Below are 56,876 nucleotides of genomic sequence, written 5' to 3' on the forward strand. Positions count from 1 at the left end.
GTAAGCCTTGGGCAACGCCCCTTCCTGCGGCGTCCGATACCGATCGCGCAGACGATCCTGCCGCGTCGTCAGCGACTGTGCCTTGCCGTCGATCCAGACCGCCGTCGGGCGGCTGCCGAGTTCGAGCGGGTCGTTGTCCCAGATCACGACGTCGCCGGCGCGGCCCGGACGCAGCGAACCGATGCTGCCTTCCATACCGACAGCCCGCGCGGGAACGCTGCTGATCGATGCGAAGGCCTGATCCCACGTCATCCCGCTCGCCCCCGGTACGCGCGCAAGGCCGACGAGATTGCCCGCATATTGCGTCGCATAGCCCATCTTGTGCGCGTCATCGTCGTCGAACACGCCGACCGACACATCGACGCCCGCAGCCTTGAGCCGGCCCGCGTTCGACTGCGTCGCGCCGAGCTGTTCGAAAGTGCCAGGCAAATCGGTGAGCGGCGAGACGAGCACCGGCACCTTTGCCGCCGCGATTTCGCGCGCGACGAGCCAGCCCTCGGTGACCCCGACGAGCACCAGCTTCAATGCCGGAAACTCCTGCCTGAGCTTGATGACGTTTACGATATCGGCAGCGCGATCGACGCGCACGAACAGCGGCGTCGTACCGTCGATCACGCGCACCAGCGCATCAGCATCGGCGCGCTGGATCATCGCGTCATTTCCCCATTCGGCGAGCGACGCGGGATTGCGGGCATAGCTGCGCGCCGCCAGCAATTGCTCGCGGAACAGCAGGAAGGTTGCCGCCCGACTGCCGCCGGCCTTCGCCGAACCATCCTCACCGAACGCGACATATTGCAGCGCACGCGGCTTCGTCACCATGTCCATATCGTCGGCCAGGTCGACGACCGCGCCTTGGCCCGCGAACAGATTGCTGCTGCCGCCCGGCGCGACGATCGCGCGGGTCACGCCCGACGCGCGGTTCACCGCGACGGGAGATCCCATCGGATTCAGCGCTGGCGCGATGTCGAGCCCCGCCGAAAAGCGCGTGCGCGGCGCCGACCGGTCGTTGGTGCCGGTGACGGCATCGACCTCGGTCAGCCCGACGCGGCTGAACGCCGCGACGATACCCGGAGTCACATAACGCCCCTGCGCGTCGACGCGCTCGACGCCAGCGGGCACGGCAACACCCGCGCCCGCGGCGACGACCTTGCCGCCGCGCACGACGACGGTGCCGCCCTCGATGGGCGCGCTGCCGTCGCCGATGACGAGCTTGGCATTGACGATCGCGACATCCTGCGCCGCGGCCGGAACGGCGATCAGTGCCGCGGCGGAAAGAAGAAGCGCGCGGATCATTTCACGTCTCCTTCGCCCGGCTGGCCCAGCTCGAAATCGCTCACCGGACGCCGTTTCGGATCTTTCGCGTCGAACATCAAAGCGCCGTCGATCCAAACTTTTTCTGGCCGCGTATAGGCGCTGAACGGATTGCCGTTCCACAGCACGACGTCGGCCATCTTGCCCGGCTTCAGGCTGCCGGTCCTGTCGGCGATACCGAGCGCCTTCGCCGGGTTATACGACAGCCAGGTCCACGCCTGTTCGTCGCTGACGTCGATCCCGATGCGGCGGCCGGAAGCGCGCGCTTTCGCGGCTTCCTGATTCAGACGCTGGATCTGGTTCGCATCGTCCGAATGGACGATCGTGCAGGCACCCGCCTTATAGACGAGGGGGATATTCTCGTTCACGCTGTCATAGGCTTCCATCTTGAAGCCCCACCAGTCGGCCCACATCGCCGAACAAATGCCTTCCTTCGCGAGAATATCTGCGATCTTGTAGCTTTCGACCGCATGGTGAAAGGTCGACACCTTGTAGCCGAATTCCTTCGACATATCGATCACCAGCGCCATCTCGTCGGCGCGATAGCAGTGATTGTGGACGAGGATTTCGCCCGACAGCACGCCCGCGAGCGTTTCCATCGCGAGGTCGCGGTCGACGGCTTTCCCTTCATCCATCTTCTTCTTATAGGCTGCGGCCTTCTGCCAGGTCGCGCGGTTCACCGCGAAATTGCCCATGCGGGTCGAGGGCATCCGCCCCTTGCCGCCATAGACGCGCTTCGGATTCTCACCACACGCCATTTTCAGGCCATAGGGCGCGCCAGGGAACTTCATCCCCTGCACCGTGCGCGACGGCACATTTTTGAGCGTGATCGAGCGGCCGCCCATCAGGTTCGCGCTGCCCGGAAGTATCTGAAGCGCCGTCACGCCGCCATTGGCGAGCGCGCGGCTGAAACCCGGGTCCTGCGGCCAGACGCTATGTTCGGACCAGACTTCGGGCGTCGTCGGCGACGTCGCCTCATTTCCATCCGAATGCGCGTCGACGCCGGGTGAAGGATAGTCGCCAAGGTGGCTGTGTATGTCGATGACGCCGGGGGTGAGGAACTTGCCCGTGCCGTCGATGACGTCGGCGTCGGTCGGCAGTTCCATGTCGGGCCCACCGATCCGGTCGACCTTACCGCTCGTCATCACGATCGAACCATTGTCGATCCGCCCGCCCTCGCCGTCAAAGATGGTGACACCCTTCACCACCGTCAGGCGGGTCGGATATCCCTTGTACGTCGACGGATAGGGATCCTTGTTGAACTTCACCGGCTTATCGGCGGGCTTGTCGCTCGCCGAAGCCACGTCTCCACCACCGCTCGCCGCGCAACCGACGAGCGCCAGCGACACTGCAGCCAGCAGGCTGCCCTTCACACCCCGGATCATTATTACGCCCCTTTGGTTTCGGGATGGATACCCGCAGCCTGCGCCTCACCGATTTCATTCTCGCCGGCCAGCCCATCGGCATCGCGCAGCGTGTCGAGATGCATCAGCTTCTTGATCAACGGCGACACGACGATGACAAGCACACCAAAGCCGATCGCCCACAGGCCGATCGTCTGGTAGACATCGAGAACCAGCGCCTTGCCCGCGCCTTCGCCGCTCGCCTTTTCAGACCCCGTCGCCGACGCAATCAGGCCGGCGGCGAAATTGCCGGTCGCCGATGCGAAGAACCAGGTTCCCATGATCAGGCTCGCCATATGCGCCGGCGCCAGCCGGTTCATCGCGCTGAGGCCGACGGGCGAAAGGCAGAGTTCGCCCATCGTGTGGAGAAGGTAGATCAGGAAGATGAAGAGGACCGGCGTCGCATTGTCCATGCCCACCGCTTCGGCACCCCATTTCAGGACGAAGAAGCCTAGCCCGAGTTGAAGCATGGCAAAGCCGAACTTAACCGGCGCCGATGGCTCCATGTTGCGGCGGCCAAGCCATGTCCACAGGCCCGCGAAGAGCGGGGCCAGGAGCACGATATAGATCGCGTTGACCGACTGGAACACCGACGCCGGCACGCCGCCACGGTCGACATAACGGTCGGTGAAAAGATTGAGCGACGAACCGGCCTGTTCGAACAGGGCCCAGAAGAGGATCGAGCCCATGATGAGGAACATCGCGGCAAAGATGCGGTCGCGGTCTTCGGCGGGCAGCTTGATCACCGCGGTACCGATGACATAGGCGATCAGGATCGCGCCGGCCACGCCAAGGAGCGTGCCGACCAGCGCCTGATTCTGCACCAGCCACCAGCAAACGCCGACGGCGACGAGGCCGACCAGATAAAGCACCCATTCGAACTTCAGCCCGAACTTCTTCTCATTCAGCAGCGCCGGATTTTCAGGCTCGCCACGGCCGAGCAGCAGCGGCTTGAACACGACGAAAACGATCAGGCCGGCAAGCATGCCGAAGCCCGCGGCGCCGAAGCCATAGGCCCAGCCATAGACTTCGCCGAGATAGCCGCAGAGCAGCGAACCGAGCGCCGCGCCAAGGTTAATCCCCATGTAGAAGATGGTGTAGGCACCGTCGCGGCGCACGTCGGTGCGCGGATAAAGCTGGCCGACGATCACCGAGATATTGGCCTTCAGGAAGCCCGAACCGACGATGATAAAGGCAAGCGCGAGCCAAAAGATATTGAGGCTCGCCGCATCCTGACCGCCAGAACCTTCGAAACCCATCAGGAAATGGCCGAATGTCAGCAATATGGCGCCGTATAGCACCGCCTTTCGCTGCCCAAGCCAGCGGTCGGCCAGATAGCCGCCGAGCACCGGGGTGATGTAGACAAGCGCGGTATAGGCACCATAGATGACACCCGATTCCCCGTCCGAAAACAGCCAGTGCTTGGTCAGGTAGAAAATCAGGAGAGCGCGCATCCCATAATAGGAAAAACGCTCCCACATTTCAGCGAAAAACAGGACAAACAGGCCCTTCGGGTGGCCGAGGAACGTCCCGGCGGCATCCCCGTGCTGGGCATAGGCTTTGGTCATGGCGACCCTTCCCTGGTTATGGTTATAGGCCCCGAAAACGAGGCAGATGGCCGTAACACTAGCGTCAAAATTGCGTATGGGAAGAATCTAATTGCGCGTGAAACCATCACGATCGGGCCGAAATTTATTGCGAATGGTTCGCAACACTTGCGCAAACCTGCATGAAAGGCCACATGCCGCACCATGTTCAACGACACCTCCTCGCTCCTCGCCCATCTCGCCACCCGCCGTTCGGGCAAGGCGCGCGACATGATCGCGCCCGGCCCCGGCGCCGCGCAGCTTCACGATATCATCGCGCTCGCGCTGCGCACCCCCGACCATGGAAAACTGGCACCCTGGCGCATCGTCACAGTCGCCGACAATCAGCGCGAGGCCTTTGCCGAGCTGCTCAAAAAGGCGTGGGTGGCCGAAAATCCCGGCGCCGCGGGCATGGACCTCTCGGCGCTCGACCAGTTCGCGCATCAGGCGCCGACCTTGCTCGTCCTGCTCTCCACGCCGATTCCGGGCAGCAAGATTCCCGTTTGGGAGCAGCAGATGTCGGCGGGCGCAGTCGGGATGAACCTGCTCCACGCCGCACACGCACACGGTTTCGTCGGCAGTTGGCTGACCGGCTGGGCCGCCTATAGTGCCGAAGTCGCTGCGGCGTTCGGCGCGAGTGAAGACGACACGATCGTCGGCTACTTCTTTCTGGGAACCCCGGCGCGCGAACTCGATGAACGCCCTCGCCCCGAATATGACGATGTTGTTCGGCCATGGGAAATTTAGTTTCGTCTATCGGACTGAATTTGTAATTAGTCGCATTTGACTGTGCTGCTGTCTTATGGCATTAAGGCGGCATGCTCGATCAGTCAAAACCCGTGTACCAGCGCCTGCGCGATGTCATCGCGAACGCCATCCTCGACGGCACTTTCCGCGACGGCGACATGCTACCGTCGGTCCGGTCGCTCGCGGCCGAGGAAGGCGCCAATCCGCTGACAGTGGCCAAGGCGTATCAGACGTTTCAGGACGAAGGGCTGGTCACGGTCAAACGTGGGGTCGGCATGTTCGTCGCCGAAGGCGCGACCGAGCGCCTGCGCGACCTGATGCGCGCCGATTTCCTCGCCAATGTCTGGCCGCCCGTCGCGCAACAGATGCGCCGCATCGGCCTCGACGCAAGAGCCTTGCTCGATCTGACCGAGGCGTAACACCGCTTTTCCGTTTAGGGGCGGTGAGCTGTCGTTGCCCTCTTTGGACATCGCCCGGCTGGATATTCCAAAGTTCAGGAAAGTTCAGCCCTGTGAGCACCCCGATTTGCAAGTCGCGGAGTGCCTGATGTGCGCGGCACGTCCGATCATGGCCGCACCCGCAATTCGGGCAGCGACCACCTTTTTATTCACCGAATGAAAGAGCCGGATGAAGGCTGGCACGGTCGGATAATGTAGGAAAGACCTTTTTTAAGGCGATGTCGGTTTTGGCACGGTGAGTTGTCGTTCGTCCCGCATCTTCGTCACCCCGGACTTGATCCGGGATCCATGACGATGGTGCGGCTATGGATCCCGGATCAAGTCCGGGATGACGAAGAAAGATAGGGGGCTTTTGGTCGATACCCACCTTTATCATCCCGGGCTTGACCCGGGATCCCGCTTTTTGACGCGCTCACTGATGTCGAGATCAAGCGGGACCCCGGATCAAGTTCGGGGTGACGACGGGCAACGATCGGTCGTCAGCCGACATCCGCCGCCTACTGCCCGATTTGCGCCGCCTTGTCGCGCAGGTCTGCCGCCGCCTGCTTGCTGCCGCGGCGCTCCAGCAGGTCGGCGTAAAATTCCATGATCCCCGCGTTGAGCGGTTGCAGTCGATAAGCGCGATCGATCAGCGGCAGCGCGCGGTCGTCGTCGCCCTTCGCCGCCCACGCCCGCGCGAGTTCGCGCAGGACCACGACGTCGCGATCGCCGATACGGCTGCGGACATGGTCGAAATGCGCGATTGCCTCGTCCCAATGTTCGATGTCCATCGCGAGATGGCCGGATAGTCGGTCGGCGGCGATGCTCGACGGCTGGCTGTTTCGCAGGGCGAGGATCGCGGCGCCCGACCCGGCCGCATCGCCGGCGCGAAACAGCGCATTGGCGAGCCGCAGCGTCGTCCGCTCGCCCGCGTCGAGATCGCGCGCGGCGCGATAGGCCTGCACGGCAAGCTCGTACCGCCCGCCGGCGAGGGCCGCGTCGCCGAGCAAGATATGCGCATCGGCGACGCCGCGGTTCGCGTCGCGAAGCTGCGTCGCGCGCGCAATCGCACGCGCGCTGTTCCCGCTCGCGAGGTCGGCCGCGATCGCGGGGATCGCCTTGGCGGGGTTGAGCGGCTCGGCGTTGGCCGCCATCGTCAGCAGGCCATAATCATCGTCGGCGGCAAAGGGCACCGCTTCGCCCGGCGCCAGCGCCGCCGCGCGTCCCTGATAGTCCGCCGATTCGATCCGCCGGCCGAGTTCGGCCGCAGAGCGCGCCGCGAGCAGCAAAGACCAGCTATCGGCGTCGGGGCGCCGGACCAGCGGCAGCAGGGCCTCGAGCGCGGCATCGGCGTCGCCGTCGGCCCATTCGGCCGCCGCAAGAATGCGCCGCGCCGTGAAATTCTCGGGCTGCTCAGCCAGCAGGCGGTCGGCCCATGTCGCCGCGACCGCCTCTCCGCCGAGTTCGAGCTCGACGACCGCACTCAACAGCATGAACGACGGTTGTTCGTCGAGTTCACCGCGCGTGCGCTGAAGCAGGCTGCGCGCGAGCGGATAATTGTCGGCGCGCGCCGCCAGCACGGCTTGCAGATAGAACAGGCGCGGGTCGCGCGGGACAATCGTCGCCGCGTGGCGCAGCGCAGTCAGCATATCGCGATACCGACCGAGGTCGCCGAGCGTCGCCGCCTGCTCGATCAACGCATCTTCATTGTCGGGGTCGGCGGTCAGTGCCCTTTCATACCAGTCGAGCGACGCCTTCAGCCCCTCCTCGGTCCGCACGAGATTGGCCTTGAATGCCAGCGCCGCGCTGTTCGCCTTGTCGAGCTCGATCGCATAGTCGACCGCGTCGCGCGCGCCGAGCACATCGGCGTTGGCGTCGCGAAAGCGCGCGACGTCGACCCATAGCGCCGAATTGCGCGGCAATTCATGCACCGCGCGGTCATAAGCTTCGCGCGCCGCAGTCAGATCGCCATTGCTCAAATGCACGTCGCCCGCGACCCACGCCGCTTCGCCGATCATCTCGGGAATGACCGGCCCGTCGTCGAGCGTCTGGAGCGCGCGGCTCCCCTCGCCCTGCATTGCATAGGAACGGGCCAGCAACGGACGCAGCGCGGCCTCCTTGGCGCCAGCCTCCAACGCGCCCTTGACCGCCGCTTCGGCCCCCACGCCGTCGCCCAGCCGGATCGCGACGCGCGCCAGTTCGACGCGCTCGGCGATGACCGCCGGATCGCTCGCGATCGCGCTCTGAAGCGCGGCCCGGCGTTCCTCGAGCGCCTTGCGCGGCGCGGCAGACGAACCGCCCCCGCACGCTCCGAGCAGCAGCGCCGCCAGCAGCAGCGCGCCCGTCCAGACGCGGCGCAAATCCATTCAGGCCTGCATCCGATACTGTTTGAGCAGGTCATAGAGCGTCGGGCGACTGATCCCGAGCAGCTTGGCCGCCGCCGAGATATTGCCCTCGCTCTGCGTCATCGCGCGGCGGATCGCGACGCGGTCGGCCGCCTCGCGCGCGCTGCGCAGGTTAAGCCACGCCTCCTCACCCTCATCACCGCCGCCGGCGAGATCGAGATCCTCGCGCATCACCAGCTTGCCGTCGGCCATGATCACCGCGCGCTTGATGCGGTTTTCCAGTTCGCGGACGTTGCCGGGCCAGCGGCCCTCGTCGATCGCCTGCAGCGCGTCGGGGGCAAAGCCGCGCACCCCAGGGTTCATCTCGGGCGCATATTGATGGAGGAAATGCCGCGCGAGCAGCACCGCATCGCCCGGCCGTTCGGCGAGCGACGGGATTTTCACCACCATCTCGGCGAGGCGGTAGTAAAGATCGTCGCGAAAGCTCTGTTCGGCGATCATCGCGTCAAGATCGCGATGCGTTGCGCACACGATCCTGGTGTCGACCGCGATCGCCTTCCGCCCGCCGATCCGCTCGATCGTCCGTTCCTGCAGGAAGCGGAGCAACTTGACCTGCAGCGGCAGCGGAATATCGCCGACCTCGTCGAGGAAGAGCGTGCCGCCATGCGCCAGTTCGATCTTGCCCTCGGTCGTTTTGACCGCCCCGGTGAACGCGCCCTTCTCATGCCCGAACAATTCACTTTCGAGCAGATTCTCCGGGATCGCCGCGCAATTGATCGCGACGAACGCTCCGTCGCGCCGCGCGCTCGCCTCATGCAGGCCGCGCGCAAGCAGTTCTTTGCCGGTGCCGCTCGCACCGAGCAGCATGACGCTGACATCAAGGTTCGCGACACGTTCGATCGTGCGCGTAACCTTCTGCATCTCGGGCGCGCCGGTAATCATCCCGCCGAGGACGCGATTGTCGCTCGTCCCCTGACTGGCCAACCGCGCATTCTCGACCTCCAACTCGCGCACATGAAAGGCGCGGCGGACGATCAGCCCCAGTTCGTCGATGTCGATCGGCTTCTTGTAGAAATCCCATGCGCCGCTCGCGATCGCGGTCAACGCGCTCGCGCGCTCGCCATGTCCCGATACGACGATCACCTTGGTGTCGGGTTTGATCTCCAGAATGGTTTGCAGCGTGCGAAAGCCCTCGCGCGTCCCGTCGGGATCGGGCGGCAGGCCGAGGTCGAGCGTCACCACATCGGGCTCCTCAGCACGCAGCAACTCGATCGCCGCGTCATGATCGCCCGCGACGAGCACCTGACAATCCTCATACGCCCATTTGAGCTGAGCCTGCAGCCCCGGATCGTCTTCGATCACCAGCAATTTGCGCAGATTGGCCCCGCTGTCGTTCATTTCGATCCCATTTTCATCACGCGGGCATCGCCCCCCATATCCTCGCGCGCATCGGCGAGCGGCAGCCACAATGTGAAGCTGCTCCCCTTGCCCGGCTCGCTTTCGACCTCAATCGCGCCGCCCATCGCCTGCGCGATCTGCAGCGCTTCGAACGCGCCAAGCCCAAATCCCGAATCCTTCGTCGACACAAAGGGCTTGAAAAGTTCGTCGCGGATGAACTCGCGCGTCATGCCACAGCCCTGATCGATGACATCAACACGCACCCGCCCTTGCTCGGCCACCGCGATGACCTGCACCGGCGTGTCCGGGTCCGACGCGTCGATCGCATTGCTGACGAGATGCTGGACGATCTGCCGGATCGCCCCCGCATCGGCCCATGCGGACAATCCCGCCTGACAGCCGACGAACAACCCACGGCGCGGACGCATCTCCGCGGCAATTTCGTTCAGCACCGGCTCGACCAAGGTCCGTCCCGCTTCCGCCGCCGGCCCGCGCTCACGTGGAGACAAACGGACGAGCAGGTCCGACAGTCGTCCGGCGGAAATCTTCAGCGTCTCGATCATGTCGGCGCGAAAATCCGGCTTGTCGGCATGACGCTCGGCGTTGCGCGCGAGCAGGCCGATCTGGCTCGCCAGATTCTTGATGTCGTGCATGATGAAGGCAAAGCGGCGGTTGAATTCGTCGAAACGCCGCGCCTCCGACAAGGCTTGCTGACTCTGCGATTCTGCAAGATAACTCGCCGCCTGTTGCCCGGCGATGCGCAGCACGTCGAGATCCTCCCAATCGAGCGCGCGCGAAACAGCAGGTCGATGCAAGACGACGACCGCGATCATCCGCTGGAAATGCAGCACCGGTACCATGACCCATGCGCGCGTGTCCGCGATCAGCCATTCCGGAATGGCGAGGTCAGCCCCTGCCTGCCCCCGCCGCTCGGCATCGAGGTCGACGATATGCTGTGTTTCCTGCAGCATGAAGGCCGAACGCAGAGAGAGTGTTGCATCCTCACTCCCACGATCCGGCCAGTGCCATTGCTCGGCGATACGAAAACCGCTGGCTGCACCCGGCAGCATCAACAGCGCGCCTGGGCTTCCGGTCAGTTCGGCCAGCGCCTTGGCGACGCGGCGATACAGATTGCGATCATCCTCGCCGCCGCCTTGTGCCAGCGTCGCCGTGAAACGCATCCATTCGGCGCGATAGTCATAACGATGCTCGAAGAAATGTTTGGAAATCATCACCGACAGCCACGCGCGCGAACGCGACGAAGCGAGCATCAGGCCACCGGCACCGATCGCGACGACCAACGAGATCGCCTGCGCCAGTTCGGCATAATCGCCGCCGACAACACGCGCGATGGCGCCCGTCAGTGCGATCACGATCAGATAGGCGGCCGCGCCCAGCAAGATCAGCGTGCGGGTGGCGGCGGTACGCGACAGGCGCATCCGCTCGCGCCCGATATCCAGTGCGGCGACGATATAGACGGGCAGGATCAGCAGCGCGATCGCCGGAAGCAGGGCAATCAGCATTGATGCTATTTCGCCGGTCAGTGCGCCGATCAGTTGGACGTTAAGCTCATAGGCCCACAGCATCGCAAAGCCGCCGGCGACCGCCATGACCGGCATCCGTTGGCCCGCGCTTGCATGGCGCACGCCGCCATCGATGACGAGCAGTCCGCCGATTGCGACGATCAGGGTCGCAAAGATCAGGGTCGGCGCCATCCAGGGCTCAGCGGCCGCACCTGCCCGCAAATGCGCCGCGGCGCCAAGCAGAAAGGTCAGCACGCAGATCGTCGTGAGCATCCGCAAAATAAGGCGCAGGGGCCGCGAGATCGGTGCTCGCGGAGACCAGAAGGTCGCACCGATCCAGCCGAGCATTGCGATGTCGCGCAACGCCTGAACGACCAGCGACTGCGACGAGCCCGCTCCGAAAAGTGCCAGAGCACCGCACCACGATGCCGTCGCCGCAGCCGCCAGCGTCAGCAGGCGTGGCGCCGGCATCAGTGCTGCCATCCGCGAGCGCGATCGCGTCAGGAGCCAAAGCGTGACACCGGAATAACATGCCAGCGCAAGGGCCGACAGGATCTGGGACAGGCCCGCGAGCGTGCTCACCGCTAGCGCGCCCCCTCCGGCCACAGCACGACGCGAACCGTCTGGAGCAGGATCAAAAGGTCGAGGAAGGGCGAGTAGTTCTTCGCGTAATAGAGATCATACTCTAGCTTCACGCGCGCATCCTCGACAGAGGCGCCATAAGGATAGTTGATCTGCGCCCAGCCGGTCAGTCCGGGCTTCACCATGTGGCGTTCGGCATAATAGGGCAGCTTCTTTTCGAGTTCCTCGACGAAGCTCGGCCGTTCGGGGCGCGGGCCGACAAAGCTCATGTCACCCTTCAGCACGCACCAGGTTTGCGGCAGTTCATCGATACGCAACTTGCGGATGATGCGGCCCACGCGCGTGACGCGCGGGTCGTTCTCGCTGGCCCACACCGCCTTGCCCGACGCTTCGGCATCGGTACGCATCGAGCGGATCTTGAAGATGTCATAGGGCTCGCCGAACATCCCGACCCGGGGCTGGCGGTAAAAAACCGGCCCACGACTGTCGAGTATCACGGCGATCCCCGCAACGACGATCAGCGGCAGGCCGACAACCAGAACCAGCAGGCTGGCAACGATGTCGAACAATCGCTTGCCGACTTTCGAAATCCGCTGTCCTGCCGAAAAGCCGTCGGAAAATATCAGCCCGCTCGGGTTGGTCGTCGCCAGATCGACGCGTCCCGTCTCGCGCTCGATGAAGCTCGCGATGTCGTTGACGTGGACGCCCGTCGTCTTGACGCGCAGCAAGTCGTTCAGCGGCAGCGCATTGCGACGCTCTTCCAGCGCAAGAACGACTTCGCCGGCGCGAAGCGCAACGACATGATCGGACAGATTGGCGATATCGTCGCGCGGAACTGCTCCAGCCACCGTCTTTTCCGCGGCGCTCATCGCGATGAAGCCGACCATCTCTAGCCCGCTTCCGGGGGTGTCGGCCAGAGCCGCCAGCCGAGCCGCACGCGGCCCGGCGCCGAGCACCAATATGCGGCGGCGAAATGCTTCCGTGCCCGACGATTGCGTGAGCGCGAGGCGGATGACGAACAGGACGGCGATGGCAAAGATCATCGCGTACAGGCTGTTGGCGCGCCACAGCGTCGCCGTCGGCAGCAGGAAACCGAGCACCGAGAGGAAAATCACCCCAAGCGAAATCGCGGCGAGCAGGCGCGCGGTCGCGAAACGCATCGAGCGCAGCCCTTCGTTGCCGTACATCCCGGTCGCCATCATCGCGAGCGAATTGGCAAGACCAAAGGTCAGCAGCGGCAGCCAGCGGCTGACCAGCGGCCCGGCGTCGAAACCCGCCTGATGCGCGTAAAGGTGCCATGCCCCCTCGGCCGATCCGAGCAGCGCGAAGAATTCGATCAACGCCAGCCATACGACAGCGTGCGGAACATAATGTTTAAACAGCCGAAACATGGGGGACCTTTCGCACTCGATACTATCGCCGAGGCGTCAACTGTCGGTTAATTTTACACTCGCTATATCGCGAATGACAAGGTGACCAGCCGCATTCAACAGGATAGACCGGAGGTATGACGCTGATGATCCAGCCTGTTATCCTGTGCGGCGGCGCCGGCACGCGCCTTTGGCCCGAATCGCGCGGTACCCGCGCGAAACAATTTCTTCTGCTTCACGGCCAGCGCAGCCTGTTCCGACAAACCGTGGAGCGCACTCCGGCGGGCGCCAATTTCATGCCGCCCATAATATTGTGCGGCGACGGGCATGTGGCGATGGTCCGCGAACAGATGAGCGACCGCGAGGAATCGCTGCTCGTCGAGCCAATGCCGCGCAACACGGCCGCGGCAATTGCACTCGCCGTCGCACGGGCAGACGCCGACACCTTGCTGCTCGTTATGCCAAGCGATCACGTCATCGCCGATGTTGACGCTTTTCACGCGGCGATCGGCAAGGGCGTGCGGCTCGCGCAACAGGACTGGCTTGTCACCTTCGGCATCACTCCCGACAGCCCCGAAACCGGCTTCGGCTATATCGCCGCCGGGCGCCCGCTTGGCGAAGATGGTTTTGCGGTCGACAGATTTGTCGAAAAACCCCCGCTCGCCGACGCGGAAGCGATGCTCGCAGCCGGCGGATACAGTTGGAATGCCGGGATATTTCTCTTCCGCGCGGCACGGATGCGCGACGCGATGCTGACGCATTGCCGCCCGATCTTCGAAGCGGCCGACCGGGCCATCGCCGCGGGGATGAACGACGGCGACGCGCTCTACGCCGACGCGATCGAGTTCGCAAAGGCGCCTTCCGATTCGATCGATTATGCGGTGATGGAAAAGGATGATCGCGTCGCGGTCGTCCCCGTTGCAATGGGCTGGTCCGACCTCGGCTGCTGGCACACGATCCACGCGCTCGCCGACAAGGACGATGCCGACAATGCCGTCACCGGCGATGCATTTCTCCACGAAAGCCGCGGCAACCTGGTCCGCGCGGGCGACAAGCGCGTCTCGATCCTCGGCATGGACAATATCGCGGTGATCGTCGACGGTGACGACATATTGGTCATCCCACTCGAACGCTCGCAAGAGGTTCGTGCGGCGGCCAAGGCGCGCGAATAGGCGGTCATGGGAGGATTTTCCTGCTTCGCAGAAGCGCCTTTGGGCCTGCTCGATCACGGTCCGGGCGAACTTCGCGATCGTCATTGCCACGACGATGCCTTTGTCGCGGTCGTGCTTGAGGGCGGCTATCAGGAAGCCGGTGACGAAGGGCGCTGGAACGTCCGTCCGGGCGACGCCCTGATCCATCATGCGTTCGAATCGCACCTCGACCGCTTCGAAGCAAAGGGTGCGCGCGTGCTGGTTCTCGCGCTGCCCGCCGAACTCGCTGCGACGCCGGCCGTGCGCGGCCGCGTCGCGGATCCCGATCGCCTCGTCCGCCTCGCCGAGCGCGACGCCTGTGCCGCATCAGCCCATTTCGCCGAGATGTTCGTCGCCGCCGGGTCTGCGGCGCTCGACTGGCCCGACCTGCTCGCCGACGATCTTCGCCGCCTCGCACCCTTCACGCTCGCGGACTGGGCCGAGCAGAAAGGCGTCCGCCCCGAGACACTCAGCCGCGGCTTCCGCGCGGCCTATGGTTGCACACCGAAATCCTATCGCGCCGACGTCCGCGCCCGCGCCGCGCTCGCCGCGGCTCGACTTGGCAACGAGTCGTTCGCCGACATCGCGCACCGCCTGCATTTCACCGATCAGGCGCATATGACCCATGCGGTCGCGCGGCTGACCGGGGCTAGCCCCGGTTGGTGGCGGCGACGTCAAATGGATACAAGACAACGCTGACCCGGCGCCGTTATACTCCACCAATACACACTATGGAGACCTCCCCATGCTCGACCGCCGTACCCTGATCGCCGCGCTGGCCGCGACGTCCGCCATTGCAGGCGTCCGCTCGCCCGCCCGCGCCATGCTCGCCGATGCGCAGACGGGCGAAGGCGCAAAACTCACTGCGATCTATGAACGCATCTACGACATGCTCGTCGACCAGGACCCCGAATTCGCGACGGCTCTTGGCCTCGACAAGGGTGACAACGCCGCCGCCAAGTCGAAACTCGCCGACCGCTCGCCGGCGGGGATCAAGCGCGGCCACAATCTTTACCGCACCGGCCTCGCCGAACTCAAAAAGATCGATACTTCAAAGCTATCGGGCATGGATCTCGTAAATTACGAAACTTTCCGCGGGCCGTGGGAAGATTATGTCAAAGCTTATGATAGCTTCAGCTATGGCCTTCATAGCTGGCCCGAACCGCATCCGGTGACACAGCTCAGCGGCTCTTACCGCTCGGTCCCCGACTTCCTGATCAACCAGCACAGCATCGCGAATGCCGCCGATGCCGAGGCGTATCTGGCGCGCTGTATCGACTTCGCGGTCCAGCTCGATAACGAGACCGGGCGGATCAAGGCCGATCATGCCGCAGGCATCATCCCGCCCGATTTCGTGATCGACCGCACGCTCGGCCAGTTCGACCGCATCTGGGCCCCCGCCCCCGGCGCCAACGGCCTGACCACTAACCTGGCGGCAAAGACGAAGGATATTCCCGGCGACTGGGCCGCGCGCTGCGCTGCGGTCGTCAAGGACCGCATCTATCCTGCGATGCGCCGACAGGCGGACGAGCTTCGCGCCGTCCGGCCCCGCGCGACGCACGACGCCGGCGTGTGGCGTCTGCCCAAGGGCGACGAATATTACGCCTATGCGCTGCGCTTTGCGACGACGACGAGCATGTCGGCGGAGGAGGTCCATAAACTCGGCCTCGACCGCGTCGCCGAACTCAGCGCGCGCGCCGATGCGATCTTCAAGGCGCAGGGCATGACCAAGGGCACGGTTGCCGAACGCATGCGCGCGCTCGGCAAGGACCCGCGCTTCCTTTATCCGAACACCGATGCGGGCAAGGAAAAGCTTATCGCCGAGCTCAACGCCCAGATGCAGGCGATCCAGGCGCGCCTGCCCGAAGCCTTCGGCCGCCTGCCCAAGGCGAAGGTCGAAATCCGCCGCGTCCCCGCGGATATCGAGGATGGCGCGACCGGCGGCTATTACCAGATCCCCGCGCTCGACGGCTCGCGCCCCGGCGCTTATTACATCAACCTGCGCGATACCGCCGAAAATCCGTCGTGGACGCTGCCGACGCTCACCTATCACGAAGCATCGCCGGGCCATCATCACCAGATCGCGCTGGCGCAGGAGGCGGAGGGCATTCCGCGCCTTCGCCGCCTGCCCGCCTATTCGGTCTATACAGAGGGCTGGGGCCTCTATGCCGAGCAGCTCGCCGACGAAATGGGTGTCTATGAAAACGACCCGTGGGGCCGGCTCGGCTATCTGCAAAGCTACATGTTCCGCGCCGCGCGCCTTGTCGCCGACACCGGGCTTCATCACTATCGCTGGACCCGCGAGAAGGCGATCCAATATTATAACGAGGCGCTCGGTACCCCCGAACCGTCGAATATCACCGAGATCGAACGCTATTGCGTGTGGCCGGGTCAAGCGACCAGCTACATGGTCGGCCAGACAAGCTGGGTCCGCATCCGTGAGAAGGCCAAGGCGACGCTCGGCAGCAAATTCGACCTGCGCGGTTTCCACGACACCGCGCTGTCGGCGGGCGCGATGCCGATTTCGGTACTCGAATCGGTAATCGACCGCTGGGTTGCAACCCAAAAGGCCTGACGCCGGAACCGAAAAGCCCTTCGCCTGCAAGCGCATGCGAAGGGCTTCTCGCGGCCGATTGCGGGAGGGAGTTCAATCGGGCCGGCAGATAAAATAGCTGTTCATCTGATCGTGCGGCAATTGGTGCACCTCGACGCGGAAGAAGTCCGCGTCGGCCAGCATCGCAAGCGCCAGTTCCTCGCCCCAGGCGGCACCGAGCCCGACCCCGCCCTGCCCCAGCGACACCGACATGCAATGCATGCACGACACGGTGTAGATGAAGGGCGCGAGCGGGTTGTCGAGGTTGCCGGCGACATCGGTCGCAGCGTGAATTTCCTGCATCACATAGGTGCCGCCGGGCTTGAGCAGCCGCCGGATGTGCCGCAGCACCACCGCCGGATGCGCCTGGTCGTGAATCGCGTCGAAGGTAAAGATCAGATCGAACCGCGCCTCACCCTCAAGCAAGGTCGCATCGACGCGCTCGAAACGGACATTGTCCAGCCCGCGCTCGGCGGCTTCGATCTCGGCCAGCAGCACTGTATCGGCGCACAAGTCATAGCCGGTAAAGCGGCTGTTCGGGAAGCGTTCGGCGAGGCGGATCATCGCCTTTCCCAGCCCGCAGCCGACGTCGGCGACATCGATCCCCGCCTCGAGCTGGCCAATCGTCCACGGCGCGAGGGGCAAGATCGCATCCTCCAGCGCCGCAACGACATTCTGATAGCTGTCCTCGGCCATGCATTCGTGGAAGCGGTCATATTCGCCGTAAGACAGTCCGCCGCCGTTTCTGAAACAGTCGACGATCCGCGTCTCGACCGCGCCGAGCACCGAAAGATATTGGAAATAGCTGCTCATCGACCCATAGGCAGCGTCGGTTCCAAGGAACGCGCCATGCGCTGCGGGCAGGATATATCTGCCGGTGCCGCGATCTATCGAAACAATCCCGGCGGTCGCCATCGCGCCCAGCCATTCGCGCACATAGCGTTCGTTGAGCCCGGCGCGTGTCGCCAACTCGTCGCTGGACAGCGCCCCCCCGCCCTTCATCGCGCTGAACAACCCCGTGCGGTGGCCGATCGCGATCATCAACCCGGCCATACCGTGGTTGACCATCGCGATCAGTTTCCCTGCGAACGCTTCTTCCTCCGCGCTGAGCGACTCTGATTCAATCACATCGGTCATGAGGTTCACATTGCTGCACATGGCGTTTCTCCGTCGCCTTGGGTCAGATGAAGATCAGATGCGGCATCACCGCAAAGATCAGAAAGGCGAAGCTGAGCGACGCCATTGCGGCGAGGGGTTCGCCATTCAGGGATTTGAAGTTACCGTACATTTTTAGCCTCCTTTGTTGGCGAGGCCGGAAATGCCCGCGCGCCGTGTGCGGCAGCGTTTGAGCGAGCGTTGTAATTTGCCGTGACAGCGTGGAAATTGCGCGGCAGGACGTCTCCATGCGCGGATCGGAGCCCTTTGAGGTCAGGCTGCTCGGCGAGTTCGAGTTGCACCGCGGCGGCACCCCCGTCGCGCTCCCCGCCTCGCGCAAGACGCGCGCGCTGCTCGCTTATCTGCTGCTCACCGGAAAGCCCGTCCGCCGCGAGCGGCTCTGCGAAATCTTTTTCGACATTCCCGACGATCCGCGCGCCGCGCTCCGCTGGTCGCTGTCGAAAATCCGCGCTTTGCTTGGCGACGAGGCCGACCTGCTCGCCGCTGACCGCGAGCGCGTCGCGATCGACGCGTCGGGCTTTTCGTTCGACATCGACCGTCCCGATCCGCTGCGCGCGCTCGAAGTTCCGCTGCCGGGGCTCGAGCTTTCAGGACTGGACGAATACAGCCTGTGGCTCGCATCCGAACGCGCGGCGATCGACCGCCGCCGTCGACGCTGCCTTGACGAAGCCTCGCGCAACGCGGTCTGGCCGTCGGCCGACCGGACGCGCTTCGCCGCCGCCGCCGACGCGCTCGACGACGGCCTGACCTCGGCCGTCGATCGCTCCGATTTTCCGGTGCAGCAAGTGCGCTATTGCTTCGCCCCCGACGGCGTCCGCATCGCCTATGCCGTCACCGGCAACGGGCCCCTGCTCGTCAAAACCGCGAACTGGCTCAACCATCTCGAACTCGACTGGGGCAGCCCTTTGTGGGGCCGCATGGTCGGCGGCCTGTCCGAACATTTCCGGCTCGTGCGTTACGACGAACGCGGCAACGGGCTATCCGACTGGGACGTCGGGCCTATCGAATTCGAATCGCTCGTCACCGATCTGGAGGCGGTGGCCGACGCGCTGGAACTAGACCGCTTCCCGCTCTTCGCACTGTCGCAGGGCTGCGCGGTCGCGATCGAATATACGCGTCGCCACCCTGAACGCGTGTCGCACCTGATCCTGCTCGGCGGCTATGCGACCGGCTGGCGCCACCGCGTCGACGAGGGTGAGGCCGACGAGCGGGAGGCGGTGATCACCCTCGTCCGCCGCGGCTGGGGCAAGGATACGCCCATCTATCGCCAGATCTTCTCACAAAGCTTCACGCCGTCGGCGACGCCCGACGAGCTCACATGGTTCAACGATTTCCAGAAACAGACGGTGTCGCCCGACAATGCCGCCGCCTTCCTCGACCTGTTCGGCAATATCGACGTGCGCGCGCATCTGGAACATATCGAGGTGCCGACCCTCATCCTCCACGCGCGTGCCGACCAGCGGATCGGTATCGAACAGGCGATCGAACTTGCCTCCGCCATCCGCGGCGCTTCGCTCGTCACGCTCGACACCGACAATCACATCCTGCGTTCGAACGAGCCCGCGATGGATGTCGTCATCGAACAGATCGTCAATTTCCTGAGCTGAGTGCGTGAAAGACGCTAATTCTGAAAGATTGCGGGCGTTCCGGGTTTGACCATCTGCGCCAGACGCGCAGCGTCCCAATTGGTCAGCCTGACACAGCCGTGGCTCTCCGCGCGCCCGATCGTATGCGGCTCGCTCGTTCCGTGAATGCCATAATGCGGCTTGTTCAGGTCGAGCCACACGACGCCGACCGGGCTGTTGGGCCCTGGCTGCAACAGCACCGCTTCCTTGTTGTTGCTGACATCCCAGAACAGCTTGGGATTGTAATGGAAGTCGGGGTTGCGGCTGACGCCCTGGATTTTCCATTTGCCGATCGGCAGCGGGTCGCGGCTGCTGCCCATCGTCGCGGGAAATTGCGCCACCAGCTTGTCGGCCTCGTCATAAACTTTCAGCACGCCTTCCGACTTGTCGACGACGACCTTTGCCGCCGCCGTCTGGTCCGGCGCCACACCAAGCCGTTCGAGCGTGCCGTTCCAGCCGCGCTCGTCCTTCCCGATATTTGGCACGTCGACGTCGGGAATATTGGGCACACGAAACGGACGCCCCGCGCCGACCAGCGTCGACGGACTGTTGAGCGTCACCAGCATCTCTGGCGTCGTATGGAAACGTTCGGCGAGCGCCTCGGTCAGGTTTCGATATCCCAGCGCGGGCAATTTGGCCTGCTCGGCCGCGTCTTTCGGAAAGGCCGGCACGAACGGCCCCTTCGCGAAGCCTGCGGGTATGACGACCATGCGGGTCGCCGGGATCGTCCGCCCATCCTGCAACGCCTTTTCGGTTGCCGCGTCGAGCTTGCCGCTAGCATCGAGGCCGCGGGATATCTGAAAACCCCGAAGCGCCGCGACATAGGATTGCCCCTCTTTCCCGTCGATTACGCCCGGGGAGAAGCCGAGATGGTCGAGCAGAACCTGCGCGCGGAGGATCGGCGTTTCGGCGAAAGGGACGGCGTCCGTCTTGGCGTCCTCGAAGCGCAGCGAACCGGTGTTGGCCGCGTCGCGGGTCGCCGTTTCCTGTTCGGGATCAGCCTTTTCGGGCGCGGCATTGCAGCCGGCGATCAGAAGCAGGCACGGCAGAATGAAGATGTGTTTCAAATATTTGTCCTCGCAGGTTCGAGAAGGATCAACGATCCTCCGTGCGAAAGGATGCGGGACAGCGGGTGTCGGTTCAGCCATCACCTTCTTCGGGCCCGGGCGCGATCTTTGCCGCCAATATCCGGTGTCGCAACACATCCCAGTCGGGAAAGCGCCAGAAGGTCGGGCTGTCGCGGCCGATGATCCGGGGATGTTCGGCCGACGGCGCAATCGCCCGGTCGACGGGATCGATCTCCGCCAGCGCATCACAGTCGAAAAACGCCCGAACGATTACATCCTCGTCGGCTTCGCCCGCACTACCCACGACGATACCCAGTTCGCCCGTCGACAGCCGGACGAGCGTGCCGACCGCATAGATGCCGAGGCTGTCGGCAAAGCGGTCGAGCAGAGCGGGATCGAAATGGCCCCGCCACTTCTGCATTTCGGTCAACGCCTCGCACGGCGTCCATGCCTGTTTGTACGGCCGGTTCGAGGTGACCGCATCATAAACGTCGCAGATCGCACCCATGCGCGCCGCGAGCGACAATTGCTCGCCCTTCAATCCGCCTGGATAACCCGTGCCGTCGACCTTCTCATGGTGCCGCAGGCAAAGTTCCAGCGCCAGCTCCGGCGCGCCCTGCGAACTCGCAAGCAGCCTGTGCCCGGCAACCGGATGTCCCCGAACCGCCTGCATTTCGCCTTTCGATAACGCCCCGGGCTTGTTCAATATCTCGTCCGACACCGCGACCTTGCCGACATCGTGGAGCAGCCCGGCCACTCCCAAATCCTGCACCTGCTGCGCATCCAGTTCCAGGTGGCGCGCGAAATTGATCATCAGCGCGCAAACCGCGACCGAATGGAGATAGGTATATTGGTCCTTTTCCTTGAGGCGAACGAGATTGATCAGCGCCTTCGCATCGCGCTCGATCGACGCGCCGATCGAACTTGCGAGGCGCACCATGCGCCTGACCTCGACCGCCCGGCCAAGCCGTGCGCCCTCGAACATGTCGGTCACAGCCCCACGCGTCCGGTCGATCACCTGCTTCGCGCGGCGGCATTCGCCGGCATAGCCCCGGCGAGGACGCGGGGCGGCGCGATCTTCAGGATCGCGGGTCGCAAAAGTCGGTCCGGATCTTGGCTTTAGGGCCTGAACCAGCGGTTTCCCCCACGATCGTGATGGCTTGCGACGCGGGGCGTTTGCGTTCTTGGCCGTTGGCCGATGCCCGGGCGGAGCGATCCCCCGCTCCGCATCGATCATCAGCGCGTCAATGCCCGAATTGCGAATTCGTTGAAGTTGCTCGGTGGTTTCGACCCGGAAATTACTCCGCCAAAAGGGGTGATCGAACCACGACCCTTCAAAGGCGTGGACGAACATGCCGATTTCGACGTCCTGCGGTTCAATTCGTACAAGCATTTCGGGTCCCGTTGCGGCCGCCTGATAGACACGCACCTTTCCCAATACGGCACAGCATGTGTCACTTTAAGGGGCCCGGTAGGGAATGGTTAACCTTAGTCTCCCGCAAAATCGAACGCGCTCACTCCGCGTTCGCCCTCGCGGAAGCGCAAGGGACGGCCGAGCGGCGGCATCGATCGCTGGACGCAGCCGGTACGCGTGCAGCGCCGGCAGCCGAGGCCGATCGGTGTTGCGGGGCTGCGCATCAGGTCGATCCCGCGCGCGGCGATCAGCGGCGCGGCAACCTTGGCATCGACCCCGACACACACGGCAAAACGCGCGGGGGTCCCGCTTCCCGTTGCGCCAGGCGCGGCGACCGAGCGCGACTGGGTAAACCAGCGCGATCCGTCCTCCAGTTCGACCAGATCGGCGACAACTTCGCCCGGGCGCGCGAAGGCCTCATGCACGCCCCACAATGGACAGCGTGCATCGCCGTCGACCAGCGGCGACTGGCTCGCGCCAGCATAGCGCTTGCTGCCCTGCCCCGCGCGGTCGATGCGCAACATAAAAAAGGGCAGCCCGCGCGCACCCACGCGCTGGAGCGTCGTGAGCCGGTGCGCGACCTGCTCATAACCCGCGCCGAAACGCCGCTGGAGCAGCAGCAGATCATATCCCGTCGCGTCACACGCGCGCAGGAAGCGACTGTAAGGCATCATCAGCGCCGCGGCGAAATATTGGATCAGGTGGCGCTCGAACAGCCGCGCCGCCGCTGCCTCGGCGAACTCAGCGCCTGCCACCAGCGCGTCGATCTCGGTCTTCGCCTCGATCTGTGCGAGCGTAGCCGCCGCCTGAAAGGTGCGCGAAGCGGGGCGCAGCAACTCGTTCAGCATAAGTTGCCGCGCATGCCAGTCGAGCCAGCGCAGCCGGTCGGGCATCACGTCCGACGGCAGGATACGAATGCCGAGTTGGTGCCGCGTGCGCAAACGCTCGGAAATCGTCCCATAAAGGTCGGCCCCCGCGAGCCGCAGTTCGTCGGCCAGTTCCTCGGCGCGCGCGTCGAGGTCGGGGAAATGATTGCGCCATTTTTCAATGGCGCGGCGTACAGCGGCAACTTCGGGCGCATCGCCTTCACTTTCCGCGCGTCCCTCGGGCGCCACATCGAACAGGCGCGCAAAGGCCGCGGCGGTTGCCGGCGCGGTCTGAAGCCACTCCTCGACCTCCTGCGTCCCGATCCCCAGGTCGGCGAAACGCGGATCGGCGAGCCGGCGCCGTAGTCCTGCAAGTCCGCCCGGCAGGTCTTCGGCGCCCAGCTTCGCCGCGTCGAAACCAAAGCGTTCAGCCAGTTTGACGATGACCGTCGCACTCAGCGGCCGCTGCCCATGCTCGATCAGATTGAGATAGCTTGGCGAGATCGCGAGCGCCTCCGCCATCGCTGCCTGCGTCATACCCGCCTCACGCCGCACCTTGCGCACCGCCGGCCCCGCAAACACCCGCCGCTCTGCCATTCTGTAACTTTCTTTACTAATTTACAGTATGATTTACACCTATCGGCCATATTTCACAAATATTATTGACAAAGCTTTTCACTTTCCGCGCCACTTTCGCCAACTTCCACCCATCAGCTTCGAACAAGGACAAGACGATGGGCTATCAGGAAGACATGGCGCAGGCAGGCCGCCTCATCCGCGATTACGACGGCACCTGGGACGGCATCAGCGGCGAGAGCATCGCCCGCATGCGCGCCCAGAACAAGTTCCGCACCGGCCTCGACGTCGCCCGCTACACCGCGCGCATCATGCGCGCCGACATGGCCGCCTATGACGCCGACCCCGCGAACTACACGCAGTCATTGGGCTGCTGGCACGGCTTCATCGCGCAGCAGAAGATGATCTCGATCAAGAAGCATTTCGGCACCGTCAAGGGCCGCTACATCTATCTCTCGGGCTGGATGATCGCCGCGCTGCGCAGCGAATTCGGTCCGCTGCCCGACCAGTCGATGCACGAAAAGACCAGCGTTCCGGCGCTGATCGAGGAAATCTACACCTTCCTCCGCCAGGCTGACGCCCGCGAACTCGGCATGTTGTTCCGTGACCTCGACGCGGCCCGCGCCGAAGGCGACGAGCTCAAGGCGAAGCAGATCCAGTCGACGATCGACAATCATGAAACGCACGTCGTGCCGATCATCGCCGATATCGATGCGGGCTTCGGCAATGCCGAGGCGACCTATCTCCTCGCCAAGAAGATGATCGAAGCGGGCGCTTGCGCGCTCCAGATCGAAAATCAGGTCTCTGACGAAAAGCAGTGCGGCCATCAGGACGGCAAGGTCACCGTGCCGCACGAAGACTTCATCGCGAAGATTCGCGCCTGCCGCTACGCCTTCATGGAACTCGGCGTCGAGGACGGCATCATCGTCACCCGCACCGACAGCCTCGGCGCTGGCCTCACCAAGCAGATCGCCTTCTCGAAAGAAGCCGGCGACCTTGGCGACCAGTATAACAGCTTCCTCGATTGCGAAGAGGTCGAAGGCGCGGGCAATCCCGGCGATGTTCTCATCAACCGCGACGGCAAGCTGGTGCGTCCGAAGCGCCTGCCCTCGAACCTCTATCAGTTCCGTTCGGGAACCGGCGAAGACCGCTGCGTGATGGATTGCATCGCCAGCCTTCAGAACGGCGCCGACCTGCTGTGGATCGAAACCGAAAAGCCGCACATCGAACAGATTGCGGGCATGGTCGACCGCATCCGCGAAGTCGTCCCCAATGCCAAGCTGGCGTATAACAACTCGCCGAGCTTCAACTGGACGCTAAACTTCCGCCAGCAGGTGTTCGACGCCTGGGAAAAGGACGGCAAGGACGTCAGCGCCTATGACCGCGCGAAGCTGATGAGCGTCGATTATGACGGCACCGAACTCGGCGACGAAGCCGACAACCGCATCCGCACTTTCCAGCGCGATTCGGCGAAGCGGGCGGGCATCTTCCACCACCTGATCACGCTGCCGACCTATCACACCGCGGCGCTGTCGACCGACAATCTCGCCAAGGAATATTTCGGCGACGAAGCGATGCTGGGTTACGTCAAGGGCGTCCAGCGCGCCGAGATCCGTCAGGGCATTGCCTGCGTGAAGCACCAGAATATGTCGGGCAGCGACATCGGCGACGATCATAAGGAATATTTCGCCGGCGAAGCGGCCCTGAAGGCCGCGGGCAAGGACAATACGATGAACCAGTTCGCCGCGTAAACAAGTTAGACGCGGGGGCCCGTTGCAACCCCCGCGTCGCCCATCTTGGCACGGGGGTCAGCGACCCGACCCCCGTGCCTCCCGAGCTTTCCTGGGGAGGAAAGCCTGTCCGTCGGAAGCCCTTGCGCTTCCGGCGGACATTTTTATTCCGGGAGCGCCCCTTCATCCTGACGCGTTTTGATCAGCGACCAGATCACGCCGCCCGCGATCAGCGCGACGGTCACGCCAAGGCTGACCAACGGCGGGAACTTCGCGCCGCCAAGCACGAAGTCGGCGACAAAGATCTTCGATCCGATGAAGACAAGCACCAGCGCCAGCGCATATTTCAGATAGTGGAAACGGTGCACCATCGCCGAAAGGGCAAAGTAGAGCGCGCGCAGGCCAAGGATCGCCATGATATTCGACGTGTAGACGATGAAGGTGTCGGTCGTGATCGCGAAGATCGCCGGCACACTATCGACCGCGAAAACAAGGTCGGCGAGATTGATCACAACGAGCGCAAGGAACAGCGGGGTCGCGGCAAGCACGATCTTGCCAGTCTTCGTATCGGGCACACGCACGAAGAATTTCTCGCCGTGCAGCTCATCGGTGATGGGCATCCGACGCGACAGCCATTTGACGACGGGATTACCCGCAACGTCCATCGGCTTTTCACTCGCGAACAGCATCTTCACGCCGGTAAACACCAGGAAGGCTGCGAAGATATAGAGCACCCAGCCATATTCGGTGACGAGCGCCGCGCCGCCCGCGATCATGATACCGCGCAACACGATCACCGCGACAATGCCCCACAGCAATGCGCGATATTGGTAACGCGGCGGGATCGCAAAGGTGGTGAAGATCAACGAGATGACGAAGATATTGTCGATCGACAACGCCTTCTCGATGAAGAAGCCGGTATAATATTGCAGGCCCGCCTCGCCGCCCTTTGCGGCCCAGACCCACGCGCCGAACGCGGTCGCGATACCGATGTAGAGCGCCGACAGCTTCAGGCTCTCGCCGATCCCCATCTCCTTGTTCTCCTTGTTGAGGATGCCAAGGTCGAAGGCGGTGAGCGCAATGACGAGTGCGAGGAACGACAGCCAGAACCAGGCCGGGGTGCCCAGCCAGTCGGCAAACAGAAATTCCATGTTCTTTTCCCTGGATATGCTGGGGGCGCCGCCTCTCGGCAGCGCCCTGGATCGTCATTTTGTGGGACTAGCGGGCGAGCGCCGGGCGCAGCGCAGGCCGCATCGTCAGCGCCGCAAGCCGTTCCTTCACCACAAGCTTCAGCGTTTTCAGGCGCAGCAAGCGGAACGGGTCGGCGCCGCGGCGACGCACCTCGCGACGTTCGGCATCGTCGAGCTGGCGATGCAACACGGTCAGGCGATAAAGATTGGGATTCAAAGTCATACAGGGCCTCCTGATCAATAAAATCAAGCAGGTGACGCCGATGCCGGGACCCCGGGAAACAGGGGGGAGATAGGGCCAGAGCATCGGAGTCACCCGATGCGGTCCGACATCACGTGGCGGGAAATATCCCGCCGACGCCAGAGGGGCCCGGCCCGCATAACGTCTATTTAGGGTGCCGCGACACCGCTTGCAAGTCCCCCCGCCTACCGCCACGCTGCAAGCGACGCAGGAGGAGGGTTCGAATGAGCGTGCTTGTCGAAAAGGATGGTCCGGTCACGATCATCACCATCGACCGCCCGGCGCGTCGCAACGCAGTCGATCCCGATACTGCGGTCGCCCTGCGCAAAGCCTTTACCGCCTTCGCCGCCGACAAGGATGCGCGGGCCGCGATCCTGACCGGGAGCGAGGGGCATTTCTGCGCCGGTTTCGACCTCAATGCCGTCGGGGCGTCTCGCTATGATCCCGATGGTCCGGGCCCGATGGGGCCGACACGGATGCTGCTCGAAAAGCCCGTGATCGCTGCCGTCGAGGGCCATGCCGTCGCCGGCGGGCTAGAGCTGGCGCTCTGGTGCGACCTCCGCGTCGCTGGGGCCAGCGCGGTGTTCGGCGTCTATTGCCGCCGTTGGGGCGTGCCACTGATCGATGGCGGCACCGTGCGCTTGCCGCGCATTGTCGGACAGGGCCGCGCGCTCGACATGATCCTGACCGGACGCCCGGTTGCCGCGGACGAGGCGCAACGCATCGGCCTCGCCGACCGGGTCGTTCCCGATGGCGAAGCGCTTATCGCCGCGATCGAACTGGCGAAACAGGTCGCCGCCTTCCCGCAAATCTGCATGAACAGCGACCGGCTCAGCGCCTATCGACAGTGGGACTTCGATATCGAAAGCGCGCTTGCACACGAAGCGCGCGCCGGCGTCGTCCCGCTACGCGAAGGCGCGGCGGCGGGCGCCAAACGTTTTACCGAAGGCACGGGCCGCGGCGGAAGTTTCGCCGCCTTCAAGGGGGAATGACGATGAAGACTTGGATTGCCGCCGCGCTGCTCGCGCTGCCCCTACCCGCCGTGGCAGGAGCCCCCGATATCCCGGCCGCCATCTATACCGACCCACCCGCCGACAAAGCGCATCCTGCGGCGATGGAGGTCGTCCATATCCCCAGCGGAAAGGTCGCTATCAACGCCGTCGTCTATGTCGCCGCGGGCGCAGGCCCGCACCCGACCGTCGTCCTCTGCCACGGCCTTCCCGGCAATGAAAAGAGCCTCGACCTGGCACAGGCGATGCGCCGCGCGGGCTGGACCGTCATCACCTTCAATTATCGCGGCTCGTGGGGCAGCCCAGGCGACTATCGCTTTGCGCAGAATCTGGAAGATGCCGATGCGGTGCTCGCCTTTGCGCGCGATCCAGCCAATGCTGCCAAGTTGCGCATCGACGCAAAACGGCTCGTCATCATGGGTCACAGCATGGGCGGCTGGGTCACCGCGCTCACGGCCGCGCACGACAAACAGCTACTCGGCGCCGCGATGATTTCGGCAGGCAATATGGGCTGGCTCGGAAAATTGCCGCGCGAGCAGGCGATTAAGGCGTTGCGCACCAACGGCATGGAGGCTCTCGCCGGGACGACGCCCGAACTCATGGCGGACGAACTCATCGCCAATGCCGACCGCTTCGACTTCGTGAAGGCCGCACCCCAGCTTACAGGGAGCAATCTGTTCGTCCTCACCTCCGACGATGGCCTCGCTCCGATGAGCAATGCGCTTTCGGCCGCGATTGCCAAAGCTGGCGGGGCCGGAGTGAAGTCAGTGCATGTCGGGACCGACCATAGCTGGTCTGACGCACGCATCCGCCTGCAAACCGAGATATTGAACTGGCTGATGACGCTGACGCCCGTAAAGTGAACTAACCGCCGCCGGGCGGCATCTTCGTCGGGCGCAGAATGGCGACTTCCGGTCGATTTTAGCCATCGCCTTCGGATTTCCACGGAATGGCGGCCATGGGGTGGGGAGCTGTCGCTGCCCTCTTTGGACATCGCCGGCTGGATCCGGATCGGATCGGCGCAAAGGCCGCGCAATATTCCAAAGTTCAGGAAAGTTCAGCCCTATGAGCGCCCCGATTTGCAAGTCGCGGCGTGCCGAATATGCGCGGTACGTCCGATCCTGGTCGCACGCGCAATCAGGCAGCGATCGCCTGTTTGTTCACCGAATGAAAGAGCCGGATGAAGGCTAACACAGCCGGATAATGTAGGAAAGACCTATTTGAAGGCGATGTCTGTTTTGGGGTTGGGGAGCGGACGTTGCTTCTTTAATCCTTCGTCATCCCGGACTTGATCCGGGATCCCGCTTGAAGCCGAAGTCAGTGAGTGCGTCAAAAAAAGCGGGATCCCGGATCAAGTCCGGGGTGACGAGGATAGAGAAGTCCGCAACCGGTCATTAACGGCCGCCTCACCTCGCGCGCCCTTCCCTCTTGCACTCGCCCCCCAAATGAGTCACATCTTTACGTGAACGTAAAGGTAAAGCACCCGCGAGAGGATTCTTCCCCATGACCCTTCCGACCTTCGACACGATCAAGCTCGAAATCGCCGACAATGTCGCAACGATCACGCTGAACCGCCCCGAGCGGCTCAATTCGATGCCGCCGGCGATGGCCGACGACATTCGCGAAGCGCTCGATCATCTGCCAAGCCTCGGCGCGCGCGCGTTGTTGATCACTGGCGAAGGGCGCGGTTTCTGTTCGGGCGCCGACCTCGCCGGCGACCGGTCGGCGGGCGGGGCCGTCAGCGGCGGCGCACGGAGCCGCAACGCGCTGCGTGGTCATTATAACCCGATGCTGCTCGCGCTCGCGAACCTAGACATTCCCGTTATCGTTGCGGTCAACGGCCCGGCCGCGGGCGTCGGATGCAGCTTTGCACTGTCGGGCGACTTCACGATTGCGGGCAAGAGCGCCTATTTCCTTCAGGCCTTCGTCAACATCGGCCTTGTCCCCGACGGCGGCTCATCCTGGTTGCTGCCGCGCCTGATCGGCGTGCCGCGCGCGCTGCAGATGATGATGCTGGGTGAGAAGATTTCAGCCGATCAGGCGGCCGACTGGGGCATGATCTATAAGAGCGTCGAGGACGCCGATCTTTTGGCAGAGGCCAAGGCGCTGGCCACGCGCCTCGCGAACGGTCCGACGATCGCGCTCGGCACGATGCGCAAGGTGTTGCGCGACGGGCTGACGCAGGATTTTGCGACGACGCTCGATGCCGAAGCCAAGGGCCAGTTCATCGCAGGCGGCACCGCCGATGCAATGGAAGGCATCATGGCGTTCCAGCAGAAGCGCAAGAGCGAGTTCAAGGGGAAGTAGCCCCACCCTTTCCCGTTCGTGTCGAGCGAAGTCGAGACACCCCGCAGGCTTACAAAAGGTCGAGGGGCATCTCGACTTCGCTCGATGCGAACGGTTTGGTTATCCTTACCTACTCCGCCGCTTCCTCGACCATCACCTTTTTGTAGATGCTCGTGCGCGGGTAGGAGCAGAGGCGCATCACCATCGGCTCGAAAAATTCCAGCGGTTCGCTGTCATAATCGGGGTCGAACGCCGGCGCGTCATATTTCTCGCAGAATTCGGCGCACGCAGCATAATGCGGGCTATCCTTGAACTGGTCGCGCATGTCGCGGTCGAGCCCGAGGTAATGGAAGAAATAATGGCCCTGGAACACGCCGTGGTGCTGGACGATCCACAGATTTTCCTCTGACAGGAAGGGCTTGAGGATCGCGGCGGCGACGTCGGGATGATTGAACGCGCCGAGCGTATCGCCGATGTCATGGAGCAGCGCCATCACGACATATTCCTCGTCGCGGCCGTCGCGGTGCGCCCTGGTCGCGGTCTGCAGGCAATGTTCGAGCCGGTCGACCGGAAAGCCGCCATAATCGCCGCCGAGCAGTTTCAGATGGTCGAGGATGCGCTTGCCATTGTTCGGCGCGAACTCCTTCTGCTCGCGCGCGATAATGTCCCAATCTTTCTGCGTCCCGTCGATCATCGACCGGAAAGTGGCGTGATCGTGCGTCATCTCGTTCATGGCAGCCTCTCCTATTTTGAGAGGCAGCCTATCCTATTCGTTGTTATTTGCAACGTTATAGGTCTTGACCTCAGCCTGCGTCAGGCAACGGCGCGTCGACTTGTCCTCCGCATTCGCCAGCGCTTTTTGCTGATACATCACCTCGGTCAGCAACTTGCGCGATACACCCATGCGGATCAGAAAATCATTGTCCTCGCTCGCGAGCAGCGCGGCGTCCTGCTCGATATCGCCGATCAGTTCTTTGGTAGCGTCGGTGCCCATAGCCACGCTCATGTCGATCGCGCTACGGTCGCCGGTGCGCGTGAACATATGGACGATGAAAAGCCCGCCCGGATCGATCACGCGCGGCTGACCGCCCATGAAGATGAAATTGCACGCGCTGAAACAGGCCCAGCCCGCCGGGATACGCGTCGTCAGCCCGAAGTTCGAACGGATGATCCGCCCCGCGGCGTTACCCGCACGCGCGTCTCCACCCGGCGAGCGCAGCCACACTTCGCTGACGTCCGAATTGGCGGCGAGCGCCGCCTTGAGCCGATCGGGCAGCCCCGCATCGATCCGCCCCTCGGCGAGCAGGACCTTGCCGTTCTTATTGGCGACGGGGGTCAGTTTCATCGTCGCGTTCGCCGACCAGTCAGGGGTCAGCGGGCAAGTCGGGTTCGCGGGGTCCATCGCGGGCTTGGCAGCACCGGTCAGACAGGCGATCAGGCCGGCCGCCGCAGCGATACGTAAGGTTTTACGCGGCAAGGACATAACGCGCCTGTCCAGGCCCCTTGCACATCCGTTTCGATACGCGTGTTTCTTCGCCTTCGACGATGATGATGTCGGTGACGTTCATGCACTGAGTACCATCGGCCAGTTCGTTCTTCGCCGCAACGGTCGACGATCCGCTGACATTCTCGCGCGTTTCGCTGGTCCAGTTCGCGGTCGCGCCGACTTCTTCGCCGCGTGTCACCTCTTCGGTCGCGGCCGCCGCCTGGACCTGTTCGGCGGGGTCGAGGCGACAGGCGATCGCGTCGGTGAGCGTGCCGCTGACCTCCGAAATCGGCACATAGCTGTAGACGCCGGCCTTGCTCGCCGCGTCGCCCACCGCATCGTTGATTACATTGCCCAGGATATTGCGCCCGATGCTGTTGCCCTTCTTGCCCTTGGGACAGCCGCCACTCTTGTCTTCGCTGGGCTTCGGCGCCGGAGTCGTCACCTTGCGCAGCAGGCTACCGAACTGCGCCTGTGCGGGAGCGACAGCGAGCAGACACGCCGCAAAAACCGCGGGAGTCGCCAATATTTTACGCATCATCCAGTCCACCCTTGTCGCGCCCGATGCCGGGCTACCATGCGACCTTTTATAGGGGCGGTTCATGCCACCCGCTGTGATTTTCATCAACTCTGCAACTTATGTCATCCAGACAGGTTGAATTAAGCCTGAATATGTCACAGTAACGCCGCCATGCTCTCGCAAAAGACCCGCTACACGATCCGCGCGTTCCAGCACCTTGCCGACCATTGGGGCAAGGGGCAGGTGCAGCTTGCTGATATTGCGGATGCGCAGAATATTCCGCCCAAATTCCTGACCGTGATCCTGTCGGAAATGGCACGCGAGGGCCTGCTCATTTCACAGCGTGGGCGCGACGGCGGCTACCAACTCGCCCTCCCCCCGATCGACATCAGCTATGGCGACCTGGTCCGGCTGACGCGCGGATCGCTTGCGCTTGTTCCCTGCGCCGCACGCAACGCGCACGAACATTGCAAGAATTGCCTGCCCGAGGCCGAATGCCGGCTGCGCAGCCTGATGCTGAAGGTTCGCGACGACACGGCGTCGATCCTCGATCGCATCACGCTGGCCGACCCGATCGCGCTGGAACCCGTATTCGAAAAGGATGAGGCGGCGGAATAGCCGCCGGCGCTTGCGCCGCACATGCCGAACCGGCCGGTTCCCGCAAGGTGGGAACCGGCCGGACGGCAGATCTGGTCAGGGCGCGCGGGTGCCGGGATCGGCCCTTCCAGTCCCGCTTGTTCGTCTTGCGATACGGGGCGTCAGTAGCCGCCCTTCTTTTCATTGCCATGTGCGGCCTTGGCGGGATGCGCGCGAACCGCACGCTTCGACGTTGCGGCGGTCGTCGTCTTTGCGGCCACGGCCGGTTTGGCGGGCTTGGCGGTGGCAGTCGAGGCGAAGACCGGGGCGGTGATCATCATCGTCGATGCAAGGCCAAGGCCGACCAGGGTACGAAAGCGTGCCATATTCTTCACTCCATAGATCCGCGGGAAAGCGGATGCGGCGAACCGGGATGTCCAGGCGGGGACCCGGCGAGAGGTTTCAGGGGGAAGGTCCCCGCTTGGACGTCCTCCTTCTAACTCCCGCGATCCAACCGGCGCATGGCCGCGACATGACAATATCGTAATCCACGCGTCAGCTTCCCGACGCGCGCAGAAGCCTATTGTTGTTCCCTGACACGAAGGGACCGAGCGCGATGACGACAGGGCGCAAGACAAATCGCACAGGAAGACGGCTGCTGATCCTGACGCTCGCCTCGTTGGTCGCAGCGTCGGCATATTATCTGTACGCGGGCTATTATAACGGCCCGCTGTTCCGCGACATGCCGTCCGTAAGCGCGGGCTCGGCACGGCCCGCAATCGTCATGCTGTCGGGCGACATGGGTAACCGCACAGGCATGACGCCGAAGATCGCGGCGCGACTGCACGCACGCGGCTATGCGGTCGTCACGGTCAATTCGCTGACCTATTTCTCCCCGCGCAGGACGGCCCAGGACGCCGCGCGGCTGATCCGTACCGCGATGGCGCGGGCGATGAAGATCGGGAACACGGGGCGTGTCATATTGATCGGCCAATCGTTCGGCGCCGACATGCTGCACGCGGGCCTTGCACAATTTCCTGCTGTCGACCGCCGGCCGATCCGGGCGGTCATATTGATCGTGCCGGGCGAGGATATCATCTTCCGCGCCTCGCCGATCGAGCTCGCCGGCCTCGAGATTCCCGACCAGCGCGCCTTGCCGACCGCATCGCGTTTGGACTGGGTGCCCGTGACATGCGTCCATGGTGCCGAGGAAGCGGGAAGCCTGTGCCCCGAATTACAGATGCCGAACGTACGCCGGGTCACCCTGCCCGGCGGACACACGTTGAAATCCGACGACCGCGCGCTCGAAGCCGCGATCCTGCCCGGTATCGGCGGCGCGCAATCAGCAAGGAGCGAATGAGATGAGGGCCTTGGCCATGGCATTGCTATTGATCGCAAGCAGCGGCGCCGATGCGGCGACGCCAGCGACGCCGATCGGACTCTGGCAAAACCCCAAGGGCACGCTGATCGTGCAAACGCGGCGTTGCGGACAGCTTTTGTGCGGCAACATCGTGTGGGCCGGCCCCAAGGCGCTCGCCGATGCACGCGAAGCGGGGGTGAACGCCCTCGTCGGCACCGAATTGCTCAGCGACTATCACGCGAGCGGCGCGGGTCGCTGGACGGGCCGGGTCTATGTGCCCGACCAGGGGCGTCATTTCTATTCGACGATCGAGCTCCGCACGCCCGACAGCCTGCGCATATCGGGTTGCATCCTCGGCGGGCTGATCTGCAAGCGACAGGATTGGATCCGCAAATGACATTGCCCGAAAACGCCATGGAATGGGCACGTCGCAACAAGCGCTCCCTGTCGATCGGCACGGCGCTGATCGTCGCGGCGCTCGGCTTCACCGGTTTGTTCAGGCTGCTGCATTCGGTTCGACCGCACGAAATCCGGCGCGCCTTCGATGCACTGTCCGCAGGCCAGATTGTCGCCGCGCTGCTGCTGACCGCCGCGAGCTATGCGATGCTGACGCTCTATGACCGCTTTGCCCTGCAGACCATCAACCGACCCCTACCCTGGCGCACCTGGGCGCTCGCATCTTTTACCAGCTATACGCTCAGCCATAATCTTGGGCTCGCGCTGCTCACCGGCGGGTCCGCGCGTTACCGCATCTATCGCGCCGCGGGCCTCAGCGGGGGCGAAGTCGGCAGCGTCATTGCCCTGGCAAGCTTCAGTTTCTGGAACGGCGTCATCCTTCTTGCCGGTCTCGCCGCCGCGACGAGCGCGCAGATCATGCCCTTCTTCGACTGGGGCCTCTCTCTTCACTGGCTCCACCTCGTCGGGCTGGCCGTGCTGACCCTGTGCCTCATGCCACTGCTGCTGCGGCATTTCGGTCTGAAAGCGATCGAGATCGGCGGATGGCGGACGCCGCTGCCCGGCGCGAGGCGCAGCGCCGCGATGACCGCCGTCGCCGCGATCGATCTTGCCGCGGCGAGCGCGGCGCTGTTCGTCCTCCTGCCGACCCCGGATCCCGCCACCTATCCGCTATTCTTCCTCGGCTATGCGCTCGCCATTATCGCGGCGTTGATCAGCCATGTCCCCGGCGGGCTCGGCGTGTTCGAAGCGGTCGTGATCGCGGCGGTCCCCGGCGACAAGGCGGAACTGCTGGCCGCCCTGCTCGCCTATCGCATCATCTATTACCTGCTCCCGCTGCTGCTCGCCGCCCTGTTCCTGGCCTGGCACGAGGGCAAGCGCTGGCACCGTCCTGCTCGCGAGATGGCCCAAGCCGGCCAGTCCCTGCTCCGCGAGCTCGCACCATCGCTCCTCGCCGCGCTGGTATTCGCCAGCGGACTTATCCTGCTGCTGTCGGGAGCAACCCCCGCCGAAGCCGCCCGCATGCACGAACTGCGGCATTTCCTGCCGCTGCCCTTTGTCGAGGCGTCGCATATCGCCGCCAGCCTGTCGGGAACTTTGCTCCTGTTCCTAGCGCCCGGATTGCTGCGCCGCCTCGACGGCGCCTTCGTTGCGACACGTGCCCTGCTCATCGCCGCGATCCTCTTCTCGCTCACCAAGGGCGGCGATTATGAAGAAGCGCTGATCCTGTCGGCGATATGCGCGGCGCTCCAGTGGAGTCGGCCGGCCTTTTATCGCACGACCTCACTGCTCGACGCGCCGCTGTCGACCGGGTGGATCGTTGCCGCGCTCACCGCGGTCATGGCGTCGACCTTCGCTGGATTTTTCGCCTATAAGCATGTGGCCTATACGAGCAGCCTGTGGTGGCAATTCACACTCAACGGCGATGCACCGCGCTTCCTGCGCACGCTGTTCGGCATTGCAGTGCTCGTCACCGGACTTGCCCTATGGCGCCTGTTCGCGCCATCCCCTCGCCCGGACCGAGAGCAAGATGTTGCATATGATGCACTCGTCCCGGCGCTGGCGGTGACCGATCGCACCGACGCCTTTCTTGCCTATACCGGCGACAAGCATTTTCTGCTGGCCGAAGAAGGCGACGCTTTCCTGATGTACCGGATACAGGGCGCGAACTGGATCGTGATGGGCGATCCAGTCGGCCCCGAGCAACGCTGGCCCGACCTGCTCTGGCGATTGCGCGAACGCGCCGACGCGGCCCAAGGCCGGGTTCTGCTGTATCAGATCAGCGCCGACTGCCTGCCGCTGGCGATCGACCTCGGTCTATCGATCGTCAAATATGGCGAGGAAGCCCGGGTCGACCTCGCCGCTTTCTCGCTCGTCGGTCCGCATGCAAAGGCCCTGCGTCATGCAGAGCGCCGGGCGGTTCAGGCGGGCGCCACCTTCGACATCATCGCCGCAGCCGACATTCCGCACCATCTTCCCGAGCTGGAGGCTGTATCGAGCGACTGGCTCGACGCGAAAAAGCAGCGCGAAAAGGCGTTCAGCCTCGGCAGTTTCGATGCGGATTACATGCGGAATTTCCCATGTGCCATCGTGCGCATCGAAGGACGCATCATCGCCTTCGCCAACATCCTGGCGACGCCCAACCGCGAAGAGATTTCGGTCGACTTGATGCGGCATGCCCGCGACATTCCCTATGGCGTGATGGATTTCCTGTTCCTTCGCCTGATCGGATATGCGCAGACCGAAGCCTATCGGTGGTTCACCCTCGGGATCGCGCCCTTGTCGGGAATCGAGGGCCGCAGGCTCGCGCCCATTTGGGCACGCGGCGCCTCATTCCTGTTCCGTCATGGCAAGAGCCTCTACGGGTTCGAGGGGCTGCGAAGCTACAAGGCCAAATTCGCGACGCACTGGGAACCGCGCTATATCGCGGCGCCGCGCGGCATGGCCTTTGCCCTTGGCATCGCCGCGGTGCATAATATCGTCTCGCGCCCGGCCGCGAAAAAGCGGCAGCCAGCGGTCGGCATCAAGGACATCAGCCTTCATCTTCGCCAAGCGGCCGAGAATGGGTATAAGGCCGCACCGGCGATGCGCCGCTAGCGTGGGAATCGCCGCAATGTCCCGAAAGATATTGGTGATCGAGGACGACCGCACGACGGCGGACTTCATCTGCAAGAGCCTGACAGGCGAAGGATTCGTCGTCGATCATGCCGCGGACGGGCGCGACGGCCTGTTTCACGCGACGGGCGGCGGCTATGACGCGATCGTTCTCGACCGTATGCTCCCCGGCATGGATGGCATGGCGGTGCTCGCCGCGATGCGCGCGGCGCAAATCGCGACCCCGGTGATCATACTCTCATCGCTCGGCGCGGTCGACGCGCGGGTCGAAGGATTGACCTCGGGCGCAAATGATTATCTCAACAAACCATTCGCCTTTTCCGAACTGCTCGCGCGCTTGCAACTGCTGATGGCGCGTCCGTCGGGCGGGACGGCAGTTGAAACGGTTCTGGCGTGCGAGGACCTGGAGATGAATCTCCTCAACCGCCGCGTGACGCGCGCCGGAAAGCGCATCGACCTGCAGCCGCGCGAGTTCCGGCTGCTCGAATATCTGCTGCGCCACAAGGATCAGGTCGTGACGCGGACGATGATGCTGGAAGGTGTCTGGGAATATCACTTCGATCCCGGCACCAACGTCGTCGACGTCCATGTGAGCCGTCTTCGCCGCAAGGTCGACGACGGTTTCGACAAGCCGCTGGTCCACACCATCCGCGGCGCAGGCTATATGCTCGGCAATTCGGATTAGGCCGCGTGGCGCGAGGGAAATTCAACAGCACGATCGTCCGCCTGACCCTGATGCTCGTCCTCGCGCAGGTCGCGGCGCTCGCGCTCGGCCTGACGGTCATTCACCGCTTCACATCGGCGACGATCCTTGCCGATGCGCGCACTGCGGCCGAAGTGGCGCGCGATGACCTGGTCGGCGAATATCGTCAGCAGGGTTTGAAAGGCCTTGTCGAGGCAATCGACTATCGCCTGAAAGTCCGCGACGACCGCAACTTCATCATATTGCTGAAGGGCCCCGACGGACGGCGGATTGCGGGCAATATCCGCGAATGGCCGGCCACGATCGCCGATACGGCCGCGTGGCGGCAAATCAGCCTGTACGACGAAGGCACAGCCGCCGCGAAACCGATGGGCGTGGTGGCGACGAGGCTTTCGGGCGGCGAGGCCCTGCTGACCGGCGAGACCCTGGAAGCGCAGCACCAGCTTGCCGACGCCAGCGAGGCGGCCTTTCTCTATGCACTGGCGGTCGGCGTCGTGATTGCCGGACTGATGGCGGCTTTCGTCGCGTGGATATTGGCGCGCCGGATCGACGTCTTTTCCAATGCCGCCGCGGAGTTTGTCGGCGGCCGGCTCGACACGCGTGTCAGGCATGACGAAACCGGCGATGCGTTCGACCGGTTGGCGGTTTCGATCAACGCGATGTTCGGTCGTATCGCGGGGCTGGTGCGCGAACTTCGCATGGTCACTGATTCGATGGCGCACGACCTGCGCTCACCCGTTGCGCGTATGAAGGCGCGGCTCGAACAGGGGCTTGGACGAACAGACGATGCGGAAGCTCGCCTGGCAATCGGAGCGGCAATCGACGAAGCCGATGCGCTGCACAGCCTGCTCGACACAGCGCTTGAAATCAGCCGCGCCGAGGCCGGGATCGGCCGCGACCAGTTCACCGATTTCCTCCTGCTCCCGCTCCTCGACAATATGGCCGAAGTATACGGACCGCTCGCCGAGGATGGCGGATTCACGATCATCGTCGATGCCCCGCCGGAGTTGCGGGTTCGTGCGCATCGCGACCTGCTCGTGCGCGCGCTTTCGAACCTCGTCGACAATGCGCTCAAATATGCCGCCGGTGGGTCGGCAATCCGGATCGAGGCACGTGATGCCGGAAACGGCGCGATCAGCCTCGCGGTCGCCGACGACGGCCCCGGCCTCACCGAAAACCAGATCGCCGAAGCGGTGCAGCGTTTCGTCCGCCTCGACCCCGCGCGCGGCGGGACCGGTGCAGGGCTGGGCCTGTCGCTCGTCGAAACCATCGCACATCTGCACGGGGGCACGATGCAACTCGATGCCCGGGACCCCCACGGGCTGCTTGTCCGCCTGAACTTGCCGGTCGCTGCGGGGGGCCGGACGCCCTAGATATGGACGGCATAGGTGATGACGAAACAGGCGATCGTCATCAGCAACATCGCCGCGATAAAGGCGGCGTCCGCGAGTTGCTCAAGCCGGTGGAGCCGCCGCGACGAATTCAGCCGCAAAGCGAAATAGGAAGACAACATCGCGGTCAGGAAAAGCAGCGCATCGATCGACAACAGGTCGTCGGCAAATGTCGTCTGTCGCGCAACGCTGATCGTGACCTGCAAGATGCCGATCCCCGTAAGGCAGACCCCGACCATCGCGGCGGCGATCGGACAGATCAGCCGGCAGGTGCGCTCGTCGAGTTCGGATCTGGAGATCGGCAGCGACACATCTTTTTTCCCATCGCACGACTGGCTGCATATCGGACACCGGATTGCCGAAGCATGGCCCACCGATTACGCGCGCGTAATTCAGTCCCCTTCGCCCAGCATATAGTCCGCGACGCTGTGGGAATGGCTGGCCTGATAGGCGTTGCGGCCCCGGTTCATGTGCGTGAGGTTGAATTTCCGCACGGCACGCAAGGCGCGGGGGTTCGAAAGGAAGCGGCGGATCGAGGGGCCGCCGCGGACCCTGACGCCGAAAATATCAGCCCCACGCGGAAAAAAATGCCCGATATCTTCGGGCGCCTCGACGCATTGCTCGAGAAAGTCGTCGTCCAGATGCTCCTGCAAAACCGATCCGTCGCGCGTGAAGTCAGAGAGGTGGACGATGAACCTTGAACGAATATCCGCGCCGTCGGCATAGAGGGTGAAAAGTTCCATCCAGCTTGCGTTGACGCGGACCAGCGGCTTGTCGGAGGTCGACGGCAAGCACGAAACCGACCAGTAATTGCGCTCGGTCAGGCGCGGCAACGGAATGCAGCTCTGGCCGTAGAGTGCGAGGATTTCCAGAACCTCCTGAGCCTGCGGGCGCGTAAGCAGCTTTTGAAAGCGCGCAGCATATCTGAGCCGTTGTTCGAAGGACTCGGTGCGCTCGGCGGCATCGGGCGGGTCGCCCCGACCGTCCAGCCAGTCGCGCTGTTGCTCGGAATCCAGAAACTGGCGCAGCCCTTTGGGGCTCCGGCGGGATGTCATGCTCATCGCGTGACATTGAGCGACGCGCCGCCGGTCATCAATAGGTGAATGGCGGCTCGCCACCTAGGCTGTAAGCAAACCGCCCGCGGCAGCGGCTTTGGACATTTGCCCGATTCCCCGCCTTAGAGTCCGCGGCTCGAACGGCGAAGCGCGTGGGATTTATTGACATTGGTTCTCAATAGCGATTAGGGCGCCCCCACTATCCACATTTCGGGGGCCTCCATGACAATTCGCACTACGATCCTGACCGCCGGCACGGCCATGCTCGCGCTGGCCAGCCACACCGCACAAGCACAGGAGAGCGAAGCCCCCGGCGATATCGTCGTCGTCGGCGCACTGACCGACGTTGAGATCGACCGCGAGGAAATCGAGGTCCTCCAAGCGAACGACCTCGCCGACCTGTTCCGCGGCGTTCCGTCGGTGTCAGTCGGCGGCGGCGTCGGGCTCGCGCAGAAAATCTATGTCCGCGGGCTTGAGGATTCGCTGCTCAACGTCACCATCGACGGCGCGCCGCAGCGCGGCACGTTGTTCCATCATATCGGCCGTGTGACGGTCGAGCCCGAAATCCTGGAAACCGTGGACGTCCAGGCCGGCCCGGGCGAAGCGACCGCGGGCTTCGGCGCGGTCGGCGGTGCGATCCGGTTCCGCACCCGCAACGCCGTCGACATGCTGCAGGACGGCCGCGACATCGGCGGCATCGCCAAGGCAGGCTGGTTCAGCAACGACGGATACAAGCTCAGCGGTACCGTCTATGGCCGCATCGCGGGCGACATCGGAATCCTCGCCTCCTATGTCCATGTGAACCGCGATCCGTATAAAGATGGCGACGGCGTGCGCCAACTCGCAACGGGCGCCGAGCAGAATCTCGGCTTCGTCAAAGTGGGTGGTGAACTGGGCGGCGGCCACCGCGTCACCGCAAGCTATGAACAGCGTCGCGAGAAAGGCCGTTTCGGTCAGCGCCCTAACTGGCCGGTGCTCGCCGGCGACCGCTTGTTCGAAGCCAAAGGCAAGCGTCAGACCGCCATCCTGAACTATGGTTTCGAGGGCGACAGCGGCGTCGGCATCGAGGCGACCGGCTATTGGACACGAACAAATTTCTCGCAGGACCGCTTCGACCGCTGGGGTCTCTATGGTGCCGAGATCGAAACCTATGGTTTCGACGTACGCGCGAAACTTGCCGTCGCGAACCACGACATCACCGTTGGTGCCGAGCATCGCCGCGACCGCGTGACGAGCGAATATCTCGCCGACCCCGCGATGTGGCAGCCATGGGCGTGGGATCCCAATATCGGCAGCTTCACCGAAAAGGGCTCGCTGATGGGCGTCTATGTCCAGGACCATTGGCGCGTCGCCGACCCACTGCTGATCAGCTTTGGCGCGCGTTACGATGCGTATGACCTCGACCAGAAGACCTATCGCACCGGCACCAAGAGCGACGGGCTCAGCTTCAATGTCGGCGCCGAGTTCGAAATCGTCCCTGGCCTCAGCCTGAATGCCGGTTTCGCCGAGGCGTTCCGCGGCAAGGAAATCGGCGACGCCTTCACGCTCGAAAAGCGTCCCGGCCGCCTGTCGCTGTCGCCGACGCTGCGGCCCGAACGCGTCGACAACCTGGAGGGCGGCGTGAAATATGACCTCGGCGGCTTCACTGCATCGGCAGTCTATTACGAGATGACGATCAAGAACGTCATCCTCGACCAGCTCGGCCGCGATGCATCGAAGCCGATCCAGGACGCGGTCTATTACGAAAATGTCGGCGAGTTCAAATCGAAGGGCGTCGAACTTCGCGCCGGCTATCGCACCGGGCCGTTCAGCATCGACGCCTATTACAACCATTATGATTCGCGTCTGAACGGCAACCGGATCGAGGGGTATGAACATATCGCGCTGGGCAATTCGATGGGCGACAATTGGGCGGTGACCGCCGGTTTCCAGCCGAGCGATTATTTCAATTTCCGCGCCAGCCTGACGCGCTATGAGGATCTCAACAATATCGAGGTGCTGTTCCGCGAAGTGCAGCTCTATCCAGGCGATATTTCGGAGACGCAGTTCATCGACAAGCCCGGTTATACGACGGTCGACCTGTTCGGCAGCTGGCGCCCGTTCGGGACCGACCGGTTCGAATTGCAGGCGGCGGTCTATAACCTGTTCGACAAGCGCTATATCGCGCACGCCAGCGTCGCCGATTACGGCCAGCTCGGCCTCCCCGACTATGCGATCGTGTCGGGCCTGCCCGAACCCGGCCGCAACGTCCGCCTCACCGCATCCGTCCGCTTCTGATGGCGCGCGCGGCTGTCCGTCGGCGGCCGCGCCACGCCCTCAAGCTGTGGCACCGCTGGTTCGGCCTGATCGCCGCGCTTTGGCTGGCGCTGCTGGCTGCGACCGGTATCGCGGTCACTTTCTATGACGAGCTCGACAGCGCGCTGAATGCCGACTGGCGGACGGTGCCCGCGTCGGACAAGGCTGCGCCCATCGACCTTGCCGTAAAGGCGGCCGAGCGCGCGCTGCCCGGCTTTGCGCCGAACATGATCGAACTGCCGGGCCATGCCGGCGACAGCCTGTGGATGATGGGCCGCGCGCCCGTCGACGGGGCGCCGCGCCCGATACAGGTCTTCGCCGACCCCCGCGACGGATCAATCCTCGGCTGGCGCGAAAGCGGCGCGATCAAATTCGACCGGCGGCATGCGATGGACATCGTTTATGGCCTTCACATCGACCTGCTCGCGGGACCGTGGATGATGTGGTTTTTCGGGCTCGTCTCGCTGCTGTGGGTGATCGATCACGTCGTCGCGGTCGCCCTCTCCTTTCCGAAGGGCATGCACTGGCTGCGCGCCTTTCGCACCGGGGGGAGGCGCGGCAGCCTGAAGCGCCTGTTCCACTCGCACCGCGCATGGGGGCTCTGGTTCCTGCCAGTGACGCTGGTGCTCGCCGTTACGGGCGTCACGCTGGCATGGCCCGACGACAGCCGCGAGGCCGTCGCCCTTGTCTCGCCGATCACCGGACGGCTGCATGAAAGCATGGCCGATGTCCCAGAGATCCCGCCAGCGATCGACGTCGATATCGCGATCGGACGTGTCGTCGGCAAAAGCGGCGAGCCGGTACATAGCGTCCGCCTCTTCCCCGATCATGGCGTGTATGCCGTCCGCACATTCGACGCGCGCGACCGCGACGATCAGGGGCGGCTCTGGACCTATGTGGCGATGGATGACGGGCGGATCGTCGGCACGCGCCACGACAATGGCGTAACCGCGGGCGACCAATTCTTCGCCTGGCAATATCCGCTCCATTCGGGAAAGGCTTTTGGCCTTGCTGGCCGCCTTTTGATCCTCGCCGGCGGCGTCGTGACGCTGTGGCTCTGTCTCAGCGGCCTAAAACTCTGGTGGCGCCGGCAGCGGCAATTGCTCTGAATGCCGTTTCGTCCGCAGTTGGCCATAGCGGTCGGCAGCTTCAGAGGGCGAAACCGAAGAAGCGGACATTCGCGTTGCGATTTGGAGCTGTGGCCGAATGCGACCAATCCAAATCATTCTACATTCGGCGGGTGCAGATCCGCCACCGACAGACGCGGACGTCGAAGCGCCGCAGGTCTGATAATGCGGTGCCATATGAACGTTCGACCGACATCAGGCGGCCGCGCGGTTCGCGGCAATGCCAATCGCATCCGGCTCCTCGATGATCGCACCTTCCCATGTGGCCCGGAGGCCTGTGCCCCCTTCTCTGGTGACGTTCGCTGACGCGCCCTTGAGGCCTTGCGCAGAATGCTTTGAAGGTTTCCGCCCGACGCTATACGGGGACCGGATTGGTTGCTTCCATTGCATCGCGCTCGGCTTCCGCGCCCGGCCGTTCGTATAAAGGCAGATCGCCAGGATTTTGAATTACAATGAATTATCGCCATTCCTTCCATGCTGGCAACAGCGCCGACGTCGTAAAGCACAGCCTGCTGATTGCCCTAGTGCGGGCCTTGCAGCAAAAACCGGGCGCGCTGACCCTGATCGACACCCATGCCGGTTGCGGGCTGTATGACCTTGGCGGCGACGAGGCCCGACGCACCGGCGAGGCCACACAGGGCGTGGTGCGGGCCTTTGCCGACGCGAACCCCTTGCTGGACGACTACCGCGCCGCCGTACGGACGGTGAATGCGGTGGCCGAGCCTCGCTTCTACCCCGGATCGCCGCGATTTCTGGCGCAGCTTCTGCGTCCGCAGGATTTTCTGATCCTGAACGAGAAACATCCCGACGACGCTTATGCCCTGCGCGGCGCGATGCGCGACACATCCGCCGCCGTGCATCAGCGCGACGCCTACGAGCTTTGGCTGGCGATGTTGCCGCCCCGCACCGCGCGCGGCGTGGTGGTCGTCGACCCGCCGTATGAGCAGACCGATGAACGCGCACGTATCACCGCCACCCTCGCAGCGGCCCACCGCAAATGGGCGCATGGCGTGACGGTGGTCTGGTATCCGTTGAAAGACCGCTCCACGCATACGCGTTGGAAGCAGCAGTTACGCAAGCTCGGCATCCCGAAATTTCTGGTGGTGGAGCATTGGTTGTACGACAGTGATCAGCCAGACATCTATAACGGCGCGGGCCTCTTTATCATCAACCCGCCCTACGCCTTCACCCAGGCGCTGCCGCCTCTGCTGGAAGCCCTGCGCGCGGCGCTGGCGCCGGAGGGGCATAGGGGAGCGATCACCACCGATTGGTTGGGCGATTAAAATAGGCCCTCAACTTCTTCTTCTCGCAGAGGAGACATTGCCGGGCTTCAGCTTGCAAAGAAATTTGGTCACGCTGAAATTGGAACACGGCTTTCACGCTGGATGCCAATGCTCCAGACGATTGGCTTAGTCGCCGTTGGCATCAACCATGAAGACCGTCGGCTTGCCGCGAGAAGCCGGGTCCCATCCCGCCGACAATGCCGCTCGCACCCCTCGCGAGGCTATCGCATCGTTGATGTGCGAACGCCCTTTCGGCAATCCTTTCAACAGGCGCCTTGGCGTCGGAAATTCCAGCACGGCTTCGCGTGGCATATCTCTCTGGCGCAAGGCGACCGTCATGCCCTTCCAGCCTTCGGAAGAGGACAGTTGGGGCTCACTCAGGAGTTCCCAGTCATATTTGACACCATCGAGTTCGACGGTGCCACCGCGGCCGTGCATGTGAAGCATAGGATGCCCTTAGCATGTTAGGCGCGGCGCTCCAGTCGGTTCATATCATCGGCTACCGGAATGTTTAGCGGCCGAGACTGCGCCGCTCTCCTGGAGATGGCCCACAGGCTGGCCTCGGCGCGCATGTCCTCCAGCGTGCTTGTCCTTCAGATTCCAGCCTTTAAGGATGAGGGAGCCGCACATCCGGGGGGAAGTTTATGCGACGTCGCATCTATGCTTTGATCACTCTGTCGATCCTCGGCGCGGCGCCCGCGCGCGCCGAACGATGGCATTATGCTTAAAACGAAGGGCTGTGGCAGGTCTTCTATGACAAGGACAGCCCTCGCGATACCGGCAATGGCGTCAATTGGGTCGATGTCTTCGCCCGCTCGAAAACGGGCGCATCATTCTTGCCCGGCACACCGGGCCCTATGGAGACATTCAGAGTGCCTGGAAGCAATTCAGGATCGCGGGTTTTGCGAACCGCGACGTCAATTTGATGATCCCTGCGGACACCGGCTATTTCCATGATCAGCTTTCGAAAGCCTATGAACTCTATGACCAGCTCTGCGTCTGACCGAACATTTCCATGATGAGCGCAGCCACCTTCGCCATCGTTCCGGCTTTTCTCCGCTTCGATGTCGGCGCAGTCGGCCTGGAAATGGGCGGTGCGCACGGCGACTATGCACGTCTGGAACGATGCATCGTAGCTCCCCTGCTCGCGATTAGCGGCCAGCCCATCACAAGCTCGGCGGGCAACCTCGGTGCGCTGAAAGGCAGACTGCTTGTTGTCGACGCAGAAGACGGAAACGTCGAGTGGAATGGCAGCATCCGGCGCAGCGCGATTTCGAACTTTGCCTCCGATGCGGCAGATTATGTCGTGCACATCGACCTGACCACGTTGGCCTTCGACCGGCTCGCCCAGCTGATGACGATCGGCAGGACTCTGTCCGGCCTGTCCCTCGATTTCCAGAATATCGACGGACCGCTGAACGACGATCCGCTCGACCGACCGATCCCTTGGGACGACGTCCAATACCCTCACGTCGCCCTGACCAACTTCACGTTGCGCTGGACTTAGCCTCTGGAATGGCCGGTTGCGGAGCGGCGGCTTTTGGGCCTTGGCAAGGTAAGGAGCGGCCCTCCGGGTCGATCAAGTCATCCGAGCCCCCACCTCAATGCCGGCGTGAAAGCCGCGTCAGTGTCACCAACCAATCCCCCCCTGAACCTGGCCAAGCAACTCATATTCATCAAGGGAATGGCTAGTTTGGCGTCAGGATCATCTTGAGAGCGCCGCCATCGCGCGCATCGAACAGCGCATAGGCTTCGGCTCCTTGGCTCAACGGCATGCGATGGCTGACATATTTCTCGGGCTTCAATCGTCCTGATTGTACCAGCGGGAACAGGGTCGGCAGTTCTTCGGGAACCGAGCAGGTGCCCGCGCGGAAGGTCAGGCCGGCGGCAAAGAAGCGTTCGAGCGGGAAGGCATAGCGGCGCGACTGCTGCACCCCGATCACCGACACCGTTCCGCGCGCGCGGACAAGGCGCAGCGCAAGATCGACCGTCTCGTCGCGCCCGACGACCTCGATCGCACAGTCGAGCTTACGGCCTTTGGTGGCCTCGCGGATCGTCTCGACCGCTTCCCTCGGATGCAGCGCGATAGCGCCCGCTTCTTCGGCAAGCGCGCGACGTTCAGCTATGGGGTCGATCGCATAGACGACATGCGCGCCCATGACGAACGCGCTTTCAACCGCCATCAGGCCGATCGGACCAAGACCGATCACCGCCACGCTGCTGCCCGGGACGATGTCGGCATTTCGCGCGCCAAACCAGGCGGTGGCGAGCGCGTCGGTCATCAATAGCGCCTGTTCCTCCGACACGCCGTCGGGGATCAGCACCGCATTGGCGTCGGCAGCGGGTACGCGCACCGCCTCCGCCTGCGACCCCTGCAGCTTTGCCGAAAGACCGTAGCAGGAGCCCATGCCATATTCGCAGAGATTGACGATCCCGGCGAGGCACCACCGGCACGATCCGCAACCGACCGCCGCCGGGATCATGACCTTGTCGCCAACCTTCAGCCGCGACACGCCGCGCCCGGTCTCGACAACCTCGCCCACCGCCTCGTGCCCGACACAGAAGCCGACGTCCTCTGAAAAGCCGTGGCCGTGATAGATGTGCAGGTCGCTGCCGCATATCGCGCAGGCGGTGACCTTGACGATCGCGTCGCGATCCGACTGCGGCGTTGGGTCATCCATGCTTTCGTACCGGATGTCGTGTGAGCCGTAATAGCGAAGGGCTTTCATGATCTTGGCTTCCCTTCCCGCTCAGCGCCGGTTCGCGGCAACATATTCGGCGATCTTTTGTTTGCCGAGCTGCGACATGTGCACTTCTTCGGGGCCGTCGGTGAGGCGGACGTAGCGATTGAGCGTGAAGAAGTAAGCGACCGGCGTATCCTCGCTGACCCCCATGCCGCCATGCGCCTGAATCGCGCGGTCGGACACGGTCTGCGCCATCGTCGGCGCGACGACCTTGATCGCGGCGATCAGATCCTTCGCCTGCTTGTTTCCAAATCGGTCCATCGCGTCGGCGGCCTTGAGCGTCAGCAACCGCGCCATTTCGACCTCGCAAAAGCTTTTCGCGACGTCCTGACGGATGCTGCTCTGGTCGGCCAGCTTCTTGCCGAAGGCGACGCGGCTGTCGACGCGCCGCGCCATATATTCAAGCGCGCGCTGTGCCTGCCCGATCGAGCGCATACAGTGGTGGATGCGCCCCGGCCCGAGGCGCCCCTGCGCGATCTCGAACCCGCGGCCCTCGCCAAGGATCAGATTTTCCTTCGGTACGCGGACATTATCGAAGCGCAGTTCGGACTCGCCGCCGGGCGAGTTATGCGATCCGAATACCGTCTGGTGGCGGACCACCGTCACCCCCGGCGTGTCGCGCGGAACGAGAATCTGCGAATGCTGCGCATGGCGCGGCGCATCGAAATCGGTCTTGCCCATCACGATGAAGATGTCGCAGCGCGGGTGCATCGCGTTCGATATCCACCATTTGCGGCCGTTGATGACATAATCGTCGCCGTCGGGGATGATCGACAGTTCGAGGTTGGTCGCGTCGGACGATGCGACCTGCGGCTCGGTCATCACATAGGCCGAACGGATTTCGCCATTCAGCAGCGGCTTCAACCATTTCTCCTGCTGCTCGGGTGATCCGAATTTCGCGAGCACCTCCATATTGCCCGTGTCGGGCGCCGAGCAATTAAACACCTGGCTCGACCAGGGCACACGTCCGAAAATCTCGGCCAGCGGCGCATATTCGAGGTTGGTGAGCCCCGGCGACAACTCGCCATATTCGTGCGGCAGGAACAGGTTCCACAGCCCCTGTTCGCGCGCCTTTGCCTTCAGCGCCTCCATCCCCGGCCATTCCTGCCAGCGATTATCCTGGTCATGAACGAAGTCGTAATAAGCCTGCTCGTTCGGATAGATATGCTCGTCCATGAAGGCTTCGATCTGCGCGATAAGCCCGGCGACCTTGTCGCCATATTCGAAATTCATCTGTTTGCCTTTCGTTAGAGGGAGAGCCCGCCATCGACGATGAGTGTGTGGCCGGTGACATAGGAAGCGAGCGGCGAGGCAAGGAAGATCGCGGCGCCCGCCATGTCCTCGGGCGTACCCATTCGCCGCTGCGGGATGTGGGCGAGCGTGCCTTGCAGCCGCTCGGGGTTCTGCGTCGTGACCTTGGTCAATTTCGTATCGACCAACCCCGGCGCCAGCCCGTTGACGCGGATGCCGTCGGCGGCGAACGCCTGCCCCAGCGTCTTGGTCAGGCTGATCGCGCCAGCCTTCGACGCGGCATAGGCGGGGTTGCCAATATTCGCCTTCAGCCCGGAGATCGAGCTGACGATGACGATTGAGCCGCCCGCGTCGGCGAGCTGCGCACGGAACTTGCGCGAGATATGCATCAGACTGTCGAGATTGACCGCCATGACGCGATCCCAACCCTCGCGCTCGAACTCGCCGCGGCGATAGACGACCGTGCCCTGACAAAGGATCAGCACGTCGAGCCCGTCGAAGGGCAATGCTGCCACCTGGATCGCATCGGGATCTCCGACATCGACGCAGGTGTAACCGAGCCCACCGAGGTCCGATCCGTCCGCCGGGTCGTAATCGGTCGCCGCGGCACGGGTGCCCCAGACATGCACCTCGGCGCCCCGATCGCGAAAGCCGTGCGCGACACCATTGCCGATGCCGCTCGATCCGCCGACGACCAGCACCCGCCGGCCAGTGAAATCGGTATCGTCTTTCATCATCATTCCTTCAGCTGATGCGGCGCAGCGCGCGGTCGAACAGGTCGAGCGTGTGGGCGTGGAGGCGGTCGCCGGTTTCTTTCGGAGCCTTGCCGGCAGAGGCCCGTGCGTGCGTGCCCTCCAGGATGATCCCGAGCTTGTAGCAGGCGAGCACGACGTACCAGTCGAGTGCGGCAAGGTCGCGGCCGCTGACTGCGGCATAGTGCGCGACGAGCGCATCGGGGGTCGCAAATCCCTCCCAAGGCGTGATCGCGACGTCGGTCGCGCGAGGCGTGTCTCCTTCGGGCCAGGTTGCAAGCAGCCAGCCGAGGTCGAGCAAGGGGTCGCCGATCGTGCTTAGTTCCCAATCGACCACCGCCGCCAGATCACCGCTGTCGGGGCGGACCATGACATTGGCGAGATGGAAATCGCCATGGATGATGCCGGGACGGAAGTCCGCCGGGCGATGCGCATCGAGCCAATCGGCGACGCGCTCGACGCCCGGGATGGCGGCGGGACCGGGCCAGCCGGGAAGGTCGGCATAGCTGGCAAGCTGCGCCTTCCAACGCCCGACCTGCCGTTCGAGATAATTGTCGGGCTTGCCAAAGCCGTCGAGCCCGACCGCGCGATAGTCGATGGCGCCGAGCGCGGCGATCGCCTCGACCATCGACAGGCCGATGCGGTGGCGGACCGCCGCATCGGTCGCATGCAGCGCAGGCAATCCCTGCGTCGGGTTGAAACCTTCCACAGGCTCCATCAGGTAAAAGGCGACGCCCAGCACATCCTCTTCGTCGCACGCCGCAACGAGGCGGGGGTGCGGGACCGCGGCGCCGCGGAGCGCCGCGAGCACGCGCGCCTCGCGCCGCATCGTCTCGTTCGAATTGGGGCGCGGCACCGGCGGCGGGCGGCGGAGCACATAGTCCGCATCGCCGCGGCGAAAGCGCATCAGGATATTCTGGGTACCGCCCGACAGCAGTCGCGCGTCCAGGATCGACCCGACACCGATCCCCTCTCCATCCATCCAGCGTTCAAGCGCCGCAAGATCGACATTTTCCACCAATCATTGCCCTATCGATGATTCATCCATCCAGATGGATGGTATTGACGGGCCTGGATGTCAATGGCATTTGCCCGATGATGAAGGCGAAAAATGATCCGTTACCTTTGGCTTCGGTTACGCTGATGAAATCAGTCGCGTTGCGGCTTTTTGCCGAACGCGGAATCGACGGCGTTACCTTGCGACAAATTGCTGAAGCGCTGGGGAGCCGGAATCATTCCGCGCTGACCTATCATTTCGGCTCCAAGGAAGCGCTGATTCGCGAATTGATCGTCGATGGCGCGATGGAGATCGACATCCGTCGGAACGCCGCGCTCGACCGCGCGAATGCGGCGGGCGGGCCCCATAGCGTCCTCGAGGTCATGGAGATACTCGTCGAAACGTCGATCGATCCCGATCCGCCGGCGTGGGGAGAATGCTACAACCGCTTTGTCGTGGGGCTGCAAGTATCGAACCGTGCATTGTTCATGAACGCGCTCGCGGGACGCTGGAACTCGGGTTATCAACGCTGCCTCGATGCCGTGCGAACGCTGAAGCCCGATGTCGCCCCGGACATATTGAACCAGCGGCTTGTATTCATGGGCGGCGCGATCAGCGGAATATTGGCGGGACGCGAAACCGAACTCGCCGACAAGTCCCGAGATCATCCGATGTGGTCGCATCCACAGACACTGCATCGCGTGGCGGAGGCTCTTGCGGCAATTATTGACGGCTGATCGCCCTTTCAGGCGCGCAGCCCGGCCTTCAATATCTTGCCTGCCGCCGACAGCGGCAAAGCGCTGCGGAACTCGACCGTCCGCGGACATTTATAAGCCGCAAGCGTGGCGCGCGCATGTGCGATGATATCACCGGCGTCCAATGCCAGCCCGGGTTTCGGGACAATCACCGCATGAACACGCTCGCCCCAGCGCGCATCGGGTAGTCCGACCACGGCGCATTGCGACACGGCCGGATGATCGGCGAGCACAGCTTCGACCTCGACCGAATAGACATTCTCGCCGCCGGTAATGATCATGTCCTTCAGCCGATCGACGATATGGATATAGCCATCCTTGTCCATCCGACCGACATCGCCGGTGTGCATCCAGCCGCCGCGCAGCGCCTCGATGGTTTCGTCGGGCCGGTTCCAATAGCCGGTCATCACCGCTTCGCCGCGCGCGACGATCTCGCCGATTTCGCCGACCGGCACTTCCTTGTCGTTGGCATCGACGATGCGTGCCTCGATCGCCATCACCGCGCGTCCGGCGGAGCGAAGCCGCGCTGGATCGCGGTGGTCGGCAGGCTTCAGCAGCGAAATCGAGCCCGAGGTTTCGGTCATGCCATAGCCCTGCACGAAACCGACGCGCGGCATCGCGGCGATGGCGCGATCCATCAGCGCGGGCGGCATTGGGGCGGCGCCATAATAGATGCGCTCGACACTCGTCAGGTCATGCTCGCCGAAGCGCGGGTGATCGAGCACCGCCTGGAGCATCGTTGGAACGAGGAAGATATCGGTGACGCCCTGCCCCGCAATCGCCGCCATCACCGCCTCGGCCTCAAAGGCGGGCAGGAAGACGTGCCGCCCACCACCGAGCAGGCACGCGAGAAAGCCAGAGATCGCGCCAACATGAAATAGCGGCGCGGTATGCAGCATGCAGGCGCCCGGCGCGGCGTCGCCGGCGCCGGCAAGGCACAGCGCATAGGCCATCAACCCCCGGTGCGAAAGCATCACGCCCTTCGACCGTCCGGTCGTCCCGCCGGTGTAGAGGATCATCGCGAGGTCGTCGCCGTGGCGTAAATGCTCGTCGGCTTCGTCTGCCGCTGCGATCAATTGCTCGAATACCGGGCCGGCCAAAACGACTTCGCGTAGCCCGAGTGCTTCGCGGCGGATGTCGGTCAGCATCGAACGGAAACCCGGATCGACGATCAGCACGGTCGCCCCGCAATCCGAAAGTGCATAGGCGATCTCGCTTGCCGTCCAGCGCGTGTTGAGCGGACAGGCGACTGCCCCTGCCCACAGGCTGCCGAACAGGAAGTCGACGAACAGGTCGCCGTTGGGTGCGAGGAGCGCGACGCGGTCGCCCGGCTTGACGCCCAGCGCGGCAAGCGCGCCGGCGACGCGGCCGGTGCGTGACGCGACTTCGGACCATGTGCGTTGCCGCCCGCCATCGACCGTCGCGATCCGGCCTGACGTCTCTCGGGCCGCGCGGTGCAGCGCTTGGGTGATCGCGAGGCCGGTCATGCGAGCGCCGCCGACCGCCGCGCCATCACGATGCGTCCGGCGGTCACGATGCCGCCGAAGTAAAGCGTCGCTGCGACGATCGCCGCCATGACATGCGCGAAGCTCTCGCCCGACTGCAGCAGCGGCGCGGCCATTACGGTCAGATAAAGCATATAGGGCCGGTTGATCAGCAACGGCAGCCAGCCTCGAAGCTGGAAATAGATCGCCGCGACGATCAGCCCGAGCACCGGCAGGGCGCCGGCCAGGCCGCCATGGACCGCGCCATATTGCAGCAGCCACGCCGTCGCCGTCCCGCCGCACGCTCCGACGAGCAAGGGCAGCAGCGCCTTGCCCTCGACCAAATCGACGCTGCCCCAATACCAGAGCAACAGGAAACCGCCGTAGAGCGGCGTAAGCCCGAGCAGGAAGCCGAGAGCGATGAAACCCGCGATGAGCACCACCACTCCGCCGGTGACGACTGCTGCCATCCCGCCGGCCATCGCCGGGGCAGGTTCATCGCTCATCGCCACGGCTCCACGACGATCTTCACCTGATCGCCCGGCGAGGCGAGGCGTTCGAAAGCCGCAGGCGCATCGGCCAGCCCGACCTGATCCGTCAGGAACGCCGATCCATCGATCGCTCCTTCACCAAGCGCGTGCAGCGTGTCGGCGAATTCATCGGGTGAATAAGCCCAGACGAAGCTGAAACGCATCTGCTTGTTGATTCCAAGCACCGGCAGGATGCGATCATCCTCCATGCACGCGCCGACCACGACAATATGCGCGAGCGGCGGTGCCTGTTCGAGCAGATTTTGCAGCATCCCCGGCACGCCAACGCATTCGAAGACGATCGCATCGCGCATCGACCTGCCCGATAGCTGCGCCATCCCGAAGGAAGCCAGAGTTGAGGGGACGTCGAGCGCCTCCCATTGGTCGTGCGGCGATGTCGCGGCGGGATCGACGACGATGTCAGCGCCCAGCTTTTCAGCGCGCGCACGGCGCGCGGGCGAGAAATCGGCGGCGATGATGGGGCCGATGCCACGGCGTTTCAGGGCAACGATCACCGCAAGCCCGATCGGGCCGCAGCCGATCACCATCGCAACGCTGCCCTGCCCCGGATTGGCGACCGCGACGGCATGGGTGCCCACGGACAGCGGCTCGGTGAGCGCGGCAATTTCGGACGGAAGGCCGTTCGGCACGGGTAGCAGGAGCGCCTCGGTGAGCACGACACGCTCGGCGAGCGCGCCGCGGTAGCGAGTCGAAAAGCCGATCAGTTCGGCGCCGAGCGGCCCGAAGGCAAAGGGCGTCGAGACGACGCGCGTTCCTGATGCAAAACGCTTTTCGGTCCCTGGCCCATGATCCAGGATCTCGGCGCAGAATTCATGACCCAGCACCAGATCCTGCGACGGGTCGATCGTATCAGGCGCGCCGCAGCGGCGGCCGATCTCGACGCCATGTTCCAGATGATGGACGGCGTGCAGGTCCGATCCGCATATGCCGCAGGCGAGCGTTTTCGCAACCACCTGCCCCGCCTCCGGCACGACATCGGGAACGTCGGTTACGGTCAGCGCAGCGCCGCGGCGGACCGCCGCGCGCATCGTGGCACCGCTCATTTGGTACCTGCGAGTTCGGTCGGCTTGCGCTGGCCTTCCCAGCCCGGTTTTTCCTTGCGCAGGCCGTCGACAATCTTGTCCCAAAAGGCAGCCGTATTGCCCCGGAAGCGGATATCGAACGCGTCGGCGGTACGAAATTCGAGAACCTCGACGCCCTCAGGCCCGGGCTTGTAGGTATAGGGGACGTCGGTGCCGACATAGAAACCGTCGCCAGGGCCAAGCACTTCGGTGCCAAGCTTTAGCGAGCCCGCGATGATATAATAGAGGCAGTCGGCGTTGTGGCTATGCAGCGGCAGCGGGAAGCCGCTCTTGAACCACGCATAGGTCAGGCTCATCCCCGGCATCGAAAAGAGCAGCCGCACCTCGTTGCCGTCGTCGGCCCCCTCGGCGGTCGCGCGGACGATACCGTCCTCGATCACCGGCGTTATCCCCGAATATTCCATGCACGAGGTTTCGCTGTACGGCGGTGCATCGGCGGCGCGATAGACCTCAAAACTCGGTTTCCTGGCAGTCATCGTCTTATCCTTTCACGCTTCTTGGGCGGCAGCAGCCATGACGTCGCGCAGGTCCGGCTGCCCCGTATGTGCGGTAAGGCCGCCGTCGACGGGGATCGACGCACCGGTGACGCCGCTGGCATCGTCTGAGGCGAGGAACAGCGCGACCGATGCAATCTCCTCCGGACGCGCGAAGCGGCCCGACGGCACGATCCTTTCCCATTCGGCGCGCAGCCCTTCGATCGCGTCGACGCCGCTTGTCAGCAGCGGGGTATCGACCGGGCCGGGGCAGATCGCGTTGGCGCGGATATTGTCGCGCGCATGGTCGATCGCGAGGCAGCGGGTGTAGTTGATCACCCCGGCCTTCGCTGCGTTGTAAGCCGTGAAGCCATAGTCGGCTGCCATGCCCGATGCCGAGGCGGTGTTGACGATCGCCCCGCCCCCGCGCGCCTTCAGATGCGGGATGATGGCACGGCAGGCGTAGAAGACTGCGTCGAGATTTACGGCGATGCAGCGCCGCCACTGCTCGATGTCCATATCGGGAGTCAGCCCGAAATTGCCGACCCCGGCATTATTGAAGAGGATGTCGATCCCGCCGAAGCGCTCGACCGTCTTCTCGGCGAGCGGATCGAAGGCCTCGGCATCGGCAACGTCGACCAGTTCGCAAGCCGCCTGCGGGCCGAGTTCGGCCGCGAACACCGCTGCCCGTTCGACGTCGAGTTCGGCGATCATCACAGATCCGCCTTCCGCGACGAAGCGACGCACAAATGCCGCCCCGATACCGGATGCGCCGCCAGTGACGATCGCGGCCTTGCCTGCAAATCTCATTGCGTCTGTCCTTCTTTCTCTTGATGCAGCCAGGCCAAAAGCGCTGCCGTTACCGCCTCGGGCCGCTCTTGCTGTGTCCAATGCCCGCAACCCTCGAGAAGGATCGCATCGGACAGGTTAGGTACTTGGGCCCGCATCGCTGCGATCATGTCGAGGCCGGGCAGCATTGACAGCACAAGGTCGCGCGTGCCGCCGATATAGAGCGCCGGCTGATCGATCACCCTTCCGCGCCATGGCTCCAGATAGGCGACATCGCGGTGCTGGTTGCGATAACGGTTGAGCGGCCCGCGCAGACCGCTCGCGCGAAACTCGGTGGTCAGATACGCGATGTCCGCATCGGGCAGCCACGCGGGAAAGGGATCGGGATCGGGTAATCCGTCGAGCAGGCGGGAATCGGCGGACCGCTCGTCGCCCAAACCGTCGGGAGCTTCCCCCGCCAGCCAGAAATAGAAACGGCGGATAAAGCCGTCGAGGTCAGCCTCCGCTTCCGCTTCCGCGATACCGGGCGTCTGGAAATAGTCCTGATAGAAAAAGCGTCCCCGATCCGAATAGACGGGCTTTAGGGCATCTATCAAAGCGACCTCGGCGACGCCGATGAACGGCACCGACAGCGCAGCGACCGCGCTGACCCGGTCGGGGTGCAGCAGCGCAGTATGCCAGACCAGATACGCACCCCAGTCATGACCGATCAAAATGCCGGGCCGGCCTTCGCCCATTGCATCCACGACGCCCGCGATATCGGCCGTCATGCTTTCCAGATCATAGGATTCGACGGCATCCGGCTTGTCGCTGCCCCCGTATCCGCGGCAATCGATGGCGCATACACGGTAGCCCGCCGCCGCGATCGGTCCGATCTGGTGCCGCCAGGCCGCCCAGCTTTCGGGAAAGCCATGCACAAGCACCACCAACGGCCCTTCGCCGGTTATCGCCGCGCGCAGGTTGATGCCGTTGGTGGCTATCATGTGGAAGGCGGGTTGGATCACAGACGCCAACCGACCGAGATGCCATAGGTCGCGGGGCGGCCCGCCATGCGCCATGCGGTGTCGGCCTGGAAGGTAGAGTTCCAGTAATATTCGTTGAAGATGTTGCGCCCCCAAAGCTGGACGCGCAACTTGCCGTCCTCGGTCTCGACACCCGCGCGCACGTCGACAAGCGTCCGGGCGTTTATCCGCAGGATCGCGGGATCGCCGAAGGTCGAGTTGGTCGCGCTGTTGTAGTTGACGTTGGTGCCGATCACAGCGTTCCAGCGATCGCTGACGGGCCATTTATACTGGACGTCGGCGGTCGCCTGCCACTTCGGGGTGAACGGGAATGCCGAACCTTCGTAATCGGCGAAGACTCCGGTGCCGTTATAGCCCGTGAATTCGTCGATGCGGCTCTTCACATAGGTGCCTGACAGGTTCGCCGTCAGCCCCTGCACCGGCCGCCAGTCGATCGCCGCCTCGA

General features: G+C 63.8%; 53 protein-coding genes and 1 pseudogene (2 of these 54 running past the window's edge). 22 read left to right on the top strand and 32 right to left on the bottom strand.

The window, feature by feature from the left end:
• The 3 genes in view from KEC45_RS09875 to KEC45_RS09885 are tightly spaced (at most 2 nt apart) and all read right to left on the bottom strand, a layout consistent with a single transcriptional unit that may run on beyond the window.
• Positions 1-1,293 carry the 5' portion of an amidohydrolase family protein gene (locus KEC45_RS09875; protein WP_193749134.1) on the bottom strand. The gene continues 9 nt to the left of window position 1, outside the view, so only the first 1,293 of its 1,302 coding nucleotides appear in the window; its start codon is at positions 1,291-1,293; the stop codon falls past the left edge of the window.
• Complete coding sequence (locus KEC45_RS09880) at positions 1,290-2,696, bottom strand: amidohydrolase (RefSeq protein WP_083435754.1); 1,407 nt, start codon at positions 2,694-2,696, stop codon at positions 1,290-1,292. The genes KEC45_RS09875 and KEC45_RS09880 overlap by 4 nt, the downstream gene beginning before the upstream one ends.
• A gap of 2 nt (positions 2,697-2,698) precedes the next feature.
• Positions 2,699-4,282: a peptide MFS transporter gene (locus KEC45_RS09885; protein WP_062179944.1), complete on the bottom strand. Its 1,584-nt coding sequence runs from the start codon at positions 4,280-4,282 to the stop codon at positions 2,699-2,701.
• A 183-nt stretch (positions 4,283-4,465) separates the two neighbouring features.
• On the opposite strand from KEC45_RS09885, the gene KEC45_RS09890 reads away from it, so the two are divergent.
• Together KEC45_RS09890 and KEC45_RS09895 are read left to right on the top strand one after the other, a co-directional pair.
• Positions 4,466-5,047, top strand: coding sequence for a nitroreductase (locus tag KEC45_RS09890; protein WP_062179940.1), 582 nt, complete (start codon positions 4,466-4,468; stop codon positions 5,045-5,047).
• Between the two features lie 71 nt (positions 5,048-5,118).
• Positions 5,119-5,466 (top strand): GntR family transcriptional regulator, encoded by a 348-nt coding sequence (locus KEC45_RS09895; RefSeq protein WP_062179937.1) that lies wholly within the window; start codon positions 5,119-5,121, stop codon positions 5,464-5,466.
• 536 nt (positions 5,467-6,002) lie between these two features.
• Here KEC45_RS09895 and KEC45_RS09900 read toward each other — a convergent pair.
• The 4 genes from KEC45_RS09900 to KEC45_RS09915 are packed head-to-tail and all read right to left on the bottom strand — an operon-like array spanning position 6,003 to position 12,723.
• On the bottom strand, positions 6,003-7,850 hold the full coding sequence (locus KEC45_RS09900) for a tetratricopeptide repeat protein (RefSeq protein WP_062179933.1): 1,848 nt from the start codon (positions 7,848-7,850) through the stop codon (positions 6,003-6,005).
• Entirely contained in the window at positions 7,851-9,227 is a 1,377-nt protein-coding gene (gene prsR / locus KEC45_RS09905; protein ID WP_062179930.1) for a PEP-CTERM-box response regulator transcription factor, read from the bottom strand.
• On the bottom strand, positions 9,224-11,332 hold the full coding sequence (gene prsK / locus KEC45_RS09910; protein WP_062179927.1) for an XrtA/PEP-CTERM system histidine kinase PrsK: 2,109 nt from the start codon (positions 11,330-11,332) through the stop codon (positions 9,224-9,226). Before prsK ends, prsR begins: the two co-directional genes overlap by 4 nt.
• Before the next feature lie 2 nt (positions 11,333-11,334).
• Positions 11,335-12,723: a TIGR03013 family XrtA/PEP-CTERM system glycosyltransferase gene (locus KEC45_RS09915; RefSeq protein ID WP_062179924.1), complete on the bottom strand. Its 1,389-nt coding sequence runs from the start codon at positions 12,721-12,723 to the stop codon at positions 11,335-11,337.
• Between the two features lie 125 nt (positions 12,724-12,848).
• Between KEC45_RS09915 and KEC45_RS09920 the strand changes: the two genes are divergently transcribed.
• Genes KEC45_RS09920 through KEC45_RS09930 form a run of 3 tightly spaced genes read left to right on the top strand, consistent with a single transcriptional unit; the run spans position 12,849 to position 16,467 of the window.
• Positions 12,849-13,874: a mannose-1-phosphate guanylyltransferase gene (locus KEC45_RS09920; RefSeq protein ID WP_083435909.1), complete on the top strand. Its 1,026-nt coding sequence runs from the start codon at positions 12,849-12,851 to the stop codon at positions 13,872-13,874.
• Between the two features lie 6 nt (positions 13,875-13,880).
• Positions 13,881-14,591: a helix-turn-helix domain-containing protein gene (locus tag KEC45_RS09925; protein ID WP_083435753.1), complete on the top strand. Its 711-nt coding sequence runs from the start codon at positions 13,881-13,883 to the stop codon at positions 14,589-14,591.
• A gap of 46 nt (positions 14,592-14,637) precedes the next feature.
• Positions 14,638-16,467 (top strand): DUF885 family protein, encoded by a 1,830-nt coding sequence (locus KEC45_RS09930; protein WP_062179915.1) that lies wholly within the window; start codon positions 14,638-14,640, stop codon positions 16,465-16,467.
• A 72-nt stretch (positions 16,468-16,539) separates the two neighbouring features.
• On the opposite strand, the gene KEC45_RS09935 is transcribed toward KEC45_RS09930, so the two are convergent.
• Positions 16,540-17,643 (bottom strand): methyltransferase domain-containing protein, encoded by a 1,104-nt coding sequence (locus KEC45_RS09935; RefSeq protein WP_252171990.1) that lies wholly within the window; start codon positions 17,641-17,643, stop codon positions 16,540-16,542.
• Positions 17,644-17,888: 245 nt separating this feature from the next.
• Between KEC45_RS09935 and KEC45_RS09940 the strand changes: the two genes are divergently transcribed.
• Positions 17,889-19,268 carry an alpha/beta hydrolase gene (locus KEC45_RS09940; protein WP_083435752.1) on the top strand — a complete coding sequence of 460 codons (1,380 nt, stop codon included), beginning with the start codon at positions 17,889-17,891 and terminating at the stop codon, positions 19,266-19,268.
• Positions 19,269-19,282: 14 nt separating this feature from the next.
• Here KEC45_RS09940 and KEC45_RS09945 read toward each other — a convergent pair whose 3' ends face one another.
• The 4 genes and pseudogenes from KEC45_RS09945 to KEC45_RS09955 form a co-directional block, all read right to left on the bottom strand.
• Positions 19,283-20,353, bottom strand: a complete 1,071-nt coding sequence (locus KEC45_RS09945; RefSeq protein ID WP_062179912.1) for a L,D-transpeptidase family protein — start codon at positions 20,351-20,353, stop codon at positions 19,283-19,285.
• A gap of 73 nt (positions 20,354-20,426) precedes the next feature.
• Positions 20,427-21,338 carry an HD-GYP domain-containing protein gene (locus tag KEC45_RS09950; RefSeq protein ID WP_238586721.1) on the bottom strand — a complete coding sequence of 304 codons (912 nt, stop codon included), beginning with the start codon at positions 21,336-21,338 and terminating at the stop codon, positions 20,427-20,429.
• Between the two features lie 15 nt (positions 21,339-21,353).
• Positions 21,354-21,746, bottom strand: a pseudogene (locus KEC45_RS21960) (DUF3391 domain-containing protein); the annotation flags it as partial.
• 95 nt (positions 21,747-21,841) lie between these two features.
• Positions 21,842-23,230, bottom strand: a complete 1,389-nt coding sequence (locus KEC45_RS09955) for a short-chain fatty acyl-CoA regulator family protein (RefSeq protein WP_062179905.1) — start codon at positions 23,228-23,230, stop codon at positions 21,842-21,844.
• 137 nt (positions 23,231-23,367) lie between these two features.
• Between KEC45_RS09955 and KEC45_RS09960 the strand changes: the two genes are divergently transcribed.
• On the top strand, positions 23,368-24,960 hold the full coding sequence (locus tag KEC45_RS09960) for an isocitrate lyase (protein WP_062183806.1): 1,593 nt from the start codon (positions 23,368-23,370) through the stop codon (positions 24,958-24,960).
• Positions 24,961-25,103: 143 nt separating this feature from the next.
• Here KEC45_RS09960 and KEC45_RS09965 read toward each other — a convergent pair whose 3' ends face one another.
• On the bottom strand, positions 25,104-26,090 hold the full coding sequence (locus tag KEC45_RS09965) for a TerC family protein (protein WP_062179903.1): 987 nt from the start codon (positions 26,088-26,090) through the stop codon (positions 25,104-25,106).
• A 67-nt stretch (positions 26,091-26,157) separates the two neighbouring features.
• Positions 26,158-26,352, bottom strand: a complete 195-nt coding sequence (locus KEC45_RS09970) for a hypothetical protein (RefSeq protein ID WP_062179901.1) — start codon at positions 26,350-26,352, stop codon at positions 26,158-26,160.
• A gap of 242 nt (positions 26,353-26,594) precedes the next feature.
• Between KEC45_RS09970 and KEC45_RS09975 the strand changes: the two genes are divergently transcribed.
• From KEC45_RS09975 to KEC45_RS09985, 3 genes are all read left to right on the top strand, one after another.
• Positions 26,595-27,362: a crotonase/enoyl-CoA hydratase family protein gene (locus tag KEC45_RS09975; RefSeq protein ID WP_062179899.1), complete on the top strand. Its 768-nt coding sequence runs from the start codon at positions 26,595-26,597 to the stop codon at positions 27,360-27,362.
• A 2-nt stretch (positions 27,363-27,364) separates the two neighbouring features.
• The gene (locus KEC45_RS09980; RefSeq protein ID WP_083435750.1) at positions 27,365-28,243 is read left to right on the top strand and encodes a S9 family peptidase; all 879 of its coding nucleotides are present in this window, start codon (positions 27,365-27,367) and stop codon (positions 28,241-28,243) included.
• A gap of 640 nt (positions 28,244-28,883) precedes the next feature.
• Positions 28,884-29,687, top strand: coding sequence for an enoyl-CoA hydratase-related protein (locus tag KEC45_RS09985; protein WP_252171991.1), 804 nt, complete (start codon positions 28,884-28,886; stop codon positions 29,685-29,687).
• A gap of 109 nt (positions 29,688-29,796) precedes the next feature.
• Here KEC45_RS09985 and KEC45_RS09990 read toward each other — a convergent pair whose 3' ends face one another.
• The 3 genes from KEC45_RS09990 to KEC45_RS10000 are packed head-to-tail and all read right to left on the bottom strand — an operon-like array spanning position 29,797 to position 31,693.
• The gene (locus KEC45_RS09990; RefSeq protein ID WP_062179895.1) at positions 29,797-30,399 is read right to left on the bottom strand and encodes an HD domain-containing protein; all 603 of its coding nucleotides are present in this window, start codon (positions 30,397-30,399) and stop codon (positions 29,797-29,799) included.
• Positions 30,400-30,432: 33 nt separating this feature from the next.
• Positions 30,433-31,149, bottom strand: a complete 717-nt coding sequence (locus KEC45_RS09995; RefSeq protein ID WP_062179893.1) for a hypothetical protein — start codon at positions 31,147-31,149, stop codon at positions 30,433-30,435.
• On the bottom strand, positions 31,133-31,693 hold the full coding sequence (locus KEC45_RS10000) for a hypothetical protein (protein WP_252171992.1): 561 nt from the start codon (positions 31,691-31,693) through the stop codon (positions 31,133-31,135). The genes KEC45_RS09995 and KEC45_RS10000 overlap by 17 nt, the downstream gene beginning before the upstream one ends.
• A gap of 150 nt (positions 31,694-31,843) precedes the next feature.
• Here KEC45_RS10000 and KEC45_RS10005 point away from each other — a divergent pair, with 150 nt between their 5' ends.
• A complete protein-coding gene (locus KEC45_RS10005) occupies positions 31,844-32,290 on the top strand; it encodes an Rrf2 family transcriptional regulator (protein WP_062179890.1) in 447 nt (148 codons plus the stop codon).
• Positions 32,291-32,430: 140 nt separating this feature from the next.
• Here the strand turns inward: KEC45_RS10005 and KEC45_RS10010 are convergent, their stop codons facing one another.
• Positions 32,431-32,634: a hypothetical protein gene (locus KEC45_RS10010; protein ID WP_062179887.1), complete on the bottom strand. Its 204-nt coding sequence runs from the start codon at positions 32,632-32,634 to the stop codon at positions 32,431-32,433.
• A gap of 230 nt (positions 32,635-32,864) precedes the next feature.
• On the opposite strand from KEC45_RS10010, the gene KEC45_RS10015 reads away from it, so the two are divergent.
• From KEC45_RS10015 to KEC45_RS10035, 5 genes are read left to right on the top strand one after another with little or no spacing between them, the layout of a single operon-like run.
• Complete coding sequence (locus tag KEC45_RS10015) at positions 32,865-33,608, top strand: virulence factor (protein ID WP_252171993.1); 744 nt, start codon at positions 32,865-32,867, stop codon at positions 33,606-33,608.
• 1 nt (position 33,609) lies between these two features.
• Complete coding sequence (locus tag KEC45_RS10020; protein WP_062179881.1) at positions 33,610-34,005, top strand: DUF2147 domain-containing protein; 396 nt, start codon at positions 33,610-33,612, stop codon at positions 34,003-34,005.
• The gene (mprF, locus tag KEC45_RS10025) at positions 34,002-36,659 is read left to right on the top strand and encodes a bifunctional lysylphosphatidylglycerol flippase/synthetase MprF (RefSeq protein ID WP_252171994.1); all 2,658 of its coding nucleotides are present in this window, start codon (positions 34,002-34,004) and stop codon (positions 36,657-36,659) included. Before KEC45_RS10020 ends, mprF begins: the two co-directional genes overlap by 4 nt.
• A gap of 16 nt (positions 36,660-36,675) precedes the next feature.
• Positions 36,676-37,362, top strand: a complete 687-nt coding sequence (locus KEC45_RS10030) for a response regulator transcription factor (protein WP_062183797.1) — start codon at positions 36,676-36,678, stop codon at positions 37,360-37,362.
• Positions 37,363-37,367: 5 nt separating this feature from the next.
• Positions 37,368-38,753: an ATP-binding protein gene (locus KEC45_RS10035; protein ID WP_062179878.1), complete on the top strand. Its 1,386-nt coding sequence runs from the start codon at positions 37,368-37,370 to the stop codon at positions 38,751-38,753.
• Here KEC45_RS10035 and KEC45_RS10040 read toward each other — a convergent pair.
• Positions 38,750-39,082 (bottom strand): hypothetical protein, encoded by a 333-nt coding sequence (locus KEC45_RS10040; RefSeq protein ID WP_238586624.1) that lies wholly within the window; start codon positions 39,080-39,082, stop codon positions 38,750-38,752. The two genes, KEC45_RS10035 and KEC45_RS10040, sit on opposite strands and share 4 nt — an antisense overlap.
• Before the next feature lie 81 nt (positions 39,083-39,163).
• Entirely contained in the window at positions 39,164-39,889 is a 726-nt protein-coding gene (locus KEC45_RS10045) for a hypothetical protein (RefSeq protein ID WP_252171995.1), read from the bottom strand.
• A gap of 159 nt (positions 39,890-40,048) precedes the next feature.
• Between KEC45_RS10045 and KEC45_RS10050 the strand changes: the two genes are divergently transcribed.
• The 3 genes from KEC45_RS10050 to KEC45_RS10060 all read left to right on the top strand — a co-directional run bounded on the left by KEC45_RS10050 (position 40,049) and on the right by KEC45_RS10060 (position 44,531).
• Complete coding sequence (locus tag KEC45_RS10050; protein ID WP_062179871.1) at positions 40,049-42,103, top strand: TonB-dependent receptor; 2,055 nt, start codon at positions 40,049-40,051, stop codon at positions 42,101-42,103.
• Complete coding sequence (locus KEC45_RS10055) at positions 42,103-43,230, top strand: PepSY domain-containing protein (protein WP_252171996.1); 1,128 nt, start codon at positions 42,103-42,105, stop codon at positions 43,228-43,230. The genes KEC45_RS10050 and KEC45_RS10055 overlap by 1 nt, the downstream gene beginning before the upstream one ends.
• A 470-nt stretch (positions 43,231-43,700) precedes the next feature.
• Complete coding sequence (locus tag KEC45_RS10060) at positions 43,701-44,531, top strand: 23S rRNA (adenine(2030)-N(6))-methyltransferase RlmJ (RefSeq protein WP_062179865.1); 831 nt, start codon at positions 43,701-43,703, stop codon at positions 44,529-44,531.
• Positions 44,532-44,657: 126 nt separating this feature from the next.
• Here KEC45_RS10060 and KEC45_RS10065 read toward each other — a convergent pair whose 3' ends face one another.
• Positions 44,658-44,978, bottom strand: a complete 321-nt coding sequence (locus KEC45_RS10065) for a hypothetical protein (protein ID WP_062179862.1) — start codon at positions 44,976-44,978, stop codon at positions 44,658-44,660.
• A 346-nt stretch (positions 44,979-45,324) separates the two neighbouring features.
• Here KEC45_RS10065 and KEC45_RS10070 point away from each other — a divergent pair, with 346 nt between their 5' ends.
• Together KEC45_RS10070 and KEC45_RS10075 are read left to right on the top strand one after the other, a co-directional pair.
• On the top strand, positions 45,325-45,534 hold the full coding sequence (locus KEC45_RS10070) for a hypothetical protein (protein ID WP_062179859.1): 210 nt from the start codon (positions 45,325-45,327) through the stop codon (positions 45,532-45,534).
• 12 nt (positions 45,535-45,546) lie between these two features.
• Positions 45,547-46,038, top strand: a complete 492-nt coding sequence (locus KEC45_RS10075) for a hypothetical protein (protein ID WP_062179856.1) — start codon at positions 45,547-45,549, stop codon at positions 46,036-46,038.
• A 181-nt stretch (positions 46,039-46,219) separates the two neighbouring features.
• On the opposite strand, the gene KEC45_RS10080 is transcribed toward KEC45_RS10075, so the two are convergent.
• From KEC45_RS10080 to KEC45_RS10095, 4 genes are read right to left on the bottom strand one after another with little or no spacing between them, the layout of a single operon-like run.
• A complete protein-coding gene (locus KEC45_RS10080) occupies positions 46,220-47,260 on the bottom strand; it encodes an alcohol dehydrogenase family protein (protein ID WP_062179853.1) in 1,041 nt (346 codons plus the stop codon).
• Positions 47,261-47,281: 21 nt separating this feature from the next.
• Positions 47,282-48,508, bottom strand: a complete 1,227-nt coding sequence (locus KEC45_RS10085) for an acyl-CoA dehydrogenase family protein (protein ID WP_252171997.1) — start codon at positions 48,506-48,508, stop codon at positions 47,282-47,284.
• Between the two features lie 14 nt (positions 48,509-48,522).
• Positions 48,523-49,260 (bottom strand): SDR family NAD(P)-dependent oxidoreductase, encoded by a 738-nt coding sequence (locus KEC45_RS10090; protein ID WP_062179846.1) that lies wholly within the window; start codon positions 49,258-49,260, stop codon positions 48,523-48,525.
• Positions 49,261-49,270: 10 nt separating this feature from the next.
• Complete coding sequence (locus KEC45_RS10095; protein ID WP_238586623.1) at positions 49,271-50,296, bottom strand: phosphotransferase family protein; 1,026 nt, start codon at positions 50,294-50,296, stop codon at positions 49,271-49,273.
• Between the two features lie 125 nt (positions 50,297-50,421).
• Here KEC45_RS10095 and KEC45_RS10100 point away from each other — a divergent pair, with 125 nt between their 5' ends.
• A complete protein-coding gene (locus KEC45_RS10100; RefSeq protein WP_238586622.1) occupies positions 50,422-51,012 on the top strand; it encodes a helix-turn-helix domain-containing protein in 591 nt (196 codons plus the stop codon).
• Positions 51,013-51,020: 8 nt separating this feature from the next.
• Here the strand turns inward: KEC45_RS10100 and KEC45_RS10105 are convergent, their stop codons facing one another.
• The 7 genes in view from KEC45_RS10105 to KEC45_RS10135 are tightly spaced (at most 12 nt apart) and all read right to left on the bottom strand, a layout consistent with a single transcriptional unit that may run on beyond the window.
• On the bottom strand, positions 51,021-52,517 hold the full coding sequence (locus tag KEC45_RS10105) for a long-chain fatty acid--CoA ligase (RefSeq protein ID WP_062179839.1): 1,497 nt from the start codon (positions 52,515-52,517) through the stop codon (positions 51,021-51,023).
• Complete coding sequence (locus tag KEC45_RS10110; RefSeq protein ID WP_062179835.1) at positions 52,514-53,020, bottom strand: hypothetical protein; 507 nt, start codon at positions 53,018-53,020, stop codon at positions 52,514-52,516. The genes KEC45_RS10105 and KEC45_RS10110 overlap by 4 nt, the downstream gene beginning before the upstream one ends.
• Positions 53,017-54,108 carry a zinc-binding dehydrogenase gene (locus KEC45_RS10115; RefSeq protein WP_238586621.1) on the bottom strand — a complete coding sequence of 364 codons (1,092 nt, stop codon included), beginning with the start codon at positions 54,106-54,108 and terminating at the stop codon, positions 53,017-53,019. Before KEC45_RS10115 ends, KEC45_RS10110 begins: the two co-directional genes overlap by 4 nt.
• Positions 54,105-54,623, bottom strand: a complete 519-nt coding sequence (locus KEC45_RS10120) for a cupin domain-containing protein (RefSeq protein ID WP_062179832.1) — start codon at positions 54,621-54,623, stop codon at positions 54,105-54,107. Before KEC45_RS10120 ends, KEC45_RS10115 begins: the two co-directional genes overlap by 4 nt.
• Before the next feature lie 12 nt (positions 54,624-54,635).
• Positions 54,636-55,430 (bottom strand): SDR family NAD(P)-dependent oxidoreductase, encoded by a 795-nt coding sequence (locus KEC45_RS10125; protein WP_062179830.1) that lies wholly within the window; start codon positions 55,428-55,430, stop codon positions 54,636-54,638.
• Positions 55,427-56,413, bottom strand: a complete 987-nt coding sequence (locus KEC45_RS10130) for an alpha/beta fold hydrolase (protein ID WP_252171998.1) — start codon at positions 56,411-56,413, stop codon at positions 55,427-55,429. The genes KEC45_RS10125 and KEC45_RS10130 overlap by 4 nt, the downstream gene beginning before the upstream one ends.
• Positions 56,410-56,876: the final stretch of a TonB-dependent receptor gene (locus tag KEC45_RS10135; RefSeq protein ID WP_252171999.1), read on the bottom strand. The gene runs 1,846 nt beyond the window's last position; 467 of the gene's 2,313 nt are visible here — the last part of the coding sequence; the start codon falls outside the window, past its right edge — the gene reads right to left on this strand; it ends in the stop codon at positions 56,410-56,412. The genes KEC45_RS10130 and KEC45_RS10135 overlap by 4 nt, the downstream gene beginning before the upstream one ends.

Origin of the sequence: Sphingopyxis sp. USTB-05 (assembly GCF_023822045.1) — a bacterium.
In the GTDB taxonomy this organism is placed as follows: Bacteria; Pseudomonadota; Alphaproteobacteria; order Sphingomonadales; family Sphingomonadaceae; genus Sphingopyxis.

Coding starts and splice junctions, on each gene's coding strand:
- KEC45_RS09880 (WP_083435754.1), bottom strand. CDS start 2,696: ATGATCCGGGGTGTGAAGGGCAGCCTGCTGGCTGCAGTGTCGCTGGCG.
- KEC45_RS09885 (WP_062179944.1), bottom strand. CDS start 4,282: ATGACCAAAGCCTATGCCCAGCACGGGGATGCCGCCGGGACGTTCCTC.
- KEC45_RS09890 (WP_062179940.1), top strand. CDS start 4,466: ATGTTCAACGACACCTCCTCGCTCCTCGCCCATCTCGCCACCCGCCGT.
- KEC45_RS09895 (WP_062179937.1), top strand. CDS start 5,119: ATGCTCGATCAGTCAAAACCCGTGTACCAGCGCCTGCGCGATGTCATC.
- KEC45_RS09900 (WP_062179933.1), bottom strand. CDS start 7,850: ATGGATTTGCGCCGCGTCTGGACGGGCGCGCTGCTGCTGGCGGCGCTG.
- prsR (WP_062179930.1), bottom strand. CDS start 9,227: ATGAACGACAGCGGGGCCAATCTGCGCAAATTGCTGGTGATCGAAGAC.
- KEC45_RS09915 (WP_062179924.1), bottom strand. CDS start 12,723: ATGTTTCGGCTGTTTAAACATTATGTTCCGCACGCTGTCGTATGGCTG.
- KEC45_RS09920 (WP_083435909.1), top strand. CDS start 12,849: ATGATCCAGCCTGTTATCCTGTGCGGCGGCGCCGGCACGCGCCTTTGG.
- KEC45_RS09925 (WP_083435753.1), top strand. CDS start 13,881: ATGGGAGGATTTTCCTGCTTCGCAGAAGCGCCTTTGGGCCTGCTCGAT.
- KEC45_RS09930 (WP_062179915.1), top strand. CDS start 14,638: ATGCTCGACCGCCGTACCCTGATCGCCGCGCTGGCCGCGACGTCCGCC.
- KEC45_RS09935 (WP_252171990.1), bottom strand. CDS start 17,643: ATGTGCAGCAATGTGAACCTCATGACCGATGTGATTGAATCAGAGTCG.
- KEC45_RS09940 (WP_083435752.1), top strand. CDS start 17,889: ATGCGCGGATCGGAGCCCTTTGAGGTCAGGCTGCTCGGCGAGTTCGAG.
- KEC45_RS09950 (WP_238586721.1), bottom strand. CDS start 21,338: ATGTTCGAGGGCGCACGGCTTGGCCGGGCGGTCGAGGTCAGGCGCATG.
- KEC45_RS09955 (WP_062179905.1), bottom strand. CDS start 23,230: ATGGCAGAGCGGCGGGTGTTTGCGGGGCCGGCGGTGCGCAAGGTGCGG.
- KEC45_RS09960 (WP_062183806.1), top strand. CDS start 23,368: ATGGGCTATCAGGAAGACATGGCGCAGGCAGGCCGCCTCATCCGCGAT.
- KEC45_RS09965 (WP_062179903.1), bottom strand. CDS start 26,090: ATGGAATTTCTGTTTGCCGACTGGCTGGGCACCCCGGCCTGGTTCTGG.
- KEC45_RS09970 (WP_062179901.1), bottom strand. CDS start 26,352: ATGACTTTGAATCCCAATCTTTATCGCCTGACCGTGTTGCATCGCCAG.
- KEC45_RS09975 (WP_062179899.1), top strand. CDS start 26,595: ATGAGCGTGCTTGTCGAAAAGGATGGTCCGGTCACGATCATCACCATC.
- KEC45_RS09980 (WP_083435750.1), top strand. CDS start 27,365: ATGAAGACTTGGATTGCCGCCGCGCTGCTCGCGCTGCCCCTACCCGCC.
- KEC45_RS09985 (WP_252171991.1), top strand. CDS start 28,884: ATGACCCTTCCGACCTTCGACACGATCAAGCTCGAAATCGCCGACAAT.
- KEC45_RS09990 (WP_062179895.1), bottom strand. CDS start 30,399: ATGAACGAGATGACGCACGATCACGCCACTTTCCGGTCGATGATCGAC.
- KEC45_RS09995 (WP_062179893.1), bottom strand. CDS start 31,149: ATGTCCTTGCCGCGTAAAACCTTACGTATCGCTGCGGCGGCCGGCCTG.
- KEC45_RS10000 (WP_252171992.1), bottom strand. CDS start 31,693: ATGATGCGTAAAATATTGGCGACTCCCGCGGTTTTTGCGGCGTGTCTG.
- KEC45_RS10005 (WP_062179890.1), top strand. CDS start 31,844: ATGCTCTCGCAAAAGACCCGCTACACGATCCGCGCGTTCCAGCACCTT.
- KEC45_RS10010 (WP_062179887.1), bottom strand. CDS start 32,634: ATGGCACGCTTTCGTACCCTGGTCGGCCTTGGCCTTGCATCGACGATG.
- KEC45_RS10015 (WP_252171993.1), top strand. CDS start 32,865: ATGACGACAGGGCGCAAGACAAATCGCACAGGAAGACGGCTGCTGATC.
- KEC45_RS10020 (WP_062179881.1), top strand. CDS start 33,610: ATGAGGGCCTTGGCCATGGCATTGCTATTGATCGCAAGCAGCGGCGCC.
- mprF (WP_252171994.1), top strand. CDS start 34,002: ATGACATTGCCCGAAAACGCCATGGAATGGGCACGTCGCAACAAGCGC.
- KEC45_RS10030 (WP_062183797.1), top strand. CDS start 36,676: ATGTCCCGAAAGATATTGGTGATCGAGGACGACCGCACGACGGCGGAC.
- KEC45_RS10050 (WP_062179871.1), top strand. CDS start 40,049: ATGACAATTCGCACTACGATCCTGACCGCCGGCACGGCCATGCTCGCG.
- KEC45_RS10055 (WP_252171996.1), top strand. CDS start 42,103: ATGGCGCGCGCGGCTGTCCGTCGGCGGCCGCGCCACGCCCTCAAGCTG.
- KEC45_RS10060 (WP_062179865.1), top strand. CDS start 43,701: ATGAATTATCGCCATTCCTTCCATGCTGGCAACAGCGCCGACGTCGTA.
- KEC45_RS10065 (WP_062179862.1), bottom strand. CDS start 44,978: ATGCTTCACATGCACGGCCGCGGTGGCACCGTCGAACTCGATGGTGTC.
- KEC45_RS10075 (WP_062179856.1), top strand. CDS start 45,547: ATGATGAGCGCAGCCACCTTCGCCATCGTTCCGGCTTTTCTCCGCTTC.
- KEC45_RS10080 (WP_062179853.1), bottom strand. CDS start 47,260: ATGAAAGCCCTTCGCTATTACGGCTCACACGACATCCGGTACGAAAGC.
- KEC45_RS10085 (WP_252171997.1), bottom strand. CDS start 48,508: ATGAATTTCGAATATGGCGACAAGGTCGCCGGGCTTATCGCGCAGATC.
- KEC45_RS10090 (WP_062179846.1), bottom strand. CDS start 49,260: ATGAAAGACGATACCGATTTCACTGGCCGGCGGGTGCTGGTCGTCGGC.
- KEC45_RS10100 (WP_238586622.1), top strand. CDS start 50,422: ATGAAATCAGTCGCGTTGCGGCTTTTTGCCGAACGCGGAATCGACGGC.
- KEC45_RS10105 (WP_062179839.1), bottom strand. CDS start 52,517: ATGACCGGCCTCGCGATCACCCAAGCGCTGCACCGCGCGGCCCGAGAG.
- KEC45_RS10110 (WP_062179835.1), bottom strand. CDS start 53,020: ATGAGCGATGAACCTGCCCCGGCGATGGCCGGCGGGATGGCAGCAGTC.
- KEC45_RS10115 (WP_238586621.1), bottom strand. CDS start 54,108: ATGAGCGGTGCCACGATGCGCGCGGCGGTCCGCCGCGGCGCTGCGCTG.
- KEC45_RS10120 (WP_062179832.1), bottom strand. CDS start 54,623: ATGACTGCCAGGAAACCGAGTTTTGAGGTCTATCGCGCCGCCGATGCA.
- KEC45_RS10125 (WP_062179830.1), bottom strand. CDS start 55,430: ATGAGATTTGCAGGCAAGGCCGCGATCGTCACTGGCGGCGCATCCGGT.